This window comes from Microbacterium saperdae (assembly GCF_006716345.1).
Lineage (GTDB): Bacteria > Actinomycetota > Actinomycetes > Actinomycetales > Microbacteriaceae > Microbacterium > Microbacterium saperdae.
Genome location: NZ_VFOX01000001.1, coordinates 1,871,219 through 1,928,008 on the forward strand (window position 1 = coordinate 1,871,219; position 56,790 = coordinate 1,928,008).

Consider the following 56,790-nt stretch of genomic DNA (forward strand, 5'->3'; position numbering starts at 1 on the left):
AGGGCGTCGCCGGCTGACGCTCCCCGTGCAATGAATCGGCCTCGTCCTGCAGCTGCAGGACGAGGCCGATTCGTGTGTGGGGGCGGCTACTCGGCAGCGAAGGCGCTGACGTCTCCGACGAGGCGTGTGTTGTCGGCAGGCACGGGATCAACGGCGGCCATGGCGACCTCTGCGGCGAACTCCGACACGTTGTAGAGCTTGCCGGCGGATTCGCGACGCTCGGCGATCGCGCCGGGGTTGGCACGCTCGAGAAGGGTCGCGGTGATCGTGCCTTCGATCATGTCGCCGGACACGACGGTGAAGCCGATGCCCTTCTCCGCCAGAGCCGGGATCAGCTCGCGGAGCGCGTCCTCCCCGGCACGCTTGGACAGTGCGACCGGCTCGTACTCCGGCATGGTCGGGGTGGTGCGGATGAAGTGCGCCTGGTGGCTGGTGACGAACACGACGCGTGCACCATCCGCGAGCAGGGGCGTCGCGGCGTTGAGGACGTTGAGCTGCGCGTCGCGGTTCAGCGTGAGGGCGTAGTCCTCCGCCATGCCGGACTCCATGCCGCCGGAGGCGTTCAGGACGAGCACGTCGAGCCGTCCGTACTCCGCACGGATCGCCTCGAACATCTGAGCCACGGAGGCGGGATCCGTCAGGTCTGCGCCGACCACCAGCGCGCGACGGCCGAGCTCGCGAAGCTCGTTGGCGAGCTTCTCCGCACGCGGTGCCTTGTTGCGGAAGTTGATGACCACATCTGCGCCGGCCTCGGCGAGATAGCGCACCGTGTCGGCACCGATCCCCCGCGACGAACCGGTGACAAGCGCGACCTTGCCGTCGAGAGAACCTGCGGGAAGAACGTCGGTCACGGTGACTCCTCTTGATGCGTGAAACGCCGCGATCACACGGCCTTCCCAGACTACCAAGACCCGCGTTCGTGCCCCCGGTCGAGGCGCACCACCGTGATAGGTTGACCGCAAAGGAGGCCGCATGGACAACTTCGCGACATTCGTACAGTTCATCGACCAATGGGCATGGATCGGGTGGTTGATCCTGATCGCCGTCTTCCTCGTGATCGAGATGCTGACGCTGGATTTCACCTTCCTGATGCTGAGCTTCGGAAGTGCTCTCGGCCTGGTGACCGACCTGGTGGGCATTCCTGTCTGGGCACAGGTGATCATCGCCGCCGCTGCGGCCGCCATCTTCATCCTGTTCCTGCGTCCGCCGCTGCTCAAGCGGCTCCGACGCGGCGAGGATCCGACGAAATCCAATGTCGACGCGCTGATCGACCTGCGCGGCATCGCCCTCCACGACATCACCCAGATCTCCGGCCAGGTGAAGCTGAGCAACGGCGACACCTGGACCGCCCGCACCGCCACCGCCGTGCCGATCCCGCAGGGATCGCCGATCGCCATCACCGCGATCAACGGCGCGACCGCCATCGTCCGACCCGTCAACGACTAGGAGAACTCCGTGAACGACTCTTCGTTCATCCCCACCGCCATCGGCTGGATCCTCGCGATCGCGGTGCTCATCTTCGTGGTGGTCACCCTGGCGCGTGCCATCCGCATCATCCCGCAGGCCACCGCCGGTGTGGTGGAGCGCCTCGGCCGCTATCACAAGACCCTCATGCCAGGACTGAACATCCTGGTGCCGTTCATCGACCGCCTCCGGCCGCTGATCGACATGCGCGAGCAGGTCGTGTCCTTCCCGCCGCAGCCCGTGATCACCGAGGACAACCTCGTCGTCTCGATCGACACCGTCGTCTACTTCCAGGTGACCGACGCGCGCGCCGCCACCTACGAGATCGCCAACTATCTGGGCGCCGTCGAGCAGCTCACCACCACCACCCTCCGCAACGTCGTGGGTGGCCTGAACCTCGAAGAAGCGCTGACGAGCCGCGACAACATCAACGGTCAGCTCCGCGTCGTGCTCGATGAGGCGACCGGCAAGTGGGGAATCCGCGTCGGTCGTGTCGAGCTGAAGGCGATCGACCCGCCCATCTCCATCCAGGACTCCATGGAGAAGCAGATGCGCGCCGAGCGTGACCGTCGTGCGGCCATCCTGACCGCCGAAGGAACGAAGCAGTCCGCCATCCTCGAAGCCGAGGGTTCGCGACAGGCCGAGATCCTGCGGGCCGAGGGTGACAAGCAGGCGGCTGTGCTGCGTGCACAGGGTGAGGCGGAGGCGATCCAGAACGTCTTCAGCGCGATCCACCAGGGTGCCCCTGACGACAAGCTCCTCGCGTACCAGTACCTGCAGATGCTCCCGAAGATCAGCGAGGGGCAGTCGAACAAGCTCTGGATCATCCCGAGCGAGCTCACCGAGGCCCTGAAGGGAATCGGGAGCGCATTCACCCCGAAGCCCGGACAGGGTCCGACGAACACCCCTCCCGGCGTGTGACCCACCCGTACTTCGAGAAGGCACGGTACCCCCGAGTCCTCGCTCACCGCGGCCTTGTGACCGCGGCGGGCGGGGACTCCGGCGTGTGGGAGAACTCCGCCGCCGCCTTCGCCGCCGCGCACGCCGCCGGAACGGACTTCATCGAGACCGACTGCCAGGTCAGCGCTGACGGTGACGTGGTGCTGTTCCACGACGCGACGTTGGAACGGCTCACCGGTGATCCTCGCGCGGTGCGGGAGGTGCGCACACGGGAGCTCGAGCACCTGTTCGCCGAGCACGGTGGTCTGCTGACGGTCGCCGAGGCGTTGCACCTGTTCCCCGAGGCGCGCTTCAACATCGACGTGAAGACCGACGCCGCCGTCGAACCGCTCGGTTCGGTGCTCGTCGACCACACTCATCGCGTCCTGGTCACCAGCTTCTCCGATGCCCGACGCCGGGCGACCGTGTCGTCGGTGCTGCGCGCAGGCGCCTCGCTGCGTCCTGCGACTTCAGCCGGCAGCCGGACGATCGCCGCGGTACGGGCACTCTCCGCAGCGCACCTCTCCCCCGCGCGGGTACTGCGCGACGTCGATGCGCTGCAGATCCCGGAGAGACACGGCGCGCTGCGCGTCCTGACGTCGTCGTTCCTGCGGTCCGCGCACCGACACGGCGTCGAGGTGCATGTCTGGACGGTCAACGATGAGGCGACCATGCAGCGTCTGGTCGCGGCCGGTGTCGACGGCATCGTCTCCGACCGCTCCGACATCGCGATCAACACGCTCTCACGTCAGGACCCGCCACGCCGCTCATAACCCGCCGCGCTGGGATTCCGCTGTGAATCCCGCCGGGATTCCGCCGACGTGGATGAAGCGCACAGGCTGGAGCGTTATACCTGACAGCGACGAGAGGACCACAAAATGGCAGATCGCAGCCTGCGCGGCATCCGACTCGGCGCCCAGAGCCTACAGAGCGAAGAGGGCGTCGTTTTCATGGAGCGCCGCGAGACCACTTACACCTGTGACACATGCGGTCACGTGACCAACCTGATGTTCTCGGCAGACGCGGAGCCGCCCCAGACCTGGGAATGCCGGTCGTGCGGAGCCGATGCCCGTCTGAACATCGATGGCCAGGCCGTGACCCTCGAGGTCACGGATGAGAAGGCCGCACGTACGCACTGGGACATGCTCCTGGAGCGTCGTACCCGTGCCGAGCTCGAAGAGCTCCTGGAAGAGCGCCTCGCGTTCATCCGCGCCCGCCGCGGTGCCGGCGAGGACCCGACCAGGGAGAAGATCGGCGCCTAACGCGTCCGGGCGCGCCACCATCCGATGAGGAGAGCGCCCAGCCCGCCCCAGAGCAGCAGCAGCTGAAGCCAGGGGCCCAGCACGACACCAGCTGTGAGGCCGGAGCGGAGCTCGACATCCTCGAGCATCGCCCCGGCCTCTCCTGCATCCAGGCTCGTGACGGTGGTGCCGTCCGGACGGATGATCTGGCTCGTGCCGACCGTCGAGATGTTGACGACGCTGCGCCCGGTCTCGATCGCCCGCATGCGCGCGAAGGCGAGTTGCTGCAGGTTCTCGTCGGTGCCACGGAAATCGGCGTTGTTCGTCTGGAACACGAGCACCTGGGCGCCCGCGTTCATGCTCTCCGTGATCACGTCGTCGTAGATCACGTCGAAGCAGATCGCCAGACCGACCCCGACTCCGTCGACGTCGATGACCGGCGGATTCTCACCCGGCGTGTACTCGCGCTGGATGAGACCGATCAGATCGGGCGCGAGCGCGTTGAAGAACGGCCGGTCCGGCACGTACTCGCCGAAGGGCACAGGGTGGCGCTTGTCATGCAGCTGCGTGGCTCCCCCGGCATCCGTCCACAACATCGAGGTGTTGTAGTAGCGGCCGCCGCGTCCCGTGGCTGCGTTCGCGAGCAGGGGGGCGCCCATCCGCGTGGCGATCAGCGTCATCCGTCTGGCCAGGGTCTCGTTCTGGAACGGATCGGTGTCGAGTGATCCTTCCGGCCACACCAGCAGATCGACATCCTCCCCGTACAACGGAGCGGTCGCGTCGGTCTGGGCATCGATCACCGAGAACGCCGGCCGCTCGTCGAAGTACCCGGTGGGCCCGTTGCCCTGTACCGCCGCGATCCGCATCGACCCTGCGCCCGCTGTGGGGAACACGGGAGTGAGCATGAGGACGACGACGAGAGCAGCGGGGACGACGAGCGGAAGCGGACGCCTCCACAGTCGCAGACGGACGGCCTCTACGAGGATCGCCACCAACAACACCATCAGGAACCCGAGGCCGCTGACGCCGAGCCAGGATGTCGCGGGCGCCAACGGGCTCTCGGCCTGACTCATCCCGATCCGTGCCCAGGGGAAGCCTCCGTAGGGCCAGGAGCCGACGAACAGCTCCCTCCCGACCCAGAGGGCCGCCACCACGCTCGGCAGCAGGAGAAGGCGTCCTGCGGTTCCGGGGAACGCACGAGGCAGCCAGCGATAGGCCAAGGCGATCGGCACGAGGGCGAAGGCCGTGAGGGCTCCTTCCAGAACGCTCAGCGCCGCCCAGGGCACCGGGCCGAGATAGCGCGACGTCCACGACACCAGAAGCGCGAAGAAGAGGATGCCGTACACGAGTCCGACCAGCAGCGCTCCGCCGAAACGTCGGCCGATGAGGGAGACCAGCAGCAAGGCGGTCGCGGGGAAGGCGAGGATCCACACCGCCGCCCCCGGGTACGCGAGGTACATCAGCAGGCCGGCGAACGCAGCGGCGATCACGGCTGCCCACAGCGGCAGGAGGGGGCGCTGGCGCGCGCGGGACTCAGACATCCCCCCTATTCTCACATCGAGGAATAGGCGACGATGCCACGGCGGACACCGTCGAGCGCCGTCCGCGCCGTGCGGGCGAGGGCGCCATCCTCCGCCACGATCGACAACTGATCCAGCAGATCGATCGTCTGCTTCGCCCACCGCACGAAATCGCCCGCCGACATATCGGCATCGACCAGCACCTGGTCGAGCATCCCTCCGCGCGCCCAGGCGTGCATGGGACCTGCCAGACCTGCCGCCAGCGGCTCGGTGCCCGGCAGATGGTGGTCCTTCTCCAGGTCGTCCAGCTGGGCCCACAAGGTGGTCGTCTTCTCGTAGGCCGCCCGGAAGGAGCCGCGGGGCAGGCCCCGCTCCCCCGAGTTCGCCTCGTCACGACGCGGCTCGTAGACCAGGCAGCACGCCATCGCCGCGAGCGAGGGCGCGTCGAGGCCCTTCCACAGGTTCTGTCGCAGAGACTCCGCCACGAGAAGGTCGCGGTCACCGTAGATCCGGCGCATCGTGCGGCCGTCTTCCGTGAGGACCGTCTCGCCATCCTTCTCACCGAGGTAGTCGAGGGTCTCGAGCACCTCCACGACACGGTCGAAGACGCGCGCGACCGTACCGGTGCGGGTCTCGATCTGTCGGCGGATGCGGTCGGTCTGCCGTTTGAGCTTCCAATAGCGCTCGGCCCACCGCGCGTGCGACTCGCGATCCGGGCAACGGTGGCACGGATGGCGCTGCATGCTCGTGCGCAGCGACTGGATCCGCTTCATGCGCTTCTCCCGCGACGCCCGCGGCCCCTGCGCATCCTGACGGTTCTTCTTCTCGAGATCGCTGAGTTCTCGTCGGATCGCCGCGTACTCGGGGTAGTCGCCGTGCTCGCACGCCATCGACTTCTCGTAGCCGGCCAGCGAACCTTCCGCCTCGCGCACCTGCTTCGCCAGACCCACGACGGAACGGTCCGCCTGGAACTGTGCGAAGGACGATTCGAGAATCTGTCGAGCGCGCGGCTTGCCGAACAGGTCGATCAGGTTGACGGCCATGTTGTACGTCGGGCGGAAGCTCGAGTTCAGCGGATAGGTCCGTCGGGAGGCGAGGGCGGCGACCGCCTGCGGATCCATGCCCTCGGTCCACTGCACGACCGCATGGCCTTCGACGTCGATCCCCCGGCGCCCCGCGCGGCCCGTCAGTTGGGTGTACTCGCCCGAGGTGATCGCGACGCGCGCCTCGCCGTTGAACTTCTCCATCTTCTCGAGCACGACGGTCCGTGCCGGCATGTTGATTCCGAGCGCGAGCGTCTCGGTCGCGAAGACCGCCTTGACGAGCTTGCGTCGGAACAGCTCCTCGACGACCTCCTTGAACGCGGGAAGCAGACCCGCGTGGTGTGCGGCGACACCGCGCTCGAGGTTGTCGAGCCAATCCCAGTAGCCGAGGACGCCGAGATCCTCTTCCTGCAGCGTGCGCGTGCGCTCCTCCACGAGTGCGCGGATCTCCGCGCGCTCTTCCGTGGTGGTGAGCCGGATGCCGGAGCGGCGCACCTGCTGCACAGCGGCGTCGCACCCGACGCGGCTGAAGATGAAGAAGATCGCCGGCAGCAGGTTGGCGCGCTCGAGGAGGCGCACGACGTCCGGACGATCCATGCGCTCGATCCGTCGCACGTTCGCCGAACGAACGGGCCGCCGGCCGCCGCGCTCCGGTCGCTTCGCCTGCCGTCCGGCGTGACGATCGCTGATATACGACTGCGCCCGTCGGTTGTTCTCGTAGTGCGAGCCCGTGAACGACCTGATGCGCATCAGCTCCTGGTTCACCTGGGCGGTTGCGATGCCTGCGCGGTCATCGAAGAGCGGGAGCAGGTCGTCCCGCACGAGCACGTGCTGTTCGAGAGGAACCGGGCGGATCTCGGAGACGATCACCTCTGTGTCGCCGCGCACCGTGTCGAGCCAGTCTCCGAACTCCTCGGCGTTCGACACCGTGGCACTCAGCGAGACCAGCCGCACGTGTTGCGGCAGGTGGATGATGACCTCTTCCCACACCGCGCCGCGGAAACGATCGGCGAGGTAGTGCACTTCGTCCATCACGACGTAGCGGAGGTCGCGGAGCGCGGCGGAGTCGGCGTAGATCATGTTGCGCAACACCTCGGTGGTCATCACCACGATGCGTGCGTTGCCGTTGATATTGGTGTCGCCCGTGAGCAACCCGACGTTCTCAGCGCCGTACACCTCGACGAGCTCGCGGAACTTCTGGTTCGACAGCGCCTTCATGGGCGTCGTGTAGAACGCCTTCTGATTCGGTGTCTGCATCGCGAGGTGGATCGCGAACTCGCCCACGATCGTCTTGCCCGCCCCCGTGGGCGCAGCGACCAGGACGCTGTGTCCGCGTTCCAGTGCATGGCAACCCGCCACCTGGAAGGGGTCGAGCTCGAACTTCTGACGCGCCGCGAACGCCACCGTCTCAGGATTGTCCGCCGCTGCGCGCGCTGCGGCGTACCGCTCCGAGGGTGAGCTCATACGGGATCCGGCAGAAGCCCGCTGGCGGCATCCCGCTTGCGTTTGCGCCGGTCGAAGATGAGCGAGAGCCCGGCCGCCGCGAAGAAGAGCACGATCAGGATCCCGGCGAGCATCAGCATGCTGACGACATCCGCTGCGGGCGTCGCGAGTGCCGCGAACACCGTCGCGATGACGATGGCGACGCGCCATCCCTTGAGGATCGCCCGTCCGGACATGATGCCGGCCAGGTTGAGCGCGACGAGGAACACGGGCAGGACGAAGGAGATGCCGATCACGATCATCAGCTTGAAGATGAAGTCGTAGTACTCCTGCGCCTGGTAGAAGTTCGTCCCGCCGTCAGGCGTGAAGCTCCACATCAGTTCGATGACGTGCGGCATGATCATGATGCCGAGGTAGCACCCGGCGAAGAACAGCGGCACAGCGGCGGCGACGAAACCGATCGTGTACCGGATCTCCTTGCGGGTGAGCCCCGGCATGATGAAGGCCCAGACCTGCCAGAGCCACACGGGCGCCGAGAGGAAGAGACCGATCGAGAACGCGATGCGCATCCGCATGTCGAACGCGGAGGTGATCGTGCCGAAGTTCAGGGCGCTGAACTGATCACCGCGCTTGTCGGCGATGATGCGGATCGGTTCCGTGATCAGGTGGATGACCGGATCGGCGATGATGAACGCGACGACCATCCCGACCAGCAGCGCCAATGCAGCGAACATCAGTCGCTTGCGAAGTTCGACGAGATGCGCACCCAGCGACATCCGCCGATCCCGACCCGCCTTCGTCTCCCGGGTCGGCTCGATGGCTACCACGGGCGGTCAGGCGCGGGGCGGGGTCTCAGGGGTGGTTCCCGAGTCCTTCACCGTGGTCGGCTCGACGACGACGCTCTCCGCGCGGTCAGCGTCCTCGTCCTTCATGGCCTTCATCTCACCTTTGAAGACGCGAGCCGACTGGCCCATGCTCTTCGCGAGCGCCGGGAGCTTCGCTGCCCCGAACAGGAGAAGGATGACAGCGAGCACGATCAGCAGGTGCCAGCCTTGCATTCCAGCGAACATGTGAATAATCCCGTCGTCGGTGGGCGATTCGTATCAGTCTACAGATCAATCGTCCGTATCGGGCTGGCGATAGAGCGCGAGTCCGGATGCCGCCCACTCACGGGCGGCGGTACGTGCAACCGCAGGCTCGAGGACTTCCATGCGACCGCCGAACCGTGCAGCGAGACGTTTGATGCCGCGGGGATCCGCGAGATGCAGGTGCGCGGTCACGGCGCCGCCCTCCGTCTCGTGGTTCGCTGCGCTGAGGAAGTCTCCGAGCAGCGGTGCGAGTCGCTCGGGCAGGCGAACGGTGACCTCACGCTCGTCATCGAGGCTCGCGAATGCCTCGGGCACCTGATCCCCGGCATGGGTGATCGGGATGTCCGTCAGCTGCGGGTCGCTCACCCTGTCGAGATGGAACGTGCGCATCGCCTGACGCAGATGGCACCAGCCCTGTAGATACCACTGCGCGTTGGTGATGAGGATCTGGACGGGATCGACGGTCCGGGTGGTGGGCTCGGCGTCCGGAGCCTGGTACGTGAAGGAGACCGCTCGCCCCTCGTGCACGCCGCGCGCAACGACTTCGCGGACCGCGTCCACCGCGCCGGGCGCGACCACCACATCGGCCGGAGCATCCGCGGCGCCGCGGGAGAGCTTGGAGATCAAGCCGGCGACCAGACCCGAATCCGACACGGCTGGAACAGCGGCGACCATCTGCAGACCGGCCAGCAGTGCGGCGGCTTCGCGAGCGGTGAACCGAGGCACGCGGCGCAGCGCGACGTCGTTGGTGATCTCGATGATGTCTTCCTGGTCCAGCAGGTCCCAGTTGATGTCGAACATCTCCTGCGGTTGCTGCCAGAAACCGGACTCTCCCGGCAGGCCGATGACGGTGAGCTTCTCGACCATCGCCCGCATCTCACGCGGTGACACTCCGAACTCGTCCGCTGCTTCGGACAGCGAGACCTGACCATGCTCGAGCAGGTACGGAACGAGCGTGAGATACAGGCGGACTCGATCGGCCGCGAGCAGAGGCTTCGGCTGCGCCATCATCGCGAGCCCCCTTCGTCATGCGCATCGACCACGGCCTGCAGACGGGCGATGACCTCATCCCGCAGGGAGGCCGGCTCGACGACGCGGACTTCGGGGCCGTAGGAAGCGAGTTCGTCGGCCAGGATGTGCAGATCGACGAAAGGCACGCGGATTCCCTGGGGCGCCGGTTCTGCGCGCCGTCCGAGTCGCAGCGCGGCCTCTGTCCCCGGGGTGATCTCGAGAAGCGCCGAATTCTCGGCGGCCACCCGGGCGAGTCCGGTGAGAGCCCGTTCCCCTGCACCGTCGCGGAGAGCCGCATCGAAGGTCGTCGATGCCGTCGTGACATCACCGACGATCCTCCCGAGCAGGAAGGTGCGGTCCTCATCGACGGCGACGTCGATGCCGAAGACATGCCAGCGGGCTTCGTAGTCGACCAGCGCAAGAGGCCGGATCGTGCGACGCCGCGGCGCCTCCTCCCCCGGCTTCAGGTAGTCGAACGACACCACGCGACTCTTCTCGATCGCGGCCTGCAGGGGCGCGAAAGCAGGGTCCTGAGCGGTGATGCGCGGCGCGAATCCGATGATCGGCTCATCGCCGTCGATGCCCAGCGCGCGGATCTTGCGCACGCCCGACTGCGCGTCACCGGATGCCGACTCGGCGCTCCAGACGCTGCCGGCCAGGCGGAGCACCGCGAGCTCACCCGGGGTGAACTCGATGTCGCTGGGAAGGTCGTACTCGGCCTGGGGAATGCGGTAGCGCGCCTCACGGAGATCGTTCGGGTCCGCCGCGTCGCCGATCGTCTCGATCGGGACACCGAGAGAACGCAGCTCTTCCTTGTCTCGTTCGAACATCTTCTCCAACGCGTCCGACCGGGTGCCGGCGTTCGCGCGTTGCCGGTACCCGGAGACGTTGTCGAGGATCTGCTGCTTGGTGAGCCCGATCTCCGTGGCCATCAGCGCCACGACGAGATTCGTCAGGCGCTCCTCCGCGGGTATCCGGGCAGCCATCACTGGGTGGCGGCCGGAGCGACGCCGAGGAGGTCGACGACGTAGACGATGGCGGATGCCTGGTCGACTCCGGGTACGACGACCAGCAGTTGAGAGCCGACCGTCGCGCCGACGAGTGCCTTGCCGACCTCGGGCACCGCGGTGCCGAGGTCGAGGCGCGGAGTCGTGCCCCAGGTGGTGGTGACGATCGACTTGTCGTCCCAGTTCACCGCGGTCACGTTCACGACCGGGGTCTGGTCTGCGGTGAGGGCGGGCCCGTCGCCCTTGATCAGCGTCTGCACGGCGGTCTCCGCCGGCGCAGCAGCAGTGTCCGGGATGATGACACCGGGAGTGCCGTCGGGAGCACGCACGACCGTCGGCATCCCCGCGGCGTCGTTGAACTGCAGCGTTCCCTCGGCCTTCGACGGGAACACGTCGACCACGTCGATCACGAACACGACGTTGTCGTCGTCCTCCAGCCCGATCCCGCTGAGCGACTTGGCGCCGAACGCGTCGGGGGTCAGACCTGCGACGATCCGAGAGCCGGCCGTCGCGCACTGGAGGACCTCACCGAGCCCCGGCGACTGCTCCGACCAGGAATCCGTCGTCGACAGACCTCTCTGGCTCTCGTCGTACGAGGTGGCGAAGACCTTCTTGCCGGTGTTCCCGCTGTACAGGGACAACTCGAGTGAGACGACCTGGCTGCCGTTCTCGATGGCACGGCCGTCTCCGACCGTCAGATCGGCGTAGGCCGGTTCCTTGATCGAGAGCGGTGAGAAGACGGTGACCTTGGGAGCCTCGCCGAAGTCGCCGGTGACGGTCACCGCATCCTGGATGCCGTCGCCGCCGGCGGCACGATCGCAGCCGGCACCGTCGAACGACGGCGCTGCGGTGCACCCGGTCAGGGCGAGGACGGCGAGGCTGAGAGTGGCCAGAACGGCGGACGTTTTACGCACGCGCTCCAGTCTATTCCGTCGGCTGGTCCGATTCGCGCGAAGTCGCCGCCAGGCGCGCCCCTTCGGCCGCACGGGCCGCCTCCCTCGCGCGCTTGCGCAGGTTCTTGTCGTTGATCTCCCGGTCGCCGACGGCACCGGGAGTCCACTGCTCGACATCGTCGTCGCCGTAGCTGCTCTTCGACGCCCGCCGCTTCACGGAGGGGGCGATCGCCCCGGGAGCGAGGCGACGAGCGGTGATGAGGAACCCCGTGTGCGCGACCATGCGGTGATCGGGACGCACGGCGAGTCCCTCGACGTGCCACCCGCGCACCATCGTCTCCGAGGCGTCCGGCTCGGTGAACAGACCCGTGGCGCGGATGTACTCGGCGACGCGGGACAGCTGTGTCGCCGTCGCGACGTAGCAGAGCACGACTCCGCCGGGCGTGAGAGCGTCGGCCACGACATCGATGCACTCCCATGGCGCGAGCATGTCGAGCACCACGCGGTCGACACTGCCGGGCTCCGTCTCATTCGGAAGCGCCTCGAGCAGGTCGCCGACGACTACGCGCCAGGTGTCGGGAGTCCCGCCGAAGAAGGTCTCGACATTGCCGCGGGCGACATCGGCGAAGTCTTCGCGGCGCTCGAACGACACCAGCTTCCCGTCCGAGCCGATCGCGCGAAGCAGTGACAGCGAGAGCGCGCCGGAGCCGACACCCGCCTCGATGACGGTCGCTCCGGGGAAGATGTCCGCCTGCATCACGATCTGCGCCGCGTCCTTGGGGTAGATGATCGCTGCGCCGCGCGGCATCGACATCGCGAAGTCGCGCAGCAGAGGCCGCAGGGCGAGGTACTCGTGCCCCGAGCTGTTCGCCAGTACGGAACCGTCGGGGAGTCCGATCAGGTCGCGATGCCGGAGCACACCCTGGTGTGTGTGCAGTTCGCCATCCTCACGGAGCGTCACGGTGTGCAGTCGTCCCTTCGGGCCGGTGAGCTGCACTCGGTCACCCGTCCGGAACGGTCCGCTCGGTCGCTGCGCGCGGTTGTCGGTCATCGGGTGGCTCCCGTCGGGGCGTTCTGGCGGTCGAAGAGGTCGATGAGGTCGGCTGCGCTGCGTCCCTCCAGCGTGGGCCAGAGCTCGTGCGCACCCACCTCCTCGAGCGAGACGATGTGGGGGACGCCGAGCGTGACGGCCCCGGAGGCGATCCCGGCGCGCAGACCCGTCGGCGAGTCCTCGATGACGATGGCCTCGGTGATGTCGATGTCGAGCAGAGCCGCGGCCTGGAGATACGGCTCGGGATGCGGTTTCGGGTTCTCGACGTCATCGCCGGCGACCACGAGCTCGAACGCGTCGAAATCGATCAGCTCGACCACACCGAGAGCCATGCGACGCAGCGACATCGTCACCAGCGCGGTGGGGATGCCTGCCGCCTTGAGGTCGGAGAGGAGCTCCCTCGCGCCAGGACGGAACGGCACGCCCTGCGTGCGCAGCGCCTCCTGGACGGAGTCGGTCAGGAGCGAGATGATCGCGTCCGCCTCCATGTCGACACCGGCGTTCTGCAGGATGATCGCACTGTCGATCAGGCCGTTGCCGACCAGCTGGAGAGCGTCTTCATGACTCCAGGTGCCGCCGAAGGACTCGACCAGAGCGGTCTCCGCCGCCATCCAGTACGGTTCGGTGTCGACGAGTGTTCCATCCATGTCCCAAAGGACCGCGCGGGGCTGTCTGCTCACTGAACCCATGGTAGCCCGGGCCGCCGCCCACTTCGGGCTCACGCGGACTAGCCTGGAGGGATACGTCCCCGACCTCGGAGGGAGCCCGGGATGGATGTTCTCGGTTCGCGCATCGTCATCGTCGCCTTCGACGGCTGGAACGATGCGGGGGAAGGCGCCAGCGGCGCTGTCGAGGCTCTGCGCGCGACGAGCGACTACGACCTCGTGCACTCGGTCGACCCCGAGCTCTACTTCGACTACCAGTACACGCGTCCGTCGAGCCAGATGGATGCGGAGGGACGCCGTCGGCTCAAGTGGCCGGAGGCGGGTCTCTGGCGTCCGCGCAACCCGGCCCCGGGGCCGGAGTTCTGGGTGCTCACCGGAGTCGAGCCCGCCCGGACCTGGCAAGCCTTCGCGGCGGAGTTCATCGACGTCGCCCTGCGCGACGACATCACCGGGGTCGTGACGCTCGGTGCCATGCTCTCCGATGTGCCGCACACGCGCCCGATCTCGATCTTCGCGTCGAGCCAGAACGAGCAGGTCCGCGACGCGCACGGCCTCGAGCGCTCGCTCTATGAGGGCCCCGTCGGCATTCTCAGCGTGTTCGAGCATTTCGCCGAGAACGCGGGGATCCCGACCGCCAGCCTGTGGGCCAGCGTTCCGCACTACGTCGCCACGGCCACCCCGTCTCCGAAGGTCACCCTCGCTCTCCTCGACCGACTCGAGGAGCTGACGGGCGTCGATGTCCCCCGAGACGGACTGCGGACAGAGGCGGCCGCCTGGGAGGCCTCGATCGACGCCGCAGCGGCCGACGACGAGGACATGGCCGAGTACATCCGGCAACTCGAGCGCACACGCGACACGTGGGACTCGCCCGAGGCATCCGGCGATGCGATCGCCCAGGCGTTCGAGCGCTACCTCCGCCGTCGCGACGACGGCCCCGGCGACCGCAAGCGCTGAGAGCGCGCTGCGCGCTTGCCGTCAGGCGGCGATGACACCGGTCCCGAGCAGGATCAGCAGCGTCGTGCCGAGCAGGATCCGATAGATCACGAACGGCAGGAAGCTGCGCTTCGAGATCCAGTTCATGAAGAACGCGATGACGCCCAACGCGACCACGAAGGCGATACCCGTCGCCGCCAGCGTGTCGCCGAACGAGAAGAACGACGGCTCTCCCCAGCTCTTGTAGACCTGGTAGAAGCCACTGCCGAACACGGCCGGGATCGCGAGCAGGAAGGCGTATCGCGCCGCCGCCGCCCTCTCATAGCCGAGGAAGAGTCCCATGGTGATCGTGCCGCCCGAGCGCGAGACGCCGGGGATCAGGGCCAGCGCCTGGGCGAAGCCGTATGCGATGCCATCCGGGTACGTGAGGTCCTTCAGGCTGCGGCGCTTCGCACCCACGTGGTCGGCGATTCCGAGCAGGATGCCGAACACGATGAGCATGACCGCAACGATCCACAGCGACCGCAGCACGCTCTCGATCTGATCCTGGAACAGCAGTCCGAGCAGGACGATCGGGATGCTGCCGATGATGATGAGCCAGCCCATACGGGCATCCGGGTCGTCGCGGGGCACGCGGCCGACGAGCGAGCGGAACCACTGGCCGATGATGCGCACGATGTCGCGCCAGAAGAACACGACGACGGCGGCCTCCGTGCCGATCTGCGTGATGGCCGTGAACGCGGCCCCCGGATCCTCGCCGGACGGCAGGAAGGTGCCGAGGATGCGCAGGTGGGCGCTGGAGGAGATCGGAAGGAACTCGGTGAGCCCCTGGACGATGCCGAGGATGAGCGCTTCAAACAGGTGCATGGAGGTGGTGCCTTCTGAGTCGAGGTCGGCGCGGGAGCGGTCTTACGTCGCTCAGAACGAGCGCAGCAGATCGGTCAGCACCCGCTGGCCGAAGACAAGCGATTCTACGGGTACACGCTCGTCGACACCGTGGAACATGCCCGTGAAGTCCAGGTCGGCGGGAAGCTTCAGCGGGGCGAAACCGTATCCGGTGATGCCGAGAGCCGCGAGAGCCTTGTTGTCGGTGCCCGCGCCCAGCAGGTACGGGATCACCGGAACTCCGGGGTCATGACGCCCGATGCTCGCGACCATCGCGTCGACGAGATCGCCCTCGAACGGGGTCTCCATGCCGATGTCGCGAACGACCGTCTCGATGACGATGTCGTCACCGACGATGCGCTGCAGCTCCGCGAGCACGTCATCCTCGGTGCCGGGGATCACGCGCACATCGATCAATGCCTCGGCGCGCTCGGGGATCACGTTGTGCTTGTACCCCGCGGTCAGGGCCGTCGGGTTGGCCGTCGTGCGGAACGAGGAGCGCAGGAAAGCCTCAGCAGGGCCCGCCGCGGCGGCGAGGGCATCCGGATCGTCCACGCTGCGTCCGGTGAGGGCGCTGAGCCCGTCGAGGAGGGCCGTGGTCGTCGGCGTGAGGCGGATCGGCCATCGCGTGCGCCCGATCGCCGTCACGGCCTCGGCCAGTCGTGTCACCGCGTTCTCCTCGTGCAGGCGGCTGCCGTGCCCCGCTCGTCCCTTGGCGACCAGGCGGATCCAGATCAAGGCCTTCTCGCCGACCTGCAGCAGGTATGCGCGTCGGTCGTCCACGGTGATCGAGTAGCCGCCCACCTCGCTGATCGCCGCGGCAGCGCCTTCGAACCACTCCGGGCGATCCTTGACCACGAGCGCCGAGCCCTCGACCCCGCCGTTCTCCTCATCCGCGAAGAAGGCGAGGATCAGATCGCGCTCAGGCTGATCGCCTGCGCGAAGGATCTCGGCGACCGCGGTGAGGATCATGGCGTTCATGTTCTTCATGTCGACGGCCCCACGCCCCCAGAGCATGCCGTCTCGCACGAGACCGGCGAAAGGGTCGACGCTCCAGTCCTCCGCCATCGCAGGGACGACGTCGAGATGGCCGTGCACCACCAGCGCCGGCTTCGAGCGGTCGCGACCTGCGACCCGCGCCATGACGTTCGTCCGACGCGGGATCGGTTCGTAGTACTCGACCTCGAGACCCAGCTCCTCCAGGTAGGCCCCGACATACTGTGCGGCCTCGCGCTCACCCTTGGCGTTGCCTCCGCCGAAGTTGGAAGTGTCGAAGCGGATCAGGTCGCTCGCGATGCGGACGACCTCCGGAAGAGACGGATCGGTCATGGCTCCAGGCTATCGAAAGCCCGCGCCACGCCCGGGCGTATGGCTCGGTTCGAGAGGCCGCTGTGGACGTGGTAATGTCATTCTTCGGTCGGCAACGATCATCCAACACCTGCGCGGGTGGCGGAATGGTAGACGCGCTACGTTGAGGTCGTAGTGCCCGTAAGGGCGTGGGGGTTCAAGTCCCCCTCCGCGCACAGAGGAAGAAGGCTCCCGAGAGGGGGCCTTCTTCTGGTTAACGCCCGACACGGTCAGCGCTCCGGGCGACGAACACGTATCCGCGCTGCACCAGGAATCCGCAGGCATACACGGCGGTGTCGGCGAGCAGCTTGGCCCACAGCACGGGCACGCCCCACGCGATGAAGAGCGCCATCGACGCGTAGCCGCCCGCCAGCAGCGCGAGCGCCAGAGCAGCGTAGCGCCACACCTGCCGTCGGATGTCCCCTTGCGGTCCACCACGGAACACGAACGAGCGATTGAGCGTGAAGTTCACCGTGGCACTCAGCAGACGCGCACCGATTGCGGAGAGCAGCAGGTTTCCGATGAGGGCGTACAGCAGCTGGACGGCCGCGATATCGAGCACGAACGACCCGAACGACACCAGGACGTAGCGCAGCATCGGCCGGAGCACGTCGAGGGAGTCGCGCAGCGGCCGGAAGTGCGAAGAGGCGTTGTCGTCGAGATAGACGGTCGCGATCGGCACCTCTCGGATCGGGATCCCTCTTCGGGTGAACTCGAGCAGCACCTTCATCTCCCAGGCGAAGCGCTCCCCCGCGACCGCGACGACATCGGCGATGAGAACCGAGGGAATGCCGCGGAGCCCTGTCTGCGTGTCGTGCACGTCGCCCCCGCTCAACCGGAACAGCCCCCTCGACACCGCGTTCCCGAACCGGCTGCGCACCGGCACCGTTCCGCGGAACGATCGTCCCCCGAGCACGAGGGCCTCGCCGCCGACGGTGGCTGCGGCGACCGCGAGGATGTCGGACGGCCGATGCTGCCCGTCACTGTCGGCCGTCACCACGTCTTCGCCGGGCCAACGTTCTGCGATGAAGGTGAGGCCTCGCCGGAGTGCTCGCGCCTTACCCTGGTTCCGCGGCTGATGCAGCACGGTGGCGCCCCTGCGCGCGGCGTCGTCGAAGTGCGGCGAATACGCGGCTCCGCTGCCGTCGTCCACGACCACGGTCTGGACGCCCTCCGCGTCGAGCGCATCGAGCAACTCGCACATCCGCTCGTCCGGCTCGTAGGCCGGGATCAGGACGATCACTGACCACTCCCCGCGATGTACAGGATGTCGCTGGTGGCGCGCTCCTGGTCCTTTCCGAGAGGGCTGTTGACGAGTTCACCGTCGAAGTACATCGTCGACGATCCGCCGCCGTCGAGGTTGTACGCGGTCTCCGCTCCGAGCGAGATCATGATGTCGGCGAGCTCGGTCATCGTGACGCCACGGCTGTAGCCGGCGCTTCGCCCATCGACGACGACGAAGACGAGGTGGTTCTCGTCGATCACTCCGACAGCCGTCCGCGGTTGCTCGCCCTGGATCGAGTGGTTGCCGAAGTTGGTGTCGACTTCGATCTCCTCGATCCCGTCGACCACGATGCTGTCCTCGACGAGCGCGGGACCGAAGGACAGCGTGTTCCACACGCCGTCTGCCACGAGCGAGGCTGCCGTCGTGGCGGTCTCGTCATACAGCTCGACGTGCCCGTCCTGGTAGAACGCCAGCCCCTCGCGCGCACCTGCGTCCCGGTAGGCCACACCGTTGCGGATGACGATGCCCGTGTCGCGGAAGCCGTAGTAGTCGCCATTGATCGCGAACACCGCGTCGTTCGCGGCCGCGATCGCACTCGTCGTCTCGGTGATGTTGGTGCCGAACGCATCGCCGGCGAAGGCGGACCGCAGGGCTGTGGCATCGGTCAGGGTGACATCGGCGACGTAGTACGTGACGGTGTCATCGCCGGATCCGGTCGAGACCGTGGAGATGCTGATGTCGGCCTGATCGGAGTCGTACGAGGTATCCGTCACCGTCGCATGCGTCGTCTCGGTGACCGCATCGTCGGTGTTCGAGTTCGCGGCCTCGTACGCCGAGACGTCGGTGATGCTCACATGCTCGATGAGGAAGCGATCTGCAGCCCATGCGGCTCCCCCGCCGGCGGTGAGGGCGAGCACGAGCCCGCCCGCGAGCAGGATTCGGCGGCGCCGTCGTGTCGGTCTGGGGGTCTGCTGTCGAGTGTCCATCCCCCACAGGTACGGTCGCCGGCTATTCGAGTGCTATCCGTTCGCCGTGGGTCATCAAGGTGCCTGTTCGGGGATTCCTATGGGGGACGACATTCCTCAATACGGCATAGACAGCACATAGGAAGCGCATAGGCCTGTGCGTCCAAATGGGAGAACCTCCACCCCGACCGAAGGATTCTCCCGTGTACACGCTCGTCATGATCGCCGCCGACCTCGTCGCCATCACGATCCTCGCCCTTGGCATCTACTACCTGCGTCACCGACGCCGGGACCTCGTCGTCGCATTCGTCGGGGTGAACGTCGGCGTGCTCGCTGTCGCCGTCGTGCTTGCGGGCACCTCGGTCGCCCTCGGGCTCGGTCTCGGACTGTTCGGAGTGCTGTCGATCATCCGGCTGCGCTCATCGGAGATCTCGCAACGGGAGGTCGCGTACTACTTCGCCTCACTCGCGCTCGGACTCATCGCAGGTCTGAGCAGCACCCTCTCCCCCGTCTCACTCGGACTGATGGCCCTGATCATCGTCGCGATGTTCATCGCGGACCATCCGCGTCTCCTGTCCCGTTCCCGCCAGTTGACGATGACCTTGGACCGAGCCATCGGAGACGAATCCGAACTCGTCGCGCAGCTCGAGCGGGTACTCGGCGGCACGGTCACGCAGGTGTCGATCCTTCAGCTCGACTTCGTGAACGACACGACGCAGGTCGACGTGCGCTACCGCATCGGAGCGCCGGCCGAAGTCAGCTCCGCACTGGCAGGAGCACGACGATGATGGCCGGACTCGACCCCGTCGGCCTCGAGGAGCTCGTGGCCGAGGCAGCCCTACAGACCCGTGTCGACCGCAAGTACGCGATGACCGTCGATGAGGCGGCCACCGTCCTCGCCGCGCTGCCCGCGCGGACCCGAGTTCTCACGATGGAGGGTCGCCGCTCCTTCGCCTACGAGTCGTACTACTTCGACACCGCCGATCTCCTCAGCTTCCGCATGGCGGCGCTCGGACGGCGCCGCAGGTTCAAGCTCCGTACCCGCAGTTACGTCGACACCGAGGACGCCTTCCTCGAGCTCAAGACGCGTGGGGCCCGCAGCGCGACGGTGAAGGAGCGGATCGGCTACCAGTTCGCCGCACGGGACGAACTGACCGAGGAAGGCAGGGAGTACGCGGCGCTCGGCCTCGACGCCCTCGGCATCCACGACCTCGACACCGCCGAGCTCCTGCCCACCCTCGCCACGCGCTACCACCGTACGACTCTGCTCGCCCCGACCGGCGGAGGTCGCGCGACGATCGACGCGTCGCTCTCATGGGAACTCGCCGACGGCCGGCAGCTCCGGGTTCCCGGGCTGGTGATCATCGAGACCAAGTCCGGTCTGCGCACCGGGGACATGGACCGACTGCTCTGGCGTCACGGCATCCGCCCTTCGACCATCAGCAAGTACGGCACGGGGCTCGCCGCCCTGCGCCCCGACCTTCCCTCGAACAAGTGGGCGCGCGTGCTGCGCCGACGCTTCCACCCCACGGCGACCGCCGCCTGATCGAAAGAGAGACTCTCATGCGCACCAAGAACCGCATCCTCCTCGCCGCCGCACCGTTCGTGCTGACCGGTGTCGTCCTGGCCGGCTGCACCGCCGTCACGGCAGATGCCGACAGCCCGGCCGCCACGACCGAGACGGCATCCGTGCAGAACGTCGACGCCTCTCTCACGGCCGAAGAGGTCCTGGCAGACAACGCCGACGCCACCACTGTCTCCGCGGATGAAGCGGCCACGACCGCGGAGACGACGATCACCCTGACCGGCGACAGTGCCGAGGTCGAGGGCGAGGGCGCATCTGTCGAGGGGAGCACCGTGACGATCTCCGCCGGTGGAACGTATCGCCTCACCGGCTCCCTCACCGGCTCCGTGATCGTCGCGGCGCCGGACGACGCGGTGGTCGCGATCATCCTCGATGACGCCGAGATCGCGAACCCCGACGGCGCCGCGATCGCCATCACCGGCGCCGACGATGCGGCCCTGGTGCTCGCCGACGGGAGCGACAACACGCTGTCCGATGCCGGGAGCTATGCAGACGACGCCGAGGTCAACGCGACCCTGTACAGCGATGCGGACCTCACCATCAGTGGCACCGGTTCGCTCACCGTCGAGGGGAACGGAAACGACGGCATCACGAGCAAGGACGACCTCAAGATCCTCAGCGGCACGGTGACTGTCGTAGCGGCCGACGACGGCCTCCGGGGCAAGGACTCCCTGACGATCGAGGGTGGCACGGTGAGCGTGACCGCGGGTGGAGACGGACTGTCCAGCGATCAGGACGCGGACGAGAGCCAGGGCTACGTGTGGATCTCCGGAGGGGAGCTTCACGTGACCAGCGCCGGCGATGCCGTCTCCGCGGCGACGGACGTCGTGATCACTGCGGGCGATCTGACCCTCGACAGCGGGGGCGGGGCCTCAGCGGTGCTCGCGGACGACGTGTCGGCCAAGGCCGTCAAGGGCGGCGTCTACGTGGTCGTCGAAGGCGGAACCATCGACGCCGACGCCGCCGACGACGCCATCCACTCGAACGGTGCCGTGCACCTGAACGACGGCACGCTCACCCTGGCTTCGGGCGACGACGGCATCCATGCGGACACGGCACTGGCGATCGACGGAGGCGACACGACCATCAACGCGAGCTATGAGGGCCTCGAGAGCACCGACATCAGCATCGCGGGAGGGAAACTCGCCGTCACGGCATCCGACGACGGCCTCAACGCCTCCTCCGGGAGCGGTGAGAGCATGCAGGACAGCGGTGAGATGATCACCATCTCCGGCGGTGACACCACGATCGACGCAGGCGGGGACGGCTTCGACTCGAACGGCTCCGCGACGATGTCCGGCGGCACCCTGACGATCTGGGGACCGACGAACGATGGAAACGGCGCCATCGACGTCAACGGCACTTTCGACGTCTCGGGGGGGACGCTGCTCGCCGCGGGAAGCGCAGGCATGGCCATGGCGCCGTCCACCGATTCCGCGCAGGGATGGGTGTTCGCGACGGCATCGGGAACGGAGGGATCGACAGTCGAGATCGTCGCGGACGGGACGGTCGTCGCGGAATACACCGCGGACACCTCGTTCTCGACCGTCGTCTACTCCGGCGCTGAGATCATGTCCGGAACGACGTATGACGTGGTCGTGGATGGATCGTCGACCACGGTGACCGCCGGCGAAGGCGGCACCAGCGGGATGGGCCCTGGGCAGGGTGGACAGCAGGGAGGCGGGATGCCGGGCGGAACCCGCCCTGGCGGCACCGACGATGACCAGCCCTGAGCGGACGACCGCTCAGACGGCGCCGACTCCGAACAGCAGTCCCAGCAGATAGGTGACCGCCGCCGCGCCGAAGCCGATCGCGAGCTGACGCAGCGCTCGGCGCAGTGGCGGTCCCCCGGAGAGGATGCCGACCATCGCACCCGTGGTCAGCAGGGCGATGCCGACCAGGATCAGGGCAAGGACCACGGCCGCTGTCCCCTGCAGTCCGAAGATCCACGGGAGCACCGGAATGATCGCCCCGGAGGCGAACAGCAGGAAGCTGGAGATCGCGGCCGTCCAGTCGCTGCCGACGATGTCGTGGTCCTCTCCCCCGTGCGTGCGCACGGGGCCGGTGGCCGCGCGACGCACGCCCGCCTGTGCGGCAGCGACGATGAGGCGTGCACGCTCCAACGCCTCCTCCTGCTCCATGCCGCGGGCACGGTAGACGAGCGCCAGCTCGTTCTCATCGATGTCGAGGTCACCGACGGCGGCGACTGCGTCGTCGTTCGCCTCCGTGGCGGCCAGCAGCTCGCGCTGCGAGCGGACCGAGACGAACTCCCCCGCCCCCATCGACAGGGCTCCGGCGAGGAGGCCGGCGATACCGCTGAACAGCACGAACCCGGAGCTCGCCCCCGTCGCCCCGATGCCGAGCACCAATGCGAGGTTGCTCACGAGGCCGTCGTTCGCGCCGAAGACGGCTGCGCGGAAGGATCCGGACAGACGCCGACGCCCGCGCGCGGCCAGACCGCGCACCACCTCGTAGTGCACCTTCTCGTCCGCCCGCATCGCGGGGGTCGCGTACTGCTCAGCGTCGTAGGGCGAACGCGCCTCCGCACTCTGCGCCAGCGCGAGCACGAAGATCGACCCGAACCGGCCCGCCATCCACCCCAGCAGGCGCGATCGCACACCCGCTCGGGGAAGCCGCTTCGGCTCACCCCCGAGAAGATCGAGCCAGTGCTGCTCGTGCCGACGTTCCGCCTCTGCGAGGCTCAGCAGGATGTTCCGTTCTTCGCCTTCCCTGCGCGCAGCGAGCTTCTGGTAGACAGCACCCTCGGCGCGTTCTTCGACGAGATAGCGTGCCCACCGACGGCGATCGGCGGCAGTGGGCTCAGCGGCAGCGGGGGCTGTCATGGGTCCTCCAGATGTGACGGCGCCCGGTGCGCGGGCAACCGTTCAACGCTAGCCGGGAAGCCTCGCGCACACCCCGCTCAGACGCGGATTGACAGCATTTCGGGGATCCGAAGCGACGCGCCGAGCGGCGCGGAGGTAGCGCGAGCGGTGCCGTCAGGCGCGCACGCGCTTGCGAAGAACCTCGATACGCGACTGCAGCTGTGTCACCGTCGCCTGCGCGACCGCCGGTCCGCCGCAGATACGGCGAAGCTCAGCATGCACGGCGCCGTGAGGCTCACCTCTCTGGCGGGCGTAGAGTCCGACCAGGCTGTTCAGAAGCTGGCGCTGCTCCTTCAGGGTGCGGTGCAGCGGTGCCGGCAGTGTCGTCGTCTCGTCCGGCCCGGCCGCGGTCTCACGCGCCTCTCGAAGGCGGGACTGACGGGACTGCCGCTGGATGAGCAGCTCATGCACGTGCTCCGGCTCGAGAAGTCCAGGGAAGCCGATGAACTCCTCTTCTTCGGGCGTGCCGGGCTCAGCCAGTTGACCGAACTCCTGCCCCTCGAACACCACCCTGTCGAAGTGCGCGACCGACGAGAGCGCCTGATAACTGAACTCCTGGGTCAGAGCATCCGACGTCTCCTCCTCGCGGTTCGCGCTCTCGAGCAGCGAGTCCTCCAGGCCGTCGTCTTCCTTCGATTGCCGGTCGAGGGCGTGGTCGCGTTGCTTGTCCATCTCGTTCGCGAGCCCCATGAGCACGGGAACCTGCGGGAGGAAGACGCTGGCGGCCTCGCCACGGCGGCGGGCGCGCACGAACCGGCCGATGGCCTGCGCGAAGAACAACGGGGTCGACGACGATGTGGCGTACACGCCGACGGCGAGACGCGGGACGTCGACGCCCTCCGACACCATGCGCACGGCGACCATCCATCGGGCATCGTTCGCGCTGAACTTCTCGATCCGCTCCGACGCGGTCGCATCGTCCGAGAGCACGATCGTCGGCTGCTGTCCCGTGATGCTGTGCAGGATCTTGGCGTAGGCCCGAGCGACCGTCTGATCGGTCGCGAGCACGAGCCCTCCGGCATCGGGGACGTGGTGGCGGATCTCGGTGAGACGGCGGTCGGCGGCGGACAGCACCGCCGGCATCCAGTCCCCCTCGGGATCGAGCGCCGTGCGCCAGGCCTGCGACGTCACATCCTTCGTGTTGTCCTGGCCCAGGTGCGTCTCGAGCTCGTCTCCCGTCGTGGTGCGCCAGCGCATCTTGCCCGCGTACATGTGGAACAGCACAGGGCGGACGACGCCGTCGGCCAGGGCTCGACCGTAGCCGTAGTTGTAGTCGGTGCGGGAGATGCGTGCGCCGGACTCGTCGGGGTGGTACTCGACGAACGGGATCGGTGCCGTGTCGCTGCGGAAAGGTGTACCGGAGAGGAGCAGGCGCCGCTTCGCCGGGCCGTAGGCGTCGCGGATGGCGTCGCCCCAGCTGAGTGCGTCACCGCCGTGGTGGACCTCGTCGAGGATCACGAGAGTCTTGGCGTCTTCGGTCAGATGCCGATGCACCGAGGACTTCGCGGCCACCTGGGCATACGTCACGACCGCCCCGTGATAATGCCGCGCGGGTGCCCAGTCGCTGTTGCGGAAGCGGGGGTCGAGGCGGATGTGCACGCGCGCCGCCGCGTCGGCCCACTGCGTCTTGAGATGCTCGGTCGGGGCCACCACGATGATGCGATTGACCTCACCGATTCGCATGAGCTCGACAGCGAGGGTGAGAGCGAAGGTGGTCTTCCCTGCCCCGGGTGTGGCGGCGACGAGGAAGTCGCGCTGATCCGCCGCGAAGTACTGTTCGAGGGCCTCCTGCTGCCAGGCGCGCAGCTTGTTCGCGGTTCCCCAAGGGGCGCGCTGAGGAAAGGACGGTGAGAGCATCGACTCCACGATAATCGCTGCCGGGGACACTGGATCACTCGCCGCGGATCCCGCGCGTGCCCCTCCCCCGGACGTGCGCCTGCGGGTAGGCTCTGACACTGCGTCGCGGTCACCACCGCGCCGCAGAACGTTCGCGAAGGAGAGCTGGATGACCGACCAGGATTCGACTCGGACCCCGTACGTGGACAACGAGGCCCCGCACCCCTGGCGCCGTTTCGTCGCCATCGGGGACTCTTTCACCGAGGGGATCGGCGACCCCGATCCGCGCGCCCCCGGCGGCCACCGCGGCTGGGCCGACCGCGTCGCCGAAGTTCTCGGGCAGCAGGTGGAGGACTTCGCCTACGCGAATCTGGCGGTGCGCGGAAAGCTCATCGCCCAGATCGTCGCCGACCAGATCGAGCCGGCCGTGGCGCTGCACCCTGATCTCGTGTCGATCTGCGCAGGTGGCAACGACGTCATCCGCCCCGGAACGGATCCCGACGCGATCGCCGCGCAGCTCGAGGACGCGGTCACCCGTCTGTCATCCACGGGCGCCGCGATCCTGCTCTTCACCGGGATCGACACGGCCTTCACCCCGGTCTTCCGCGCATTCCGCGGAAAGGTCGCGATCTACAACGAGAACGTACGGGCCATCGCCGAGCGTCATGATTGCATCGTGGCCGACCAGTGGGCCCTCAAGGTCGTGCAGGATCCCCGCTTCTTCGACGACGATCGCCTGCACTACAACGCACTCGGGCACCATGAGGTCGCCCGTATGGCGCTGCGCGCGCTGAACGTCCCGAACGACCTCGAGGCGATGCAGCCCGAGCCCATTCCGCTGCGCACCTGGCGCGAAGCGCGCTCCGAGGACCTGGGCTGGGCACGCGAGCACCTGGTGCCCTGGGTGCTGCGCCGGCTGCGGCACCAGTCATCGGGCGACAATCTCGCCGCGAAGCGACCGGAGCCTTCTCCCATGGTGTTCCTGACCGACCAGGACTGAACGGCTCAGCGCTTCATCGACCACAGCGCGACGGCGGCCGCCGACGCGACGTTGAGCGAGTCGACGCCACCGGACATCGGGATCGTGACGATGGTGTCCGCGCCCTGCATCGCCTCCCGGGAGAGGCCGTCACCTTCCGAGCCCATGACGAGGGCCACGCGCGCGGGGCGGTCGGCGGCATAGGCATCGAGCGTCACGGCGTCATCACGCAATGCCAGTGCTGCGATGTCGAAATCGGCGGCATGAAGATCGGCGATCGCGGTGTCCCAGTCCGTGATGCGCGTCCACGGTACCTGGAACACGGTCCCCATGCTCACGCGCACGCTGCGCCGGTAGAGCGGGTCCGCGCCGCCGGGTGACACGAGCACGGCGTCCGCACCCAGGCCTGCGGCTGCGCGGAAGGCCGCACCGACGTTCGTGTGATCGCCGATGTTCTCGAGGATCAGAACGAGAGATGCGCCTTCGAGCACGTCGCGGACCGACGGGAGTGCGGGACGGTGCATCGACGCGATGGTCCCCCGGTGCACCGCGAAACCGGTCACCGCCTCGGCGACCTCGTCGGGGACGACGTAGACCGGTACGTCGAGAGCGCCGACGATCGCCCGGATGTCGTCCACCCGACGCTCCTGCACCAGGACGGAGCGTGGGCGGTGTCCAGCCGCGACCGCGCGCGCGATCACCTTGGTCGATTCCGCGATGTACAGTCCGCCCGATGGGTCCGACAGGGCGCGAAGGGCCGTGTCGGTGAGCCCGCGATAGTCATCGAGGCGTCGGTCGTCAGGATCGGTCACAGGCTGCAGTTGCACGGTGTCCACTCTGCCACCGCCTGCGTGCCGCACCGCACCGCACCCTGCGCCGACCGCGCGGACGGCGTGTGAGCCTGCCCTTGTCTCCGCACCGTAGACTCGCTCGAGGAGGTCCTGTGAGCGTGTCGAACCCTGCCGAGCTGTCGGCCACCATCGCCCACGCGGCAGATCTGCTGCGGGGGAAGCGCATCGCCCTTCTCACCGGCGCAGGCATCTCGACCGACTCCGGCATCCCCGCCTATCGCGGAGAGGGTGCGCGCAACCGCAGCGACCCCATGACGATTCAGACGTACCTCGGCGACGCAGCGGCACGACGGCGCTACTGGATCGGCGGGCATCTCGGGTGGAAGGCGTTCGCGCAGGCAGGACCGAATCCCGGCCACACGGCCCTCGCCGAGATGGAGGCATCGGGACTCGTCTCCGGCGTCATCACTCAGAATGTCGACGGCCTCCATCTGCGCGCCGGCAGCTCCCACGTCATCGAGGTGCACGGGACCATGCGTCGCGTGCTGTGCCTGCACTGCGGACAGGTGTTCGACCGTCGCGATGTCGCCGTGCAGATCGAGCAGCTCAATCCCTGGATCACGGTGCCCGAGAACGTCGCGCTGGCACCGGACGGCGACGTGCTTCCCGAGTCCACCGAGGGCTTCGTCGTCCCGGTGTGCACCGTCTGCGACGGCATGCTGAAACCCGACGTGGTCTTCTTCGGCGAATACGTCCCTCAGGACCGTTTCCGCGCGGCGGAGTCCCTGCTGCGTGCCAGTTCGGCACTGATCGTGGCAGGTTCCTCGCTGGTCGTGAACTCCGGCGTGCGGCTGGTGGAGCGAGCACGCCGTCGCAGCATCCCTCTGATCATCGTCAATCATGAGCCGACCCGCGCGGATGTCTGGGCCGATGTGACCATCGCCGCAGGCACCAGCGAGGTGCTCCCCGCCCTTCAGGAACTTCTTCGATGACTCTGCTCACACTCGTCCGGCACGGTCAGACCGACTGGAATCTCGCCAAGCGCATCCAGGGGTCGACCGACATCCCGCTCAACGACACCGGGCGGGCTGACGCTCTCGCCGCCGCGGGACGTCTGGCCGCCGGCACGCACCACGCGGTCTATGCGAGCCCCCTGGTGCGCGCCCGCGAGACGGCGGAGATCATCGCCGGCGAACTGGGGCTGGCGATCGAGGGTCTCGTCCCCGATCTGCGCGAGCGCGAGTTCGGCGAGGGCGAGGGCATGTCCGTTCCCGACTACATCAAGACCTTCGGCGACTGGCACGCCGAAGTCCCCGGTGCCGAGTCCCTCGACGAGGTCGGCGTGCGCGCGATCGCCGCGCTGCATCGGATCGCCGCCGACGCGCGTCGCCGCTCGGCACCGACGGCGGAGTCTCTCATCGTCGTGACCCATGGCGGTGTGATCCGCGCCGTGATCGATCATGTCTCCGGCGGCACGCTCCCCCAGGTCGGCGACGTCCTCGCCAACGGCTCCGCGCACCGGTTCGAAGCATCGCCGGACTCGCTTCGCCTGCTGGAGCCCGTCTTCGTGCGCTGACCGCGAACCCCGGATCAGGCTCCGCGTGCCACCACGGACCGCGCGTGCCGCAGGACCGGTTCGTCGACCATACGTCCCTGGAACCGGAACACTCCGCGCTCCTGCTCGGCGGCGACGAGCACCGCACGCGCCCAGGTCAGTGTGTCGTCATCAGGGCGGTAGGCCGCTCGGATCACCGATACCTGGCTCGGGTGGATGCAGGCCGTCGCCGCAAACCCCGACGCGGCGGCATCCGTCGCCTCGTCCGTGAGACCGTCCACGTCGTCGATGTCGATGTGCACGGCGTCGATCGCGCTCTTGCCGTGTGCGGCGGCCTCGACCAGGACGCGGGAGCGCGCATAGCGGGCGACATCCCGATACGCCCCATCCGGCCGGCGACTCGACGTACCGCCGATCGAGGCGACGAGATCCTCTGCCCCCCACATCATGGCGACGATCTGCGGGTGCGCGGCGATACCATCCGCCGCGTGCACACCGCGGGCCGTCTCGCAGAGCGCGATCAGCGAGAACCGCGAGTCGAACGAGGCCAGACTCGCCGGGTCCTCGGTCTTCGCGACCATCACGGTGCGGAAGTCGGTCTGGCTCAAGGTCGCGAGGTCCGACGCGAACGCCTCGGTTCCCGGCGCGTTGACCCGCACGATCACGCGATCGGGATCGATATCCGCATCGATCAGATTTCCGCGCGCCGTGGCCTTCGCTGCCGGCAGCACGGCGTCCTCGAGATCGAGGATCACCGCGTCCGCGCGCTCGAGGGCGGTGCGGAATCGCTCAGGGCGGTCGGCGGGGCAGAACAGGATCGCGGGTCCGAGCGCGAACGTCATTGTGCAGGAGTCCCTTCGGGAAGAGTGCGGACGAGGACGGATCGGGTCGCCGTCGCGACCACCGTATCGTCCTGGTTGCGACCGGTGTGCGCGATGCGCACGATCCCCTGTCCTGGTCGGGAGGAGGAGAGCCGCTTCTCGAGCACGATGCTCTCGGTGTAGAGGGTGTCGCCGGCGAACAGGGGTTTCGGGAAGGTGATGTCCCCGAGACCGAGCTGCGCGACGAGCGTGCCCTGCGTGAGCTGCGCGACCGATGCGCCCACCATCGTGGAGAGGGTCCACATCGAGTTCATCAGCCGCGCATGGAACGGCTCCTGCGCATCGGCGAAGGCCGCGTCGAGGTGGAGTGCCTGCGTGTTCATCGTCAACGTCGTGAACAGCACGTTGTCCGCCTCCGTGGCGGTGCGTCCCGGTCGGTGGAGGTAGCGGGCATCGACCACGAACTCCTCGTAGTACAGCCCGCGCTGGATGATGTCCTGCGTCACTTCGACTCCCTCCGGTCGCTCCGTGCGGCGCCTGCTGCCACGCTACCCGGCGAGCCCGAGACCACGCGCGATGATCAGTAGCTGGACCTCGGTGGTTCCCTCGCCGATCTCGAGGATCTTCGAGTCGCGGTAATGACGCGCCACCGGGAACTCGTTCATGAAGCCGTTGCCGCCGAAGATCTGGGTGGCGTCCCGGGCGTTGTCCATCGCGGCCTCCCCGGCGACCAGCTTGGCGATCGCCGCCTGCTCGGCGAACGGCTTCCCTGCGTCGCGAAGACGTGCGGCATGGTGCCAGGCGAGTCGTGCCGTGTGCACTCTGGCCCGCATCCGGGCGAGCGTGAACTGCGCGTTCTGGCGGGTGCTCAGCGCACTGCCGAAGATCGTCCGGCTCTTCGCATACTCGACGGAGGCCTCCAGGCATCCCTCTGCGGCACCGGTCGACAATGCGGCGATCGCGATGCGCCCCTCGTCGAGGATGCTGAGGAAGTTGCGGAAACCGGTCCCCCGCACGCCCAGGAGGTTCCCCGCCGGCACGCGTGCGGATTCGAACGTCAGCGGGTGCGTGTCCGAGGCGTTCCAGCCGACCTTGTCGTAGGGCGCCTCGACCGTGAACCCCGGAGTGCCGTTGGGGACGATGATCGTGGAGATCTCCTTGCGACCGTCCACGCTGCCCGTCACGGCCGTCACCGTCACGAAACGGGTGATCGGGGTGCCGGAGTTCGTGATGAACTGCTTCGAGCCGTCGATCACCCATTCGTCGCCCTCGAGCCGCGCCGTCGTGCGGGTGGCTCCGGCATCGCTTCCCGCTTCCGGCTCGGTCAGGCCGAATCCGGCGAGAGCGCGACCGGCGAGCAGGTCAGGAAGCAACGTCTGCTTCTGCTCCTCGGTGCCGAACCGGTACACCGGCATGGCCCCCAGGCTCACGCCCGCCTCGAGCGTGATCGCGATGGACTGGTCGACGCGCCCGAGCGCCTCGATCGCGATGCCGAGCGCCATGTAGTCGCCGCCCTGCCCGCCGTACTCCTCGGGGAACGGCAGACCGAACAGCCCGAGATCCCCCATCTGACCCACGACGTCCATCGAGAGCGTGTGGGTGCGATCGGCCTCGTAGGACTGCGGCGCGACCACCGTCTCCGCGAACTCGCGCACCATCCCGGCGAGCTCGCGCTCCTCCTCGGTCAGCTCTTCCATCATCGACTCTCCTCCGTCGTCACACGGGCGACCGCTTGATCGCGCCGAACCTGTTCTCCCACCGACACCAGAAGGTGCACGGTGCCGTCCTGCGGCGCGAGCACCTGGTGCTCCATCTTCATCGCCTCGATCGACACGAGCGGAGTGCCCGCCGCGACCGTCGACCCATCCTCGACATGCACGGCCACGACACTCCCCGGCATCGGCGCGCGTCCATCCGGCCCCTGAGATCCGCTGTCGGTCTGAGAGCCCGCGAGGCGACGTCGCATCATCGCGCGTCGATCGAGCGGACGCAGTCGCATGGTGATCCCGTCCTGAGCCACCCAGACGGCGCCCTCCTCGTCGACCGCCGCCCGCGCCGCTCCCCCGGAGTGATCGTCGCCGGGCGCGACGGTGAGGAGTTCCTCATCGTCCGTGACGAAACTCGGCTGCGCGCGCTCCGCGGACGGCGCTCCCGACCGCCATCCGGGCAGTTCACGCCAGAGAGCGCTCGTACGGAGCGGTTCCGAAGCCCATTGCACCGCGCGGGCCGCCGCGTCGAGCATCGCTGCCGTGGGCGGCGTCGCGCCGAGAGGGAGCATCGTCTCGATCAGCCCTGTGTCCAGAGCGCCGGCGATGACCCGTTCGTTGCGGCAGAGTCGACGCAGGAAGGCGATGTTGGTGTCGACGCCGAGCACGACGGTGCGGGACAGGGCGGAATCGAGGAGGGCCAGCGCCGTCGTCCGGTCGTCGGCAGTCGCGATGACCTTCGCGATCATCGGATCGTAGAACCCGGTGACCTCGCTTCCGGTCTCGATCGCGGCATCCACCCGCACACCGGCGGGAGGATCGAAGCGCAGCACGATCCCTGTCGAAGGCAGGAAGCCGCGCTCCGGGGACTCGGCGTAGATCCGCGCCTCGACGGCATGCCCGTGCACGGACGGCACGATGTCGAGCGGCAATCCGGCCGCCACACGGATCTGCAGGGCGACGAGGTCGAGGCCGGTGACCTGCTCCGTCACAGGATGCTCGACCTGCAGGCGAGTGTTCATCTCGATGAAGAACACCTCATCGGGGGCGTCCGCGTCGACGAGGAACTCCACCGTGCCGGCCCCGACGTAGGACACGCTCTCTGCGGCGAGCACGGCCGTCGCGAGCAGGCGCTCCCTCGTCCCCTCCGCCAGACCGGCGGAGGGGGCCTCCTCGATGACCTTCTGGTGGCGGCGCTGGAGTGTGCACTCGCGCTCGCCGAGGGCGAGGACGGTGCCCTGCCGATCGCCGAACACCTGTACCTCGATGTGGCGGGGGCGTCGGATGAGACGTTCGAGGATCAGCGAGTCATCCCCGAACGAGGCCGCAGCGACGCGACGGGCGGATGCGAGAGCTGTCGTGAGCCCGTCCGAGGACGTGACGACCTCCATGCCCTTGCCACCGCCGCCCGCGCTGGGCTTGACCAGCAAGGGGTAGCCGACGCGATCGGCCTCTCCGGCGATCTCGGCATCGGACAGTCCGGAGGCGTCGAAGCCGGGGACGACCGGCACACCGTGCCGCACGACGTGCTCGCGCGCCCTGGCCTTGTCCCCCATCACCTCGAGGGCCGTGATGTCGGGGCCGATGAACACGATGTCGGCCGCGGCGCAGGCCTGTGCCAACCCGACGCTCTCCGACAGGAAGCCGTATCCGGGGTGGATGGCCTGGGCGCCGGTGCTCTTCGCCGCCGCGATGACGGCGGCGATGTCGAGGTAGGACTCGGAGGCCGGCGCCGGACCGATACGGATGGCGACATCGGCTTCGCGGACATGCGGTGCCGTGGCATCCGCGTCACTGTAGACCGCGACGCTGCGGATTCCGAGGTCGCGCAACGTGCGGATCACGCGCCGGGCGATCTCGCCGCGATTCGCGACGAGCACGGTGTGGAACAGATCAGTCATCTCACTCACATCCGGAAGACGCCGAAGCGCGGTTCGGGCAGCGGGGTGCGGGCGACGACGTCGAGTGCGAGCCCGAGCAGATCGCGCGTCTGCGCGGGATCGACGATCCCGTCATCCCAGAGTCGGGCGGTGGCGTAGTAGGGCTCCCCCTGTGCTTCGTACTGTTCGCGGATCGGTGTCTCGAAGTCGCTGCGTTCCTGCGCAGACCACTCCTCACCCCGCGCGGTGAGCTGATCCTCCTTGACCGTGGCGAGCACGGAGGCTGCCTGCGGGCCGCCCATGACGGAGATGCGACTCGCGGGCCACGTCCACAGGAACCGCGGCGAATAGGCGCGACCGCACATCGAGTAGTTCCCGGCGCCGAAGGATCCGCCGATGATCACCGTCAGCTTGGGCACCCGGGTGCTGGCGACGGCGGTGACCATCTTGGCCCCATCCTTCGCGATCCCGCCGGCCTCGGCCTCCGATCCGACCATGAATCCGGTGATGTTCTGCAAGAACAGCAAGGGGATGCCGCGCTGGTCGCTCAGCTCGATGAAGTGCGCCCCCTTCTGCGCCGACTCACTGAACAGCACGCCGTTGTTGGCGATGATGCCGATGGGATGCCCGTGCAGTCGGGCGAAGCCGGTGATGAGGGTCGTGCCGTACTCGGCCTTGAACTCGCGGAAACTGTCGGCGTCGACCAGTCGGCTGATGACCTCATGCACGTCGTAGGCCGCGTTCACGTCGACGGGGACCACGTCGTACAGCGACGACCGCTCCTCCGGCTCCCGGCTGGGAAGGATCTCCCACGCCGGCTCTGCGGGCGGAGGCAGCGTGGCGACGATGTCACGGAGGATCTCGAGCGCGTGCTCATCGTCCTCTGCCAGGTGGTCCACCACACCGCTGCGACGTGCATGCAGTTCACCGCCGCCGAGTTCTTCGGCCGTCACGATCTCCCCGATCGCCGCCTTCACCAACGGAGGGCCGCCGAGGAAGATCGTGCCCTGCCCCCGCACGATGACGGTCTCGTCGCTCATCGCCGGCACATACGCCCCTCCGGCCGTGCAGGACCCGAGCACGGCAGCGAGCTGCGGGATCCCTACTGCCGACATGTTGGCCTGGTTGAAGAAGATGCGCCCGAAATGCTCGCGGTCGGGGAACACCTCGTCCTGCCGGGGCAGGAAGGCACCGCCCGAATCAACCAGATAGAGGCACGGGAGGCGGTTCTCGAGCGCGATCTCCTGCGCGCGCAGGTGCTTCTTGACGGTCATCGGGTAGTACGTGCCGCCCTTGACCGTGGCGTCGTTGCACACCACCATGACGTGGCGGCCGTGCACCAGGCCGATCCCGGCGATCACCCCCGCTCCCGGCGCTTCTCCCCCGTACAGACCGTCCGCCGCGAGCGGGGCGACCTCGAGGAAGGGACTGCCCTCGTCGAGCAGCCGCGCCACCCGATCGCGTGGGAGCAGCTTGCCGCGCGCGACATGACGCTCTCGCGAGGGTTCCGGCCCTCCGCGTGCTGCGGTCGCGAGGCGATCGCGCAGTGCTGCCGCGAGTGACTCCTGGGTAGCGGGCATCGTGAAGTCCTCCTCGACCCACGTCATGCAGCGACCCACGGTGGCGCTGCATGTGCTGATTCGGTTAGTGTTCACTAACCCGTACATTCAGGTTAGCGAGGATTAACTGGAATGACAACCCCGACGACTGCCCGAGACCGCGCGAAAGCCGAGCGATCCGACGCGATCCTCCACGAGGCCGCGCGGCTCTTCGCCGCGCGCGGATACAACGGCGTCAGCCTCGAGGACATCGGTGCCGCCGTCGGCGTCTCCGGCCCCGCGGTCTACCGCCACTTCGCAGGCAAGCAGGCCCTTCTCGGTGCCGTACTGGTCAAGGTGAGCAATGATCTCGTCGCGGGTGGCGCGCGCGTCGCCGGAGCGTCTGCACAGCCCGAGGAGCGCATGCGGGCGCTGATCCGCTTCCACGTGGACTTCGCACTCGGCAACGCCGAGGTCATCCAGGTGCAGGATCGAGATGTCGCCCATCTCTCCGACGAGGATCGCGCAGAGGTGCGTCGTCTGCAGCGCACCTACATCGAGGTGTGGATCGCCGCGCTCACGCCGCTCGTGACGGCCAGCGCGGAAGAGCTGCGACTGCGGGTCCAGGCCTGTTTCGGCCTCATCAACTCCACCCCGCACAGCACGCGTGCGACCACCAGACAGCAGACCGCCACCGCGACCGTGCTGGCCGCGATGGCGGATGCCGCGTTGCGTGCTGCTATCTGAGCAGCATCGCCCGGCCCGGCTGCTCGAGCACATCGGCCACATCCTTGAGGAAGCGCGCGCCCTCGCCCCCGTCCACGAGGCGGTGGTCGAACGAAAGGCTCAACGTCATCACCTGACGCAGCGCAATCTCTCCGCGGTACTCCCACGGCTGTCGACGCACCGCACCGACGGCGAGGATGCCCGACTGTCCCGGCGGCAGGATCGGCGTTCCCGCATCGATGCCGAACACACCGATGTTCGAGATCGAGAACGTGCCGCCGACGAGTTCCGCCGGGGACGTCTTACCCGCACGAGCAGTCTCGGCGAGAGCCTTGAGCGCCTCGCTCAGCTCCACGAGCGAGAGACGTTCCGCGTCGCGGATGTTCGGCACGATGAGGCCGCGCTCGGTCGCGGCGGCGATGCCGAGATCGACGTAGTGGAACTGCACGATCTCTCCCGCGGCCTCGTCCCAGCGCGCGTTGAGACCGGGCGTGCGTCCGAGCGCGAGGCAGACGACCTTCGCGATCACCGCGAGGGGGCCGATCCGGTGGGCGGAGAGAGACCGATCCTCGCGGAGCCCGGCGAGGAGATCCATCGTCTCGGTGACGTCGACCGTGTGGAAGACGGTCACGTGCGGCGCGGTGAAGGCGCTGGCCACCATCGCCGCGGCCGTATGCTTGCGCACGCCGCGGATCGGGATCCGGGTCTCGCGCTCACCCGGCGTCAGGGCGGCGGCGGTCGTCGGGACGCCGAGGTCCGCGCTCACCGGCACGGACACGTCGCCCTGGCCGGAGCCCGTGCGCTCGGCATAGGCATCCACATCGTTGCGGGTGATCAGACGATCCCCGACGGCTGCCGCGACCAGGACCAGGTCGATGCCGAGACGCTTGGCGTGGGCACGTACGGGAGGAGTCGACCTCGGCCGCTCGATCACGCGCTCGACGCTGACGGAGGGCGCCGCGTCGTGCGGCGCCGCTTCCAGCACTGCGGTGTCCGCGGCAGCGCCCGCTGTCGAGGTGCGGCGGGCCCGGCGTGCCGGCCGGCCGGTCGCGGTCGGTGCGGCGCCGTATCCGACGAGGTTGGGTTGCGCCTTCTCTTCGGTGTCCGGCGACGGCGCGTCACCCTCCTCCTCCCCCGCCACGTCGAACGCGATGAGAGGCGCTCCGACCGCGACGGTAGCCCCCGCGTCCGCATGCAGCGTCGACACGGTGCCTGCATACGGCGACGGCAGCTCGACGACGGCCTTGGCCGTCTCGACCTCGGCCAGCGTCTGATTCAGGGTCACGGTGTCGCCCGGGGCGACGAGCCACTGCACCACCTCGGCCTCCGTGAGACCTTCCCCGAGATCGGGCAGTCGGAACTCGGCGATCATGCGTCCACCTCCGTGAGACTGTTCGGCCGGTCGAGTACGCGATCCACCGCATCGAGCAGGCGGTCGAGATCGGGCAGGTGGAACTTCTCGAGCTTCGCGGGCGGGTACGGAATGTCGTGACCCGTGACGCGCAGCGGTGCGGATTCGAGGTATTCGAAACAGCGTTCCGTGATGCTGGCGATCACCTCGGCGGCCACACCGGCCTCCCGCGACGCCTCATGGGCGACCACGACACGACCGGTCTTGCGCACGGAGGCTGCGACCGAGTCGTAGTCGACGGGCGACAGGGAGCGCAGATCGATCACCTCGATCGAGATGTCCTCGTCCTCCGCGGCCTCGGCGGCCTGCAGGGCCGTGCCCACCATCGCGCCGTACGTGATGAGCGTGACGTCACGCCCGGGCCGGACCACACTGGCCAGCCCCATCGGCGGAGCATCCGCCAACGACGCATCCAGGTCGACCTCGCCCTTGTGGTGGTAGAGGCGTTTCGGCTCGAAGAAGATCACCGGATCGTCGGAGGCGATCGCCTGCCGAAGACTCCGATATGCGTCGGCGGGGTTCGACACCGCGACGACCCGGAGGCCGGCGGTGTGGACGAAGTAGGCCTCAGGCGATTCGGAGTGATGCTCGGCCGCGCCGATCCCCCCGGCCCACGGGATGCGGATCGTGATCGGCATCTTCACCCTGCCCTGGGTGCGGTAGTGGAGCTTGGCGACCTGAGCGACGATCTGATCGAACGCCGGGTACACGAAGCCGTCGAACTGGATCTCGACGACCGGACGGTAGCCGCGGAAAGCCAATCCCACCGCGGTGCCGACGATTCCGGATTCCGCGAGCGGCGTGTCGATCACGCGCTGGGCACCGAATTCGTCGAGCAGGCCGTCGGTGATGCGGAACACGCCGCCGAGCTTGCCGATGTCCTCGCCGAGCAGAACGACCTTGTCGTCGTCCTGCATCGCCCGACGCAGCCCGGCGCCGAGCGCCTTGCCGAGAGTCATCTCCCCCACGGTCACGCCTCGCCCTCGAAGGTCGAGAGGTAAGCGGCGTACTCGTCGCGCTGACGGGCCAGTCCGGCATGCGGCTCGGCGTAGACACCGTCGAACACCGCAAGAGGCGCACGGGTGACCATGCCCAGGCATGCCGCGCGCATGTCCTTCGCGACGACGTCGGCGGCCGACTGGATCTCCGCGAGATGCTCCTCATCGAGCTCACCGATGCTGCGGAGGTGCGCATCGAGTCGCGCGATCGGATCACGACGGCGCCACTCCTCGAGCTCCGATTCGTCGCGGTAGCGCGTGGGATCGTCGGCCGTGGTGTGAGGTCCCATGCGGTATGTGACGGCCTCGATGTAGGCCGGCCCCTTGCCCGCCCTGGCATGAGCGAGCGCCCATCGCATCGCCGCCATGCAGGCGAGGGCATCGTTGCCGTCCACGCGGAGACTCGGGATCCCGAAGCCGGGCGCGCGCCCCGCGATCGGGTACTGGGACTGCAGCGCGACCGGCTCGGAGATCGCCCAGTGGTTGTTCTGGCAGACGAAGACGACCGGCGCCTGATAGGACGCGGCGAAGATCATGGCTTCATTCACGTCGCCCTGGCTGGTCGCGCCGTCGCCGAAGTAGGTCACCGCGACCTCATCGGCACCATCGTGACGGATGCCGAGTGCGTAACCGACGGCGTGCAGCGTCTGCGCGCCGATGATGATCTGCAGCGGAGCGACGCGCAGAGCGGCCGGGTCGTGCCCCGCACCTTCCTCGCCGCGCCACATCCGCACGAAGTCTCCCGGCTGCGCGCCCCGGGCGTAGATGACGCCGGTCTCGCGGTAGCTCGGGAACACGTAGTCCTGGGGCGCAAGAGCGCGGGCCGTGCCGATCTGCGTCGCCTCCTGGCCCTGGCAGGGCGCCCAGAGCCCGAGCTGTCCCTGCCGTTGCAGTGCCACTCCCTCGGCATCGATGCGGCGGAGGATCACCATGTCGCGCAGGAGAGCTCGCAGCTGCGCCGCGTCGACGTCGGCGACGAAGGGGTCGAGATCGGGGTGCGCGATGCGCGTTCCGTCCGGAGCCAGGAGGCGCTCTGTGAGCTCCAGATCCTGGGTCGAATCGGCGATGGGCGTGATCTGCGGTGACATCATCGTCCTCCAAGTCTCAGCGGCCTCGAAAGGCTGTGCGCGCTGCACCCGGCGTCATCACCGGTGTGGTCTGAGCGTACGTCCGCTGAACACCTCGCTCAAGCAATGGAAGTGGGCTTGAGCATGTTGCTCAATATCGATGGGTCGAGCCCTGCTAGGGTTTGGCACTATGCCTGGACTGGACCGTATCGATCTCGAGCTTCTCGCCGCGCTGGCCGACGATCCCCGCATCACGATCGTGGCTCTCGCGGAGAATCTCGGCCTCTCTCGCAACACGATCCAGGCGCGGATGGCGCGGCTGGAGCAGACCGGGATCTTCCTCTCCTACGAGCGATCCTTCGCACCGGAAGTGCTCGGCTTCCCCCTGCAGGCCTTCGTCAGCATCGGGGTCCGCCAGACCGAGCTCCCGCGCATCATCAACGAGCTCGCCCGCATCCCCGAAGTCGTGCAGGCGCACGGTCTGAGCGGATCGATCGACCTGCTCGCCCGCGTCGCCTGCCGCGATGCGCGTCATCTGTTCGACACGGACGCACGGATCCTCTCGATCGAGGGCGTCGAGCGCACGGAGACCTCACTCGCGATGGGTGAGGTCATCCCGTTCCGGGTCGCCGGACTCATCGGCCTCGCGCGACGGGAATCCTGAGGAATCGACGGATCGCCCCTGCGGCTTCCGCAGGGGTCTCGTAGTGGATCAGATGACCCACGTGGGCGATCTCGACGAGTGACGCATCGGGGAACCGTGCGGCGAGCGTGCGCTCCGCCTCGATCGGGGTGATGTCGTCGCGTTCGGCGGCGACGAGCAGTGTCGGAACCTCGATCTGCGTGGCGAACTCGCGCACGTCGTGCGACACGCTCGCGACGAAAGCGTCCCTGAGCACGTCACGATCCGAGAACCGCGAGAAGTACGTGTCGTGCTGGTCGTGGATGAAGCGGCGCAGCTCGGGATCCTTGGTCTTCGCCATGGTGATGCTCATGACGCGCACGATCACGCGGTTGCGCAGCAGTGCGGTGCCGAGGCGTTCAGGAAGCCGCGCACCGAGCGCGTAGTAGAGCACGGCGAGCCGGGTCATCAGCCCCTTCGGGCCTTCCAGCGCCGGGGCGCCGATCGGGTTCAACAGGATGAGGCGCGGCGTCTCCAGACGTCCGGCGACGGCTGCGGCCGTGACGATCGAGCCGAAGGAGTGTCCGAGGATGACCGCCCCTGGCGCGACCTTCGCAGCGAATTCCGTGAGCCACCCGGCGTACGCGTCGAGATCGTGCGCGGTGCCGGGAAGCGGATCCGTCTCACCGAAACCGGGCAGGTCGGGCGCGATCACTCGTGCCTCGGGAAGGAACGCCAGCACCGGTTCGAGTCCGTGGTGCTCGCCGCGGAAGCCGTGCACCGCGATCACGGTCGTCTCGGCGTCCTTCGGACCATAGACCCAGTACGCCGTCACACCGCCTGAGACCTCGACCTCATGCCGCTCGACGGGCAGACGGCTCAGACGGTCGGCGTAGGGGGAAGGCACGGTCATGCCTCGAGTCTACGGAGTCACCGTGTGCCTCCCGATGGATGTCGGCCGCTCGTCCTACCGTGAGGGCATGTCGACTGCACCCGACCTCCCCGCCTGGCTCACTCGCGTCGGAGTCTTCGACCTCGAGACCACAGGAGTCGACGTCACGACGGATCGGGTGGTCACCGCGCACGTCGGAGTGCTCGATGCGAACGGACGGCAGGTCGCTGCGCGCTCCTGGCTGGCCGACCCCGGCATCCCGATCCCGGAGGGAGCGACAGCTGTGCACGGAGTGACCACGACTCACGCCCGTGCGCACGGCCGGCCGGCCGCGGAGGTGGTCGGCGAGATCACCGCCGCGCTCCGATCCCTCCTGGCGCAGGGAGTGCCCGTCGTCGCCTACAACGCGTCGTACGACTTCTCCCTTCTCGCGCACGAGGCAACGCGCCACGGGATCCAGCCTCTCGCCGATCCCTCGCCGATCATCGATCCGCTCGTGATCGACAAGGCCTACGACCGTTATCGGCGCGGCAAGCGCACACTCGAGGTCGTCGCCGCCCACTACGCCGTGCCCCTCGAAGGTGCCCACGAGGCCTCGGCGGATGCGATCGCCGCCGGACGCGTCGCGCAGGCCCTCGCCCGGCAGTTCGTCCTGCCGCAGTCGCTCACCGAGCTGCATACGCGGCAGGTGGGCTGGGCCCGTTCTCAGGCCGAGAGTCTCACCGAGTACTTCATCAGCATCGGACGCCTCGAGCCGGAAGAGGCGCTGGACGGCACGTGGCCCGTGCGTCCGCACGCGTCGGTGCTCTGAGCAGGAAGTACGTCAGCGTGCACCGTCGTCGGATCGATGTCGGAGCTCCCTGGCCTCCGCGATCTCGTCGATGGTGCGCTGATTCTTCTCCTCGACCTGCGTCGAGTCGCGCAGAGGAAGCTGTACCCGGAACTCGGCCGGCTCCCCGGCCCTGAGCTCGCGGGCTCTCTCGACCGCGGCATCGAACTCGACCCCCAGCATGAGGGCCAGGTTCGCGATCCACATCCACAGCAGGAAGATGATCGCACCGGCGAGCGGCCCGTACACGCGGTCGTAGTCGACGATGTTCGAGACGTAGAGGCTGAACAGTGCGCTGGCGACGATCAGCACGAGGATGGCGATCCCCGCGCCGAGACTCACCCAACGGAACTTCACGTGCTTCACATTCGGCGCTCGGTCGTAGAGGAAGGCCACGGCGGCGATCACGACCGCCGCCAGGAGGGGCCAGCGTAGGATCTGCCAGGCGATGAGCACGGAATCTCCGAGCGAGAGCGCATCGCCGATGGCCCGTGCGACCGGTTCCGACAGCGTGAGCAGCGCCGCCACCGCCAGCACCGCGGCGAACAGCACCACGCTCACCGCGAGCTGCATCAGTTTCAACGCCCAGCCCCGTCGGCCCTCGTCGACGCCGTAGACCCGGTTCGTCCCTCGCCCGAGCACCGCGATGTAACGCGCTCCCGCCCAGATCGTGAGAGCGAGACCGGTGACGAGAGCCAGCCCCGCGATCGACGACTCCGCGAGCACGTCGACAACGGACGCCAGCGCCTTCGCGACCTCCGGAGACGCGACGGTTCGAGCGACTTCGAGGACGAGCGACACCGTCTCCGATTCCTTGCCCAGCAGGCTGATGATCGAGACGATCACCATGATCGCGGGGATGAGCGCGAGAACGGCATGGAAGGTCAGCCCGGCGGCGATATCGCCCGCGCCGTCTGCCCCGAACTTGCGGACGACGCTGCGGGCCACGAACTTCCACGATCGGGCGTCGAGGTCGTTCGGCGACGGTTCCTCTGCTGTGGTGTCGCTCATGTCGGTCGACCTGCCTTCGCGGCTCTTCTCATTCGCTGACACAGAGCCGGATGACATGCTGTGACCGCTCACGAGTGCGGGAGACGTCGTTCGGGCACGCTCATGCCGAATCGCGGCGCGCGCCCTCTCGTGAAACCGGTGTGCACGCCGACCTCCTCCGAAGACGTGGTGGGGCGGGTGGGACTTGAACCCACGATCGTCGGTTTATGGACATCAGCCCTGGAGCACCGTTGTTCCCTTGACTCTAGCGGAATCGGCCGTTGACCTACGGGTTGGTACGGAGCAGAAACAGGACCCAAACCGCCATTAGTGGACACAAAGTGGACCTGATTCTCGACATGCGTTGCGTCAGAATACCGCGGCTGCGTGCCGAGGACCAGGTGGTCATCGTGCGCCTGGACAACCCCACATCCTCCCCTGCGGAGCGGAGAGGGCCAACGTCTCCTTGCCCTCCATAGAGCCGCAACGAGGCACCCCCTAAGATCCTCGCCGCAGGGGTGGTGTGGTGAAGGAGACGACATGACTCTGCCTACGATGGACGGCCACGGCAACCTGCATCGAACCAGCGGGCCCGGCGGCGGACAGTTCGCAGCCCGCCTCACAGCGCCACCAGCCGCGCCACTCACCAGCGCTTCCGAGCATCTCCGAGCGCGTGTCCGGGTCGATTGGCGCCAGCTCCTCAGCGGGGAGGACACACGGGTCGACACTTCCAGCGAATCTCGTCGCAAACGCGAGGGCCTCAGCTGGTTCCGTCGAGCTGGTGATGTCGCGAAGACCGCGAAGGCCCAGGCCGCCGCTGCCCAATCGTTCATCACGAACGTCACCGTCCCTGCTTACACATCAGAGCAGGCTCCGGTCTCCATCGTCGTCGACGGCACGGCTTCAGCGTCCGGCGACGAAGTCGCACGCGAGTACCGCATCGTCAACGGGCAGCTTGTCCGGCAGGTCTGGGGCATCGAGGACCCCGACACAGGACGGTCACTCCCATCGTCCCGGCCGCGGCCGCGTGGGCACCCAGCGAACCCGGGCGAGAGTATGAGTTGCGACCAGTCCCCGCTGACGAAGAGTGGCTCCGTCAGCAAGCCGAGCAGGCGCCGGCGGTCGCGGCTACGTCTGAGTCGCATGCCGTGCAGATCATTCAGGACAGCCTCGACCGATTCGCCGCGATCGACGGTGACGTGTGGCAGGTGACGGAAGCCCCCGTGTACCTGGCGCCTGTCGTCGATGACGCCCCGTTCACGGCGCCGCTGACAGTCGCAGTCGCGTCAGCGCCGGACACATCAGATGCCGCTGCAGAACATGGGTACTTCGCTGCCGACAGCTACGGGGAAGCGCTGCGCACAATGCAGGAGACCGCGGATCACCACATGCGCGGCGGCTCCTTCGACATGATCTCGCGTTCAAACCTGTGCACGACACGGTCAGCGAGAGTAGTCGCACGGTGTCCCTGATCGAATCCCCCATATTTGGAGACTCTCGCAGGGAGCTCCGCGACGATCGCGTTCCGGGCGAGGTCCGCTCCCCGCTCCAGTGCGAAGGCGTTCGATTCGTCGAGGAGCCGCACGGTGATCCATCGGCTCGTGCGATCGAACACCGTCTTCGGGTTCTTCTGGATGCCTGGTGCGGTTACACCATGATGTCGTCACGCTCCTAGGCGAATCCACACGATAGCCGACAGCAGTCCCCCGGGAAGCGCCATAGGCTTGAGAGCTGTACTGCGCCGAACGCAGAACGGTGGCCGCGCCGATCCGGGTGGGACAGGCGCGGCCACCGAAGTGGACCACTGTGGTCATTGCTCTTGAACTGGTCAGGCCGTACAGGCTCCGAGATCCAGACCAGCAGCGGCTGTGAACGACAAGAACACGGTGCCGGGCACGCCGTTCCAAGAAGTCGCGGACGACCCGCTGTTTCCGGCGAGAGTGATGGCCGTGTTGGAGATCACGACCGCTCCCACGGAAGCAGCGACGTAGTTGCCACCGGCACCGCCACCGCCTGCGGCGATGACAAGTTCCCGATTGGCGAGGTAGACATGCTGGATACTTCCGCCACCGCCGCCACCATAGCCGCCGCCACCGCCGCCACCGCTCCCGAGGAGTGTGTAGTTGTTCACGACTACTCCGCTGGCGATCTTCAGGCCGCCGTTTCCTCCGTTGCCTCCCGTAGCTCCTGAGGCAAGTGTTCCTGCGCTTCCCATCACAGTCGACGTCTGCGTGAAGGAGCCCGTGTACGATGTCGCGCCAGCCGCTCCGGCGGTGGAGCTACTGCCACCGCTGCCCGGCGCTGACGTCGCCGAGCGCACGTTTCCCAGATCGCTGCGAGAGAAGTACGCCGAAGGGCCTGATGTTCCTGCGCCGGTCGCGGTGAGCGGAGCATTTCCACCGTAGGAGATGGAGGTGGGGCTGCCGCCCACGAAGCTGTTCGCGGTTCCTCCGAAGCCTCCGCCGCCGCCGGCGACGACCGCCGGCACGCCATTCACCAACAGTGCACTGCCACCACCGCCACCGCCACCGACCGCTGAAGGGAAAGTGTCAAACGGAGGGTCTGTCAGTGGCGCGGTCGGATCCCAAGGCCCCGATCCGCCCCGACCGAAGCCATCGCCGCCGAGACCGACGCGGAGCGGCAGAGGATTGCTCGGCGGGTTGCGGGGGACCAACGATGAGAGGCCACCACCTGCGGCAACGAAGTTCACCAGGGTGTCTGCGCTCGGGGAGTTCATCACCCCGACCATTGCGGCTCCGGACCCGCTGAACAGTCCGCCGCCGCCACCACCCACGACCCTGTAGCTGATGTCGGTCGCACCTGCAGGAATCACGACGGAGCACAGGCCCGACTGCGTCCCGTTGCCGCTCACCGTGAATGTGTACGTCTCCCGTGCCGCGCTCGCCGCGGCCAGCGGTGTCGCGATCGCAAGAGCGACGACCGGAACAGACCACGCCGCGCCCTTTACCAGCGTGCGACGGGCAACGCCGTCCCGTCGCGTCTGCGAACCCGCATCACCTTCGATGTGCTCAGTCCCATCATGTTCCGTGCTCATATGCGTTGCTCACCTTGCCTGTCGAATGTGGAGTGACGCGGTGTCATCGACACACGCGACGCATGCGCAGAACAGAGCTCTCGCATACGCGGCAACTGGACTATTGAGAAGCCCAGCGCGCACTCCTCAAGTTTCCAACGCGTCTCCCGAGCGCGACTATCCCCCTAACTGATGGTTCGTCAGCACGTTCCCCCCGCCTCGCCGGGACGAACGAAGGCGCGCGGACGCATCGCCATACCGCGATCACTCGCCCTGATCAACCCGCTCCCCTGCGTCCCGCGACTGACCCATCTTGAGTTCACCTGACGAGCAGCCCCGGCGAAAGGAAGACCACAGCGGTCCGATACGAACGCGAACGTCCCGGCGAGCTGGTGCACATGGACGTGAGAAAGCTCGGCCGCATCCCGGACGGCGGCGGATGGCGAGCACGCGGCCGAGACTCAACACAGACCGAGAAGAACAAGCGCGCGGGCGCCGGTTACGACTACGTCCATTCCGTCGTCGATGACCACTCCCGCCTCGCCTACAGTGAGGTTCTCCCCGATGAGAAGGGGCCGACATGCGCCGCGTTCTTCGAACGCGCGATCGGCTACTTCGCCGCGCACGGCATCCGCAGGATCGAGCGGTTGATCACCGACAACGCCTGGGCATACCGGTACTCGCTACGCGATCTCTGCGCCACGCACGACATCCGGCAGAAGTTCATCAAACCGCACTGCCCCTGGCAGAACGGGAAAGTGGAGAGGTTCAACAGGACCCTGCAGACCGAGTGGGCCTACCGGCAACCATTCACCTCGAACGACGATCGCACCGCAGCCCTTGACCCCTGGCTCGAGCACTACAACACTGGACGACGCCACTCAGCCCTCGGAGGCCCCCCGATCAGCCGACTGCAACCAACGTCCTGACCGGGTACACCTAGGTCTGCTGACAAAGCGACAGATCGAGGGCCTGGGTGCGTATCGGCGCATCCGGGCCCTTCCTGATGTCGTACTCGCCACTGACCTGCGGTGACCCGTTCCGTTCAGCGCGCGCTGAGCCATTCCACGGCGGAACCGCGCGCGGAGAGCTTGTGCCCGAAGTGGTCGAGCGTCTCCATGTAAATCTGCCGAGTCGGCTCTGGGTACGTGATCGGACCCGGGCGTCCAGCCGGTGCTTTCAGAAGACGCGGGTCGAGGCACGCGACCATGCCACGGTCGGAGGTGTGCCTGATGAGGCGCCCGGCGGCTTGCGACAGAAGCAACGCGGCGTCGACGGCGTACACGTACCTGTCTGCTGCCCAACGGTCCCCGGTTCGCGCTTCGAGCTCCTCCACACGGGCGTCGTCGATCGGGTTGGATGGAGACCGCGGGATCCGGTCAACGATCACCAGCGAGCAGGTCTCCCCCGGCGCGTCGACACCAGTCATCAACGACTTCGTGCCGACGAGCACCGACCCGATATCTTGACGCCATTCGGTGGTGATCCTCGAAGGGGTGCCGCCATCCCATTGGGAGTGCACGGTGATGTCGGGCAATGCTCGGCGCAGGCGTTCCGCGTACAGCTTGCCGTCGACAGCCTTCGCCGACAGCACCAGCGCGCGTCCACCGTTGGCGCGGACGAGATCAACGATCAGCTCCGCGGCCCAGGCAGGGTGCGCTGACGAGTCGAACGACCGCTTGCCCCGATACCCCTCACGGGTGAGGGTCGCCAGCTCCTCCTGCGATTCCAGCTGCGGGATGAAGAGTGAGCTCCCGGCGTATGCCTCGGTGAACGGGGTCGGGTAGGTGCGACGCTCAGCAACCAGCCCTGCCCGCTGGGCGTAGTTCACAGGCAGAGTCGCGGAGATCGCGGTGACGGACAGCTGGTACGGCTCGCCATCCTCGTCGTTCGCGGTCCACAGGTGGTTGTTGAGCATCCACCCGACGCTGATCGGAGAGATGTTCGCCGCGATCCATGCGCGCCCGTTTCACCCTCGAGGCTCCTCTCGTTCGATCCAGCGGGCCCACCCGGAGCGATGCTTCGCCAGCGAACGCATCGTCGCCTTCAGCTTGTCGATCCTGTCGAGCACGGCCGTGGCCTTTATGCGCTTGGACACGTCGCGATCGTCGGCGAGGTGCCCGAGCTCTTTCGATCCGATGTCAGCCCAGCTGCGGATCATGTCCTCGATCTCGGCGACAGGGTTGTCGTTCTCACCGAGACGGCGGACGCTGTCCCGTTGCGTGCCAGCCGTGCCGCTACTGCCGGCGCTGAGCTTCTCTTCGACGTATGCCGCGACGGTGTCCGCCTCGTCATTCCATTTCTGCATGCGGCCGCTGGGCTTTCCTGCAGCCCGGTACGCCTGTCGAGCGATCGAGAGGATGGTGCCGCGGGAGAGCGTCGTCGCTCCCTGTGAGCGGACATGGCCGGGCAGCGTGTGCGCCTCGTCCACGATGATGTGGTCGATCCGCCCGAATCGGTTGGACCCGACGATGATGGGCAGACCGAGCGCTGCCTGAACGGCCAGGATCGAGTGGTTCGTGACGATGATGTCGGCGCCGGTGGCGTGGTCTTTCGCGAGCTGCGCTTTCGGGGGCACCCCGTATCGAGAGCCGTCATCTGCCTCAGAGGATGACGATGACACGGACTGCCACCCCTCGGTGGTGTGCTCGATCGGGCAGGAGTGTCGATCGCCGGGCTCGTCGAAATGACTCGGCGTGTACTGGCGGAGCGCCCAGACGATGAGCTTGCGGAACGCCCCCTCGCTGCCGACGTCGGGGAACTGCTCCATGCCTTTCATGCGGCCGTTCGTTTCGAGCATCTCGGCGAGCTTGGCGTATCCGGTGGTGCCGGTACTTCCGGTGAGGGTCTGTGCCGTAGCGATGACCTTCGCGGGGTCGACGTAGTTGGCGATGCCCTTCACGAAGGCGACGATCACCTGCCGGTCGGGGTACAGCTCGGCCGCCGCGGTCTGGACGGTGTCCACGTCCTTGTCCTGAAGCTGCCCCATGAGTGCCAGGGAGTCAGTGGACAGGACGGTGCGCTCGTCCCATTCGACGGCCGCCATGAACGCAGCTGTCAGGGTGGCCAAAGACTTTCCGGATCCGGTCGGCGCGACGCCCACACAGGCCGTGTGCGCGTCCATCGCGATATCGATGTGCCGGCGGAGATCGGCCTGGCCGGGTCGTGGAAGGGCGTGAGGGTTCCCGGTGGCTACGCGGACGGCAGCGGTGAGTAGTCCCAGCTGATCTGAGGCGAGGTCGTCACGGGAGTTCGCGGGGATGAGCCCCGCGACAGATGTAAGGGAGGGCATGCTCACCACATGCGCGGCAGCCATCGTGCACGGGTTCCGCCGTCGCCGCGCATGTGGTGAGCATGACCGATCGCGACATGGACGAGCTTGTGAACGTCTCCGCCGTGGATGCCCCGTCGCCGAGATCACCCCGCACCCGCCGTTCTGTCGGGCGCACGGCGCTGGCAATTCTCGGGGTGCAACTAGCGCCCCGGCAATCGGAGTGAGCCATCGCACGGTGTCACGGTACATCCGATGAGACTGCGGCCTAACTCGCGAGCTTTCGGCACGGTCCTTGAGCCAGAGGGTGAGCAGCGTCTCCAGGGTTGTTGTTTCCGACACTCCCTCAGAGACGAAGCCAAGGTGAGCCGCTCGCGCAACGAGCATCGCGTGGGCTTCTGCTTCGGTGTCGCCTACGCAGGCGAGCCGTCGAACAACCCCGCCGGCATCACGAGTTCGCGCTCGTCCTCGGACCCTTGCGCCCTGGTGTTCGTATGTAACCTTGCCGAGTCCCCCGATGGGGATCTCAGGACGCCCTGCCACTACGCGGCAACCTGCGAGCTGAGCCAGGCATCCACGTCGGAGGCACGGTACCGAACACGCTTGCCCACGCGGATGAACGGGGGGCCGTAGCTGCGGGTTCGCCAGTCCTCTAAGGTCCGGGCCGGGATCTGCAGGGTGTGCGCCAGCTGGTCCTGGGTGAGCACCTGTTGGAGCGGAGAGTCTGTCATGTCCACCACATGCGCGGCAGCAACGGTTTGCTGAACATCATCACCCCGTAGCAATCGGTAGACGTTCTCCTGGAGCGGCTCTCCAGGGGCACTGAACGGCATCAAACTGGACCTGAACTCGACTTCTGATGTCGATCCACTCATAAGAAAAACCCCTGACTTCCGCGTGATTTCGCGGCTTCCAGGGGGTCTTTCCGTGGGGCGGGTGGGACTTGAACCCACGATCGTCGGGTTATGAGCCCGCTGCCTTGACCAGCTTGGCCACCGCCCCGTGTGCACCCAGCTTATCGGTGGCCGGGCGTCAGATCGGAGTCGCGGCGCTGTGGGTCTGCACGTGTGTCAGATAGATGTCGGCGTTTGCGATGAGGCCCGCGCGCTCTTCAGCGCTGAGCGCACGGCGCACCTTCGCAGGGACACCCGCGACCAACGAGCCGTCGGGCACCTGGGTGCCGCCGAGCACGACCGCTCCCCCGGCGACGAGACATCCTTCTCCGATCACGGCGCCGCTGAGGATGACCGCTCCCATGCCGACCAGCGAGCCGTCACCGATGGTGCATCCGTGGACCACCGCGTTGTGTCCGATCGACACCTTCGCACCGACCACGACCGGGTGGCCTTCGTCGACGTGCACCGAGACGTTGTCCTGCACATTGCTGTCAGGACCGATCATGATCGGGGCCGAATCCGCGCGCAGCACGGCGTTGTACCAGACGCTCGCTCCCGGCGACAGAGTGACAGCTCCGACGAGGCGTGCGCCGTCGGCGACGAACGCCTCCTGCGCGATCGACGGAGTGCGCTCAGGGAGGGTGAGGACGGACGCGCCTGCTGTAATGCTCATGAGGCGAGACTATCCTCAGCTGGGTGGAATTCCGCGTGTTTCCGCGTGTGTAAGCGGAGCCTCAGCTTGCTTGCGGAATGTCTGAGGCTGAGTAGCGTTGTCTTCATCAGGTACGAGAAGGCACCACGGAGGAGCACAAGATGAGCAAGGCACAGACCGTTTCCACCACCGCCAGCGACCCGACCGTGGCCGCTGCCGCAGCGCAGTTCCTCTCCCCGGTCGTCCTGGGACTCGAGGCACTGACCGTCAACGGCAAGCAGGCGCACTGGCACGTCCGTGGCGCGAACTTCATCGGCGTCCACGAGCTGCTCGACACGATCGTCGCCCACGCCGGCGACTTCGCCGACACCGCTGCAGAGCGCATCGTCGCTCTCGGCCTCCCGATCGACGCGCGACTGAGCACCGTCGCCGAGAAGGCCGACACCAGTGCCGTCCCCGCAGGCTTCACGCAGTCGGATGAGCTCGTCCGCGCGGTCATCTCCGACATCGACGCGATCCTGGTCGACGTCAAGGCTGCGATCGACGGTCTGGACGAGGTCGACCTCACCAGCCAGGACGTCGCGATCGAGATCATGCGCGGCCTCGAGAAGGACCGCTGGTTCCTCGTCTCGCACATCGCGGCATAAGGAACGCCTACGCGAAGAGGGCATCGGGAGACATCCCGATGCCCTCTTCGCGTGTCCTCAGGCCGTGTGGGTGGTCCGGCCCGCCAGAACCGTCGCGTGTACCGGCATCCCCCGCAGCTGTGACCCTGTGGCCGTCTGCGGATCAAGGCCGCACAGCACCAGGTCTGCGGGCTCGCCCGGTCGGATCGATGTGCGCACGCTCGCCTGCAGCGCCTGATCGATACTCACCCGCTCCTCTGGATGCCACGGCTCCCGATCGTCATCCGTCCGGGACACGGCGGCCGAGATCGCCTGCCACGGATCGAGCTCGGCGACGGGGGCATCCGAGCCGAAGCGCAGCTCGGCACCCACCGCCAGGAGAGAGGCGAGCGGATATCCGATCGCCGTCTGCTCCGCCCAATGCCGTCCGACGAGGTCGCGGTCGTCCAGCGCGTGCTGCGGTTGCACACTGGCGATCACACCGAGGCGCGCGAAGCGGGCGAGATCGGCATGACGGATCAACTGGGCATGTTCGATCGATCCGGTCGCACCGCTCACGGTGAAGGCGTCGAGAGCGGACGTGGTCGCTCGATCGCCGATCGCGTGCACGGCCACTCCCAGTCCGGCGCCGGTCGCCGTCACCAGCGCCTCTATCAACGCGTCGCGCGGGACGTTCAGCACACCGAAGTTCTCCGGATCGCCCGGGTAGGCATGCGAGCAGGCCGCAGTGCGCGTGCCCAGCGAACCGTCCGAGATGATCTTGAGCGGCCCCACCCGCACGAGTCCGCGCCCAGCGGTCGGCGCATCCTCGGACTCGAGGAGATCCCCGGTGCGCAATCCCGCGGCGATCGCCCGATCCAGATCGAACGAGTAGACCGCGAACTCCACGCGATGAGCGGCGAAGCCGGCCGCGATGCGACGCGGCCACGCCTCCGCGTTCCACGCCATATCGAAGTCGACGAGACCGGTGATGCCTCGCGCAGCGGCCTGTTCCCCCGCCTCCTGCACTGCACGATCGCTGTGGGCCGGGTCCACGGCGTTCAGGCGCCGGGAGATCTCGAAAGCGTCTTCCTCCCGCAGAACCCCGTCAGGGCTTCGGAAACCCTCACGTCGCAAAGCCGCTGAATTGATCCAGACGCTGTGCACGTCGGCGTTGATCAGATAGGTGGGCACGTCGCCGGTCGCGGCATCCAGGGTCACGAGATCGGGCAGGTCGCTCCACAGCGCGTCACGGTAACCGGCGCCCACACGCCGACCGTCGGCGAGCGTCGCGACATGAGTCATCCGGCGGGCGGCCTCGGCCGCGGATCCGACCGTGCCCAACGGTTCGCGCTCGGCGGCAAGCGCCCATTGCACGGTGTGGACGTGATTGTCCCAGAGCCCAGGGACCAACCATGCGCCGTCCCCGTCGAGAACCGCGCCCTGCGGCCGGAGACGGCCGGTGGGCGCGATGTCGACGATGCGCCCCTCCGCGATCTCGATGTCGACGGGTTCATCATCCAAGAGGAACTCACGTCCCGGGCCGGCGATGCGCACCGCACGGATCATCGCGATCGGCTCGCTGGACGGGGAGTTCTCACGCATGTTCTCAGCCTCGGGTCGACGTATCGGAGCGGATGCTTTCACGCCTGACAGCGCGGGCACCAGTAGAGCTTGCGCGCACCGATCTCCTCGAGGGCGATCTCGGTGCCGCACACACGGCACGGGAGTCCCGCACGGTGGTAGACCCAGTGCCGGTCGTCGCGACTCGCCATCGCAGCGCGGTACTCATCGGCCGTGAGGTCATCCATCGTCATCATCTGCCCGGTCTCCACACCGATCGCCAGCAGGCGCACCCAATCGCGCCAGAGCGCGCGGACGGTCTCCTCGCGCACGTCGCGCCCCGGGGTATGCGGATTCAGGCGTTCTCTGAAGAGCATCTCGGCGCGGTAGACGTTGCCGATCCCGCTGACGACGGATTGGTCCATCAGCAGGAGCGCGATCACGGTCTGCTTCTTCGCCACCGCGCGGACGAAGCGCTCCTCGTTCTCGGCGGGATCGCCGACCAGCGGATCCGGTCCGAGCTTCGCCACGGTCGCGAGCATCTCCTCCGGTGTCTGCAGCACGCAGGCGGTGGGGCCACGCAGGTCCGCGGCCGTGATGTCGGTCATGAGGCGCAGACGCACCTGCCCCACAACGGGCGGAGGCCATTCCATCCCCTCATCCACCAGACCCTTGGTCTGCTCTGACATCCGCACGTGCACGCGTGTGCGCCGGGGAGCGCCGATGGACGCGAGCGAGTTCTCTCCCGCATCGTCGAGGATGGGGGCCTCCAGATCCGTCCCTCGCTGGTTCGTCTGCCCCATGCGTCCGTTCGCCGAGGCGATCGTGGGATCGACGAGGATCTCGCCCGCGAAGTCCCACGCGCCGTAGAGGCCGAGGTGCACACGAAGCCACAGATCACCCTCCGTCTCGAGGAACATCTGCTTGCCGACCGCCTGCACACTCACCGCGGTGCGGCCGTCGAGCACGGCGGCGCCTTCGGCGAACCGACCCTGGGGGCTCGAAGCCGACAACGTCTTCCCGACGAAGTTGCGGTCGAACTGCCGTGCGATCCGATGGACGGAATGGCCCTCGGGCATGTCAGGCCCGAGGATCCGGGAGCAGGGAGCCGTCGCGCTCGAACTCGGCGATCTGGCGGATCCGGCGCACGTGGCGCTCATCACCCGAGAACGGAGTGGCGATGAACCGGTCGATCAGTGAGGTGACCTCATCGAAGCTGTGCTGGCGAGCACCGATCGCGATCACGTTCGCATCGTTGTGCTCACGGGCGAGTTCCGCGGTCGACAGGTTCCAGACCAGGGCCGCGCGCACTCCCTCGACCTTGTTGGCGGCGATCTGCTCGCCGTTGCCGGAACCGCCGAAGACGATCCCGAGCGTCTCGACCCCCGCAGCCTGGTCGCGCACGACGGCCTGGGCCGCGCGGATGCAGAAGGCGGGATAGTCGTCGACCGCGTCGTACTCGATCGGCCCGTGGTCGACGACGTCGTGACCCGCAGCACGCAGATGATCCTGCAGCTGCGTGGAGAAGTCGAGACCGGCGTGATCGGTGGCGATATGGATGCGCATGGCTACCATCCTAGGATCGGTACGCACTCCGGATGGTCGCTCAGGGAGCGACACCCGCGGCGGCCGGCTTGAACCCGGCACGGATGTTCTCGCAGCAACCGGGACGGCACACATCGAAGCCACCGGGCAGCGAGGTGACGTGGGGACGATCCGCATTCGGGGTTCCGTGCAGACGCTCCTGGATGAGATCGACGATGCCGGCGACGAACGTAGGAGAAACGCCGGGCGTGGGCGTACGGGTGAAGCTGAGGCCCGCTTCTTCCGCCGCCTCGGCCGCTTCGGTGTCGAGGTCCCAGAGCACCTCCATGTGGTCGCTCATGAAGCCCACCGGTACGACGGCGACGGCCTTGCGCCCACGCCCCCCGAGCTCACCGATGACATCGCAGACATCGGGTTCGAGCCACGGCTGCGACGCCGGGCCGGAACGGGACTGGTAGACGAGCTCCCACGACACCTCGGCCGCCGAGGGAATGGTCTGACGCACGCGATCCATCACCCACTCCGCGACCGCGAGGTGCTGAGCCGCATAGGCGCCGCCCTCACCCCACTCGATGTCGCGTGCCCCGGAGCGCTCGGCGTCGGCGGTCGGGATGCTGTGGGTCGAGAACAGGATCTGGATGTCGACAGGGGCGATGCCCTCGGCGAGGAAGCCCTTGATGGCCTCGCGCACACCGGTCTCGAACGCGTCGACGAATCCGGGGTGGTCGTAGAACGGGCGGATCTTGTCGATCGTGACGGTGTCGCCCAGGCCGGTCTCCTCGAGCACGCGTGCGAAGTCCTCGCGGTACTGACGGCAGCTCGAGAAGGAGCTGTACGCGCTGGTCGCGAAGGCGAGGAGAGTGTTGTGTCCGCGCTCCGATGCTTCGACCACGACCTCTTCCAGGTACGGGGTCCAGTTACGGTTGCCCCAGTAGACCGGCAGATCGATGCCGCGCTGCGCGAGCTCGGCCTCGAGAGCTTCCTTGAGCACGCGGTTCTGGCCGTTGATCGGGCTCACACCACCGAAGTGACGGTAGTGGTGCGAGACCTCTTCCAGCCGCTCGTCGGGGATGCCCCGGCCACGCGTGACGTTGCGCAGGAACGGGATGACGTCGTCCTGACCTTCCGGTCCGCCGAATCCGGCGAGCAGGATGCCGTCGTAGGCGACAGGCGTCGTCACGAACGGCTCACCGCTCGCAGCGGCGGCAGAGGCAAAGGGAACGATGTTCGGCTCGATCGCAGTCACTCCCCCATCCTTTCATCTCCACGGAGCGAAGGCGCGCGTCCTCCTGGCGTAGGCTGTCATGGTTGCCGTAGGCGCCAACTGCGCCAATCCCCGGTGACATCCCCTCACCCCTGGGAGTACAGCTGTGCCTGGAGAGAACCTCACACGTGTCGAAACGCAGGAGCGCCGCGACGTCATCGACACGCAGTCGTATGAAGTCGCACTCGATCTGACAAAGGGTTCCGACGTCTTCGGCTCCCGCAGCGTCGTGCGCTTCACCGCGACGCCGGAGAGCTTCACGTTCATCGATCTCATCGCTCGCGAGGTCCGTGAGATCTCGCTGAACGGCGAGCAGCTCGACCCCGAAGAGGTCTTCGCCGACTCGCGCATCGCACTCAGCGGTCTGCAGGCCGAGAACGTGCTCGTCGTCGATGCGGACTGCCTCTACACGAACACCGGGGAAGGACTGCACCGGTTCGTCGACCCCGTCGACGACGAGGTCTATCTCTACTCGCAGTTCGAGGTTCCCGACTCCCGCCGCGTGTTCGCGGTGTTCGAGCAGCCCGACCTCAAGGCGACGTTCCAGTTCACGATCACGGCACCCTCCGCGTGGAAGGTCGTCTCCAACTCCCCCACCCCTGAGCCGATCGTGCATGATGACGACACGATCGCAACCTGGGGCTTCGAGCCCACGCCGCGGATCTCGTCGTACATCACGGCGCTCGTCGCCGGCCCCTACCAGTCGACGTTCTCCGAGCTCACCAGCGCCTCCGGCCGGGTCATCCCTCTCGGCGTCTATGGACGCAAGAGCCTGTGGCAGCACCTCGACGCCGACTACATCTTCGACAAGACCCGCGAGGGCTTCGCCTACTACGAGTCGAAGTTCGGCGTCCCGTACCCCTTCGCCAAGTACGACCAGCTCTTCGTCCCCGAGTTCAACGCGGGCGCCATGGAGAACGCCGGCGCGGTCACGTTCACCGAGACCTACGTGTTCCGCAGCAAGGTGACGGATGCCGTCAAGGAACGTCGCGTCGTCACGATCCTCCACGAGCTCGCGCACATGTGGTTCGGCGACCTCGTCACCATGAAGTGGTGGAACGACCTGTGGCTCAACGAGTCCTTCGCCGAGTGGGCCTCGACGATCGCCACGGCCGAGGCCACCGAGTGGACCGAGGCGTGGACCACGTTCAACGCCATGGAGAAGACCTGGGCCTACCGTCAGGACCAGCTCCCCTCGACGCACCCGATCGTCGCCGAGATCAACGATCTCGAGGACGTGCAGGTCAACTTCGACGGCATCACCTACGCCAAGGGCGGATCGGTGCTCAAGCAGCTGGCAGCGTGGGTCGGTATCGAGGCGTTCTTCGGCGGGGTCTCGCAGTACTTCCAGAAGCACGCGTGGGGTAACACCGAGCTCAGCGACCTGCTCGTCGAGCTGGAGGCCACGAGTGGTCGTGACCTGAGCACCTGGTCGAAGAAGTGGCTGGAGACGGCAGGCGTGAACACGCTCGAGCCGGTCATCGCCGATGACGCCAACGGCGTCATCTCGCGTTTCGCCGTGACTCAGACCGCGCCGGCCGACTACCCGACGATCCGCCCGCACCGCCTGGGGATCGGCTTCTACACGCTCACCGGCGGCTCGCTGACCCGCACGCACTATGTCGAGGTGGACGTCGACGGCGACCGCACCGAGGTGCCAGAGCTGCAGGGCATCGCACGTCCTGATCTCGTCCTGCTCAACGACAACGATCTCGCCTACGCGAAGATCCGCCTCGATGAGAAGTCGCTGGCGACCGCGATCGCGCATCTGGCCGACATCCACGATCCTCTGGCCCGCTCGCTCGTCTGGGGCGCGGCGTGGGATCAGACCCGCGATGCTGAGAGCGCCGCATCGGACTACATCGACCTGGTGCTCGGCAACATCGGCCGCGAGACCGAGTCGACGACCGTCCGCACGACCCTCGCGCAGCTGCGCACCGCGGTGAACCTGTACGTCGCCCCCGAGCAGCGCGCCGAGGCGCGTCTCAAGGTCGCCGACGGGCTCTGGGCCCTCGCGGAATCCGCTGCGTCCGGCAGCGACAGCCAGTTGCAGTTCGTGACCGCGTTCGCGAACTCGCTCGTCACCCCGGAGCACGCCGGCATCATCGGTCGTCTCCGTGCGGGTGAGGAGA

The 56,790-nt window shown here is 67.5% G+C and carries 53 protein-coding genes, 2 tRNA genes and 1 pseudogene (2 of these 56 only partly in view); 19 read left to right on the plus strand and 37 right to left on the minus strand.

Going from position 1 to position 56,790, the window contains the following annotated elements:
• Positions 1-17, plus strand: the final stretch of a protein-coding gene (locus FB560_RS08910) for an HdeD family acid-resistance protein (RefSeq protein ID WP_141872029.1). 580 nt of this gene lie to the left of the window's left edge; the window shows 17 of its 597 coding nt (coding positions 581-597); the start codon falls outside the window, past its left edge; its stop codon occupies positions 15-17.
• A 69-nt stretch (positions 18-86) separates the two neighbouring features.
• Here the strand turns inward: FB560_RS08910 and FB560_RS08915 are convergent, their stop codons facing one another.
• Positions 87-851, minus strand: coding sequence for an SDR family oxidoreductase (locus FB560_RS08915; protein ID WP_141872030.1), 765 nt, complete (start codon positions 849-851; stop codon positions 87-89).
• A gap of 121 nt (positions 852-972) precedes the next feature.
• On the opposite strand from FB560_RS08915, the gene FB560_RS08920 reads away from it, so the two are divergent.
• The 4 genes from FB560_RS08920 to FB560_RS08935 all read left to right on the plus strand — a co-directional run bounded on the left by FB560_RS08920 (position 973) and on the right by FB560_RS08935 (position 3,665).
• Positions 973-1,446, plus strand: a complete 474-nt coding sequence (locus FB560_RS08920) for an NfeD family protein (protein WP_141872031.1) — start codon at positions 973-975, stop codon at positions 1,444-1,446.
• A 9-nt stretch (positions 1,447-1,455) separates the two neighbouring features.
• Positions 1,456-2,385 carry an SPFH domain-containing protein gene (locus tag FB560_RS08925; protein WP_141872032.1) on the plus strand — a complete coding sequence of 310 codons (930 nt, stop codon included), beginning with the start codon at positions 1,456-1,458 and terminating at the stop codon, positions 2,383-2,385.
• Positions 2,382-3,176, plus strand: a complete 795-nt coding sequence (locus FB560_RS08930) for a glycerophosphodiester phosphodiesterase family protein (RefSeq protein ID WP_141872033.1) — start codon at positions 2,382-2,384, stop codon at positions 3,174-3,176. Before FB560_RS08925 ends, FB560_RS08930 begins: the two co-directional genes overlap by 4 nt.
• Before the next feature lie 105 nt (positions 3,177-3,281).
• The gene (locus FB560_RS08935) at positions 3,282-3,665 is read left to right on the plus strand and encodes an RNA polymerase-binding protein RbpA (RefSeq protein ID WP_141872034.1); all 384 of its coding nucleotides are present in this window, start codon (positions 3,282-3,284) and stop codon (positions 3,663-3,665) included.
• Here FB560_RS08935 and lnt read toward each other — a convergent pair.
• The 9 genes from lnt to FB560_RS08980 are packed head-to-tail and all read right to left on the minus strand — an operon-like array spanning position 3,662 to position 13,389.
• Positions 3,662-5,185 carry an apolipoprotein N-acyltransferase gene (gene lnt, locus FB560_RS08940; protein ID WP_141872035.1) on the minus strand — a complete coding sequence of 508 codons (1,524 nt, stop codon included), beginning with the start codon at positions 5,183-5,185 and terminating at the stop codon, positions 3,662-3,664. The two genes, FB560_RS08935 and lnt, sit on opposite strands and share 4 nt — an antisense overlap.
• Before the next feature lie 11 nt (positions 5,186-5,196).
• On the minus strand, positions 5,197-7,671 hold the full coding sequence (locus tag FB560_RS08945) for a DEAD/DEAH box helicase (RefSeq protein WP_141872036.1): 2,475 nt from the start codon (positions 7,669-7,671) through the stop codon (positions 5,197-5,199).
• Positions 7,668-8,426, minus strand: a complete 759-nt coding sequence (tatC, locus tag FB560_RS08950; protein WP_141872037.1) for a twin-arginine translocase subunit TatC — start codon at positions 8,424-8,426, stop codon at positions 7,668-7,670. The genes FB560_RS08945 and tatC overlap by 4 nt, the downstream gene beginning before the upstream one ends.
• Positions 8,427-8,483: 57 nt before the next feature.
• Complete coding sequence (gene tatA / locus FB560_RS08955; RefSeq protein ID WP_141872038.1) at positions 8,484-8,720, minus strand: twin-arginine translocase TatA/TatE family subunit; 237 nt, start codon at positions 8,718-8,720, stop codon at positions 8,484-8,486.
• Positions 8,721-8,765: 45 nt separating this feature from the next.
• Positions 8,766-9,749, minus strand: a complete 984-nt coding sequence (locus FB560_RS08960; protein WP_141872039.1) for a helix-turn-helix transcriptional regulator — start codon at positions 9,747-9,749, stop codon at positions 8,766-8,768.
• Positions 9,746-10,735, minus strand: coding sequence for a helix-turn-helix transcriptional regulator (locus FB560_RS08965; RefSeq protein WP_141872040.1), 990 nt, complete (start codon positions 10,733-10,735; stop codon positions 9,746-9,748). Before FB560_RS08965 ends, FB560_RS08960 begins: the two co-directional genes overlap by 4 nt.
• Positions 10,735-11,670, minus strand: a complete 936-nt coding sequence (locus tag FB560_RS08970) for an FKBP-type peptidyl-prolyl cis-trans isomerase (RefSeq protein ID WP_141872041.1) — start codon at positions 11,668-11,670, stop codon at positions 10,735-10,737. The genes FB560_RS08965 and FB560_RS08970 overlap by 1 nt, the downstream gene beginning before the upstream one ends.
• Positions 11,671-11,680: 10 nt before the next feature.
• On the minus strand, positions 11,681-12,700 hold the full coding sequence (locus FB560_RS08975) for a tRNA (adenine-N1)-methyltransferase (RefSeq protein WP_141872042.1): 1,020 nt from the start codon (positions 12,698-12,700) through the stop codon (positions 11,681-11,683).
• Complete coding sequence (locus FB560_RS08980) at positions 12,697-13,389, minus strand: HAD family hydrolase (protein WP_141873189.1); 693 nt, start codon at positions 13,387-13,389, stop codon at positions 12,697-12,699. The genes FB560_RS08975 and FB560_RS08980 overlap by 4 nt, the downstream gene beginning before the upstream one ends.
• An 81-nt stretch (positions 13,390-13,470) precedes the next feature.
• Between FB560_RS08980 and FB560_RS08985 the strand changes: the two genes are divergently transcribed.
• A complete protein-coding gene (locus tag FB560_RS08985) occupies positions 13,471-14,319 on the plus strand; it encodes a PAC2 family protein (protein ID WP_141872043.1) in 849 nt (282 codons plus the stop codon).
• 21 nt (positions 14,320-14,340) lie between these two features.
• On the opposite strand, the gene FB560_RS08990 is transcribed toward FB560_RS08985, so the two are convergent.
• Positions 14,341-15,165, minus strand: coding sequence for an undecaprenyl-diphosphate phosphatase (locus FB560_RS08990; protein ID WP_141872044.1), 825 nt, complete (start codon positions 15,163-15,165; stop codon positions 14,341-14,343).
• Between the two features lie 51 nt (positions 15,166-15,216).
• The gene (locus FB560_RS08995) at positions 15,217-16,512 is read right to left on the minus strand and encodes a M20/M25/M40 family metallo-hydrolase (protein ID WP_141872045.1); all 1,296 of its coding nucleotides are present in this window, start codon (positions 16,510-16,512) and stop codon (positions 15,217-15,219) included.
• Positions 16,513-16,623: 111 nt separating this feature from the next.
• Between FB560_RS08995 and FB560_RS09000 the strand changes: the two genes are divergently transcribed.
• Positions 16,624-16,706, plus strand: a tRNA-Leu gene (locus tag FB560_RS09000).
• Between the two features lie 38 nt (positions 16,707-16,744).
• Here the strand turns inward: FB560_RS09000 and FB560_RS09005 are convergent.
• Together FB560_RS09005 and FB560_RS09010 are read right to left on the minus strand one after the other, a co-directional pair.
• Positions 16,745-17,773 (minus strand): bifunctional glycosyltransferase family 2/GtrA family protein, encoded by a 1,029-nt coding sequence (locus FB560_RS09005; protein WP_141872046.1) that lies wholly within the window; start codon positions 17,771-17,773, stop codon positions 16,745-16,747.
• Entirely contained in the window at positions 17,770-18,741 is a 972-nt protein-coding gene (locus tag FB560_RS09010; protein ID WP_141872047.1) for a phosphodiester glycosidase family protein, read from the minus strand. The genes FB560_RS09005 and FB560_RS09010 overlap by 4 nt, the downstream gene beginning before the upstream one ends.
• Positions 18,742-18,923: 182 nt before the next feature.
• On the opposite strand from FB560_RS09010, the gene FB560_RS09015 reads away from it, so the two are divergent.
• The 3 genes from FB560_RS09015 to FB560_RS09025 are packed head-to-tail and all read left to right on the plus strand — an operon-like array spanning position 18,924 to position 22,038.
• The gene (locus tag FB560_RS09015) at positions 18,924-19,508 is read left to right on the plus strand and encodes a DUF4956 domain-containing protein (protein WP_229673148.1); all 585 of its coding nucleotides are present in this window, start codon (positions 18,924-18,926) and stop codon (positions 19,506-19,508) included.
• Positions 19,505-20,266: a polyphosphate polymerase domain-containing protein gene (locus tag FB560_RS09020; protein ID WP_141872049.1), complete on the plus strand. Its 762-nt coding sequence runs from the start codon at positions 19,505-19,507 to the stop codon at positions 20,264-20,266. The genes FB560_RS09015 and FB560_RS09020 overlap by 4 nt, the downstream gene beginning before the upstream one ends.
• A 17-nt stretch (positions 20,267-20,283) precedes the next feature.
• Positions 20,284-22,038 (plus strand): carbohydrate-binding domain-containing protein, encoded by a 1,755-nt coding sequence (locus FB560_RS09025; protein WP_141872050.1) that lies wholly within the window; start codon positions 20,284-20,286, stop codon positions 22,036-22,038.
• Between the two features lie 12 nt (positions 22,039-22,050).
• Here FB560_RS09025 and FB560_RS09030 read toward each other — a convergent pair whose 3' ends face one another.
• Positions 22,051-23,148 carry a VIT1/CCC1 transporter family protein gene (locus FB560_RS09030; RefSeq protein WP_141872051.1) on the minus strand — a complete coding sequence of 366 codons (1,098 nt, stop codon included), beginning with the start codon at positions 23,146-23,148 and terminating at the stop codon, positions 22,051-22,053.
• A 153-nt stretch (positions 23,149-23,301) separates the two neighbouring features.
• Entirely contained in the window at positions 23,302-25,044 is a 1,743-nt protein-coding gene (locus FB560_RS09035) for a DEAD/DEAH box helicase (RefSeq protein ID WP_141872052.1), read from the minus strand.
• A gap of 148 nt (positions 25,045-25,192) precedes the next feature.
• On the opposite strand from FB560_RS09035, the gene FB560_RS09040 reads away from it, so the two are divergent.
• The gene (locus FB560_RS09040; RefSeq protein WP_141872053.1) at positions 25,193-26,023 is read left to right on the plus strand and encodes an SGNH/GDSL hydrolase family protein; all 831 of its coding nucleotides are present in this window, start codon (positions 25,193-25,195) and stop codon (positions 26,021-26,023) included.
• A 5-nt stretch (positions 26,024-26,028) separates the two neighbouring features.
• Here FB560_RS09040 and FB560_RS09045 read toward each other — a convergent pair whose 3' ends face one another.
• A complete protein-coding gene (locus FB560_RS09045) occupies positions 26,029-26,829 on the minus strand; it encodes a TrmH family RNA methyltransferase (RefSeq protein WP_188895172.1) in 801 nt (266 codons plus the stop codon).
• A 116-nt stretch (positions 26,830-26,945) separates the two neighbouring features.
• Between FB560_RS09045 and FB560_RS09050 the strand changes: the two genes are divergently transcribed.
• Positions 26,946-27,785, plus strand: coding sequence for a Sir2 family NAD-dependent protein deacetylase (locus tag FB560_RS09050; RefSeq protein WP_141872055.1), 840 nt, complete (start codon positions 26,946-26,948; stop codon positions 27,783-27,785).
• The gene (locus FB560_RS09055; RefSeq protein WP_141872056.1) at positions 27,782-28,369 is read left to right on the plus strand and encodes a histidine phosphatase family protein; all 588 of its coding nucleotides are present in this window, start codon (positions 27,782-27,784) and stop codon (positions 28,367-28,369) included. The genes FB560_RS09050 and FB560_RS09055 overlap by 4 nt, the downstream gene beginning before the upstream one ends.
• A gap of 14 nt (positions 28,370-28,383) precedes the next feature.
• Here the strand turns inward: FB560_RS09055 and FB560_RS09060 are convergent, their stop codons facing one another.
• From FB560_RS09060 to FB560_RS09080, 5 genes are read right to left on the minus strand one after another with little or no spacing between them, the layout of a single operon-like run.
• Entirely contained in the window at positions 28,384-29,190 is an 807-nt protein-coding gene (locus FB560_RS09060; protein WP_141872057.1) for an HpcH/HpaI aldolase/citrate lyase family protein, read from the minus strand.
• A complete protein-coding gene (locus tag FB560_RS09065) occupies positions 29,187-29,675 on the minus strand; it encodes a MaoC family dehydratase (protein WP_141872058.1) in 489 nt (162 codons plus the stop codon). The genes FB560_RS09060 and FB560_RS09065 overlap by 4 nt, the downstream gene beginning before the upstream one ends.
• A 42-nt stretch (positions 29,676-29,717) precedes the next feature.
• On the minus strand, positions 29,718-30,866 hold the full coding sequence (locus FB560_RS09070; RefSeq protein WP_141873190.1) for an acyl-CoA dehydrogenase family protein: 1,149 nt from the start codon (positions 30,864-30,866) through the stop codon (positions 29,718-29,720).
• Entirely contained in the window at positions 30,866-32,776 is a 1,911-nt protein-coding gene (locus FB560_RS09075) for an acetyl/propionyl/methylcrotonyl-CoA carboxylase subunit alpha (RefSeq protein WP_141872059.1), read from the minus strand. Before FB560_RS09075 ends, FB560_RS09070 begins: the two co-directional genes overlap by 1 nt.
• A 5-nt stretch (positions 32,777-32,781) precedes the next feature.
• Complete coding sequence (locus FB560_RS09080) at positions 32,782-34,335, minus strand: carboxyl transferase domain-containing protein (protein WP_233444086.1); 1,554 nt, start codon at positions 34,333-34,335, stop codon at positions 32,782-32,784.
• A 111-nt stretch (positions 34,336-34,446) separates the two neighbouring features.
• Between FB560_RS09080 and FB560_RS09085 the strand changes: the two genes are divergently transcribed.
• The gene (locus FB560_RS09085; protein WP_141872061.1) at positions 34,447-35,040 is read left to right on the plus strand and encodes a TetR/AcrR family transcriptional regulator; all 594 of its coding nucleotides are present in this window, start codon (positions 34,447-34,449) and stop codon (positions 35,038-35,040) included.
• On the opposite strand, the gene FB560_RS09090 is transcribed toward FB560_RS09085, so the two are convergent.
• Genes FB560_RS09090 through pdhA form a run of 3 tightly spaced genes read right to left on the minus strand, consistent with a single transcriptional unit; the run spans position 35,033 to position 38,516 of the window.
• Positions 35,033-36,391: a dihydrolipoamide acetyltransferase family protein gene (locus FB560_RS09090; RefSeq protein WP_141872062.1), complete on the minus strand. Its 1,359-nt coding sequence runs from the start codon at positions 36,389-36,391 to the stop codon at positions 35,033-35,035. The two genes, FB560_RS09085 and FB560_RS09090, sit on opposite strands and share 8 nt — an antisense overlap.
• Positions 36,388-37,389: an alpha-ketoacid dehydrogenase subunit beta gene (locus tag FB560_RS09095; protein WP_407662567.1), complete on the minus strand. Its 1,002-nt coding sequence runs from the start codon at positions 37,387-37,389 to the stop codon at positions 36,388-36,390. Before FB560_RS09095 ends, FB560_RS09090 begins: the two co-directional genes overlap by 4 nt.
• A gap of 11 nt (positions 37,390-37,400) precedes the next feature.
• Entirely contained in the window at positions 37,401-38,516 is a 1,116-nt protein-coding gene (gene pdhA, locus FB560_RS09100; RefSeq protein ID WP_141873191.1) for a pyruvate dehydrogenase (acetyl-transferring) E1 component subunit alpha, read from the minus strand.
• A gap of 169 nt (positions 38,517-38,685) precedes the next feature.
• On the opposite strand from pdhA, the gene FB560_RS09105 reads away from it, so the two are divergent.
• The gene (locus FB560_RS09105; protein ID WP_141872064.1) at positions 38,686-39,159 is read left to right on the plus strand and encodes an Lrp/AsnC family transcriptional regulator; all 474 of its coding nucleotides are present in this window, start codon (positions 38,686-38,688) and stop codon (positions 39,157-39,159) included.
• On the opposite strand, the gene FB560_RS09110 is transcribed toward FB560_RS09105, so the two are convergent.
• Entirely contained in the window at positions 39,131-40,030 is a 900-nt protein-coding gene (locus tag FB560_RS09110; RefSeq protein WP_141872065.1) for an alpha/beta fold hydrolase, read from the minus strand. The two genes, FB560_RS09105 and FB560_RS09110, sit on opposite strands and share 29 nt — an antisense overlap.
• Before the next feature lie 67 nt (positions 40,031-40,097).
• On the opposite strand from FB560_RS09110, the gene FB560_RS09115 reads away from it, so the two are divergent.
• Positions 40,098-40,820 (plus strand): 3'-5' exonuclease, encoded by a 723-nt coding sequence (locus FB560_RS09115; protein WP_229673146.1) that lies wholly within the window; start codon positions 40,098-40,100, stop codon positions 40,818-40,820.
• Between the two features lie 12 nt (positions 40,821-40,832).
• Here the strand turns inward: FB560_RS09115 and FB560_RS09120 are convergent, their stop codons facing one another.
• Together FB560_RS09120 and FB560_RS09125 are read right to left on the minus strand one after the other, a co-directional pair.
• Positions 40,833-41,849, minus strand: coding sequence for a YihY/virulence factor BrkB family protein (locus tag FB560_RS09120; RefSeq protein ID WP_170198092.1), 1,017 nt, complete (start codon positions 41,847-41,849; stop codon positions 40,833-40,835).
• A 1,807-nt stretch (positions 41,850-43,656) separates the two neighbouring features.
• Positions 43,657-43,959 (minus strand): hypothetical protein, encoded by a 303-nt coding sequence (locus tag FB560_RS09125; protein ID WP_141872068.1) that lies wholly within the window; start codon positions 43,957-43,959, stop codon positions 43,657-43,659.
• Positions 43,960-45,209: 1,250 nt separating this feature from the next.
• Here FB560_RS09125 and FB560_RS09130 point away from each other — a divergent pair.
• A pseudogene (locus FB560_RS09130) lies at positions 45,210-45,791 on the plus strand (integrase core domain-containing protein); the annotation flags it as partial.
• A 116-nt stretch (positions 45,792-45,907) separates the two neighbouring features.
• On the opposite strand, the gene FB560_RS09135 reads toward FB560_RS09130, so the two are convergent.
• The 5 genes from FB560_RS09135 to FB560_RS09155 all read right to left on the minus strand — a co-directional run bounded on the left by FB560_RS09135 (position 45,908) and on the right by FB560_RS09155 (position 49,702).
• Positions 45,908-46,780 carry a helicase C-terminal domain-containing protein gene (locus tag FB560_RS09135; RefSeq protein ID WP_141872069.1) on the minus strand — a complete coding sequence of 291 codons (873 nt, stop codon included), beginning with the start codon at positions 46,778-46,780 and terminating at the stop codon, positions 45,908-45,910.
• A gap of 51 nt (positions 46,781-46,831) precedes the next feature.
• On the minus strand, positions 46,832-47,986 hold the full coding sequence (locus tag FB560_RS09140; protein ID WP_141872070.1) for an ATP-dependent DNA helicase: 1,155 nt from the start codon (positions 47,984-47,986) through the stop codon (positions 46,832-46,834).
• A gap of 689 nt (positions 47,987-48,675) precedes the next feature.
• Complete coding sequence (locus FB560_RS09145; protein ID WP_141872071.1) at positions 48,676-48,864, minus strand: helix-turn-helix transcriptional regulator; 189 nt, start codon at positions 48,862-48,864, stop codon at positions 48,676-48,678.
• Positions 48,865-49,061: 197 nt separating this feature from the next.
• Positions 49,062-49,135, minus strand: a tRNA-Ile gene (locus tag FB560_RS09150).
• 30 nt (positions 49,136-49,165) lie between these two features.
• Positions 49,166-49,702: a gamma carbonic anhydrase family protein gene (locus tag FB560_RS09155; RefSeq protein ID WP_141872072.1), complete on the minus strand. Its 537-nt coding sequence runs from the start codon at positions 49,700-49,702 to the stop codon at positions 49,166-49,168.
• Positions 49,703-49,842: 140 nt separating this feature from the next.
• Here FB560_RS09155 and FB560_RS09160 point away from each other — a divergent pair, with 140 nt between their 5' ends.
• On the plus strand, positions 49,843-50,328 hold the full coding sequence (locus tag FB560_RS09160) for a Dps family protein (protein ID WP_141872073.1): 486 nt from the start codon (positions 49,843-49,845) through the stop codon (positions 50,326-50,328).
• A gap of 57 nt (positions 50,329-50,385) precedes the next feature.
• Here the strand turns inward: FB560_RS09160 and FB560_RS09165 are convergent, their stop codons facing one another.
• Genes FB560_RS09165 through FB560_RS09180 form a run of 4 tightly spaced genes read right to left on the minus strand, consistent with a single transcriptional unit; the run spans position 50,386 to position 54,640 of the window.
• Entirely contained in the window at positions 50,386-51,891 is a 1,506-nt protein-coding gene (locus FB560_RS09165; protein ID WP_407662552.1) for an amidohydrolase, read from the minus strand.
• Positions 51,892-51,929: 38 nt separating this feature from the next.
• On the minus strand, positions 51,930-52,928 hold the full coding sequence (locus FB560_RS09170; protein ID WP_141872074.1) for an Fpg/Nei family DNA glycosylase: 999 nt from the start codon (positions 52,926-52,928) through the stop codon (positions 51,930-51,932).
• A 1-nt stretch (position 52,929) separates the two neighbouring features.
• Positions 52,930-53,415, minus strand: a complete 486-nt coding sequence (locus tag FB560_RS09175) for a ribose-5-phosphate isomerase (protein WP_141872075.1) — start codon at positions 53,413-53,415, stop codon at positions 52,930-52,932.
• A 40-nt stretch (positions 53,416-53,455) separates the two neighbouring features.
• Positions 53,456-54,640, minus strand: coding sequence for a ferrochelatase (locus FB560_RS09180; protein WP_141872076.1), 1,185 nt, complete (start codon positions 54,638-54,640; stop codon positions 53,456-53,458).
• 124 nt (positions 54,641-54,764) lie between these two features.
• Between FB560_RS09180 and pepN the strand changes: the two genes are divergently transcribed.
• Positions 54,765-56,790: the 5' portion of an aminopeptidase N gene (pepN, locus tag FB560_RS09185; protein ID WP_141872077.1), read on the plus strand. It continues 527 nt past the right edge of the window; only the first 2,026 of its 2,553 coding nucleotides appear in the window; the start codon lies at positions 54,765-54,767; the stop codon falls past the right edge of the window.

Coding starts and splice junctions, on each gene's coding strand:
- FB560_RS09025 (WP_141872050.1), top strand. CDS start 20,284: ATGCGCACCAAGAACCGCATCCTCCTCGCCGCCGCACCGTTCGTGCTG.
- FB560_RS09090 (WP_141872062.1), bottom strand. CDS start 36,391: ATGATCGCCGAGTTCCGACTGCCCGATCTCGGGGAAGGTCTCACGGAG.
- FB560_RS09155 (WP_141872072.1), bottom strand. CDS start 49,702: ATGAGCATTACAGCAGGCGCGTCCGTCCTCACCCTCCCTGAGCGCACT.
- FB560_RS09035 (WP_141872052.1), bottom strand. CDS start 25,044: ATGCTCTCACCGTCCTTTCCTCAGCGCGCCCCTTGGGGAACCGCGAAC.
- FB560_RS09140 (WP_141872070.1), bottom strand. CDS start 47,986: ATGGACGCGCACACGGCCTGTGTGGGCGTCGCGCCGACCGGATCCGGA.
- FB560_RS09105 (WP_141872064.1), top strand. CDS start 38,686: ATGCCTGGACTGGACCGTATCGATCTCGAGCTTCTCGCCGCGCTGGCC.
- FB560_RS09095 (WP_407662567.1), bottom strand. CDS start 37,389: ATGACTCTCGGCAAGGCGCTCGGCGCCGGGCTGCGTCGGGCGATGCAG.
- FB560_RS08920 (WP_141872031.1), top strand. CDS start 973: ATGGACAACTTCGCGACATTCGTACAGTTCATCGACCAATGGGCATGG.
- FB560_RS09010 (WP_141872047.1), bottom strand. CDS start 18,741: ATGGACACTCGACAGCAGACCCCCAGACCGACACGACGGCGCCGCCGA.
- tatC (WP_141872037.1), bottom strand. CDS start 8,426: ATGTCGCTGGGTGCGCATCTCGTCGAACTTCGCAAGCGACTGATGTTC.
- FB560_RS09040 (WP_141872053.1), top strand. CDS start 25,193: ATGACCGACCAGGATTCGACTCGGACCCCGTACGTGGACAACGAGGCC.
- FB560_RS09055 (WP_141872056.1), top strand. CDS start 27,782: ATGACTCTGCTCACACTCGTCCGGCACGGTCAGACCGACTGGAATCTC.
- FB560_RS09070 (WP_141873190.1), bottom strand. CDS start 30,866: ATGGAAGAGCTGACCGAGGAGGAGCGCGAGCTCGCCGGGATGGTGCGC.
- lnt (WP_141872035.1), bottom strand. CDS start 5,185: ATGTCTGAGTCCCGCGCGCGCCAGCGCCCCCTCCTGCCGCTGTGGGCA.
- FB560_RS09165 (WP_407662552.1), bottom strand. CDS start 51,891: ATGCGTGAGAACTCCCCGTCCAGCGAGCCGATCGCGATGATCCGTGCG.
- tatA (WP_141872038.1), bottom strand. CDS start 8,720: ATGTTCGCTGGAATGCAAGGCTGGCACCTGCTGATCGTGCTCGCTGTC.
- FB560_RS08980 (WP_141873189.1), bottom strand. CDS start 13,389: ATGGGTTCAGTGAGCAGACAGCCCCGCGCGGTCCTTTGGGACATGGAT.
- FB560_RS08935 (WP_141872034.1), top strand. CDS start 3,282: ATGGCAGATCGCAGCCTGCGCGGCATCCGACTCGGCGCCCAGAGCCTA.
- FB560_RS09160 (WP_141872073.1), top strand. CDS start 49,843: ATGAGCAAGGCACAGACCGTTTCCACCACCGCCAGCGACCCGACCGTG.
- FB560_RS09060 (WP_141872057.1), bottom strand. CDS start 29,190: ATGACGTTCGCGCTCGGACCCGCGATCCTGTTCTGCCCCGCCGACCGC.
- FB560_RS09135 (WP_141872069.1), bottom strand. CDS start 46,780: ATGCTCAACAACCACCTGTGGACCGCGAACGACGAGGATGGCGAGCCG.
- pdhA (WP_141873191.1), bottom strand. CDS start 38,516: ATGTCACCGCAGATCACGCCCATCGCCGATTCGACCCAGGATCTGGAG.
- FB560_RS08990 (WP_141872044.1), bottom strand. CDS start 15,165: ATGCACCTGTTTGAAGCGCTCATCCTCGGCATCGTCCAGGGGCTCACC.
- FB560_RS08975 (WP_141872042.1), bottom strand. CDS start 12,700: ATGACCGACAACCGCGCGCAGCGACCGAGCGGACCGTTCCGGACGGGT.
- FB560_RS09175 (WP_141872075.1), bottom strand. CDS start 53,415: ATGCGCATCCATATCGCCACCGATCACGCCGGTCTCGACTTCTCCACG.
- FB560_RS09170 (WP_141872074.1), bottom strand. CDS start 52,928: ATGCCCGAGGGCCATTCCGTCCATCGGATCGCACGGCAGTTCGACCGC.
- FB560_RS09110 (WP_141872065.1), bottom strand. CDS start 40,030: ATGACCGTGCCTTCCCCCTACGCCGACCGTCTGAGCCGTCTGCCCGTC.
- FB560_RS09030 (WP_141872051.1), bottom strand. CDS start 23,148: ATGACAGCCCCCGCTGCCGCTGAGCCCACTGCCGCCGATCGCCGTCGG.
- FB560_RS08945 (WP_141872036.1), bottom strand. CDS start 7,671: ATGAGCTCACCCTCGGAGCGGTACGCCGCAGCGCGCGCAGCGGCGGAC.
- FB560_RS09120 (WP_170198092.1), bottom strand. CDS start 41,849: ATGAGCGACACCACAGCAGAGGAACCGTCGCCGAACGACCTCGACGCC.
- FB560_RS09085 (WP_141872061.1), top strand. CDS start 34,447: ATGACAACCCCGACGACTGCCCGAGACCGCGCGAAAGCCGAGCGATCC.
- FB560_RS09020 (WP_141872049.1), top strand. CDS start 19,505: ATGATGGCCGGACTCGACCCCGTCGGCCTCGAGGAGCTCGTGGCCGAG.
- FB560_RS09080 (WP_233444086.1), bottom strand. CDS start 34,335: ATGCCCGCTACCCAGGAGTCACTCGCGGCAGCACTGCGCGATCGCCTC.
- FB560_RS09075 (WP_141872059.1), bottom strand. CDS start 32,776: ATGACTGATCTGTTCCACACCGTGCTCGTCGCGAATCGCGGCGAGATC.
- FB560_RS08960 (WP_141872039.1), bottom strand. CDS start 9,749: ATGATGGCGCAGCCGAAGCCTCTGCTCGCGGCCGATCGAGTCCGCCTG.
- FB560_RS08995 (WP_141872045.1), bottom strand. CDS start 16,512: ATGACCGATCCGTCTCTTCCGGAGGTCGTCCGCATCGCGAGCGACCTG.
- FB560_RS09145 (WP_141872071.1), bottom strand. CDS start 48,864: ATGACAGACTCTCCGCTCCAACAGGTGCTCACCCAGGACCAGCTGGCG.
- FB560_RS08985 (WP_141872043.1), top strand. CDS start 13,471: ATGGATGTTCTCGGTTCGCGCATCGTCATCGTCGCCTTCGACGGCTGG.
- FB560_RS08965 (WP_141872040.1), bottom strand. CDS start 10,735: ATGGCTGCCCGGATACCCGCGGAGGAGCGCCTGACGAATCTCGTCGTG.
- FB560_RS09115 (WP_229673146.1), top strand. CDS start 40,098: ATGTCGACTGCACCCGACCTCCCCGCCTGGCTCACTCGCGTCGGAGTC.